Genomic DNA, 53,316 nt, shown 5'->3' with positions numbered 1-53,316 from the left:
ATTGCGGAAATTCCCGGCCTTTGGTCCATGCCGTTACAGGCGACATATCTGGCTTGGGTTGATTTTTCGGGAACCGGAATGGGCCACCCCGAATTTATTCGCCGTCTGCGTGAGGATGCCAAGATCGCAACCTCTCCCGGACCCGGATTTGGTCCGGGCGGCGAGACGTTTGAACGGTTCAATCTGGCAACCCAGCGCAGCCGCGTGGAAGAGGCTTGCAATAGGCTGAAACAGGCCTTTTCGGACTTGCAGTAAATCCAAGCCCAACGAATGATCCGTTGGGCTAATGCTTAGTCCTTGTGTCCCAGCAAGGCTATCGGAGCATCGGGATCGCGGTAGAAATCCAGCGGTGCCTTGTCCGAGGCCGCGGTGCTGCGCTTGAACTCGTACCGCATCTCGCCAGCTTCGTCCTGATCCGCGATGATCAGGCACTGGTAAAGGTGATTTGCGCCATCATAGATATCGACCAGACCGCGTAGCTGAGGTGTCGTTTCGGCTTCGACGGTAAAGCCATCCTTCCACAATCTTAAAATTTTGAATGTATTGTCGCCAAATTCGACACGAAGTCGGCTTGTCTTTTTCAACCCGGCGATTCGTGCCGCATCCAATTCGGCGCTAATTTCCTTTGAAACATAAGTCGTCATTACAAATTTCCCCCGCAGCAGAGTCCTATTGTGAGGGCCGGAAAGTAAAAATCCAGTAAAGCTGATCGCCAAGAGCGTTCGGATTTCAACCTGTTGCACGGAAATCCCAGCCGGACGTGTGCACAGACGCAGGCAATCTGCGCGCCGTCTCGGATAGGAACCCCGCTGGCGACCACCTATGTTCTTTGAAATCTCAATTCGGAGGATCAGAGCATGGGCCTGTTGGTCGACGGCAAGTGGCACGACACATGGTATGACACCAAGTCCACCGGCGGGGCATTCAAACGCAGTGCTGCGCAGTTTCGCAACTGGATTACGGCAGATGGCAGCGCAGGTCCGTCCGGCAAGGGGGGATTCAAGGCTGAACCGGATCGCTATCACCTCTATGTCAGTCTGGCCTGTCCATGGGCGCACCGCACGTTGATCTTTCGCGAATTGAAGGGACTGACCGACCTTATCTCGGTTTCCGTGGTTCACCCGGACATGATGGACAAAGGCTGGACGTTTGAGACGGACGACCACGGCGCCACAGGGGACGCGCTCTATGGGTTGGATTTCGCCCACCAGATCTATACCAAGGCCGATCCCGGCTATTCGGGCCGCGTAACGGTGCCAATTCTTTGGGACAAAACCCAGGAAACCATTGTCTCGAACGAAAGTTCCGAGATCATCCGTATGTTCAACTCGGCCTTCGACGGGATCACTGGAAACACCGACGATTACTGGCCAGAGGCCATGCGCGACGAGATCGAAGAGGTGAACCCGCGCATCTATTCTGACGTCAACAACGGCGTGTACAAATCGGGGTTCGCAACCAGTCAGCAAGCCTATGACGCGGCCGTTGGCCCCTTGTTCGACACGCTGGACTGGCTGGAAGACCGCCTGAGCACCCATCGCTACCTGATGGGAGATCGTATGACAGAAGCGGATTGGAGACTGTTCACGACGCTGATCAGATTCGATCCGGTCTATCATCTGCACTTCAAGTGCAACCGACGCCGTCTGGTCGACTACCCGAATTTATGGGCCCATACCCGCGAGCTATATCAGTGGCCCGGCGTCGCTCAGACAGTGAACATGCCCCATATCGTGCGCCACTATCACTACAGCCACGACAGCATAAATCCCCACCGGATTATCCCGGTGAACCCCGTGCTGGATTACATGGAACCGCACGGTCGCGGTCAGCGCCCCGCCGCGTAATGTTCGACCATCGCCGCCAGATCCTCTGGCGGCGTAGCACTTTGGACATAGGCGCAGGCATTGGGGCTATGCGCAAAGATCGACCCGTCTGAGAAAAACGTGGTGTTGGTGACAAAAATCACCCGCGCTTCGGGGCGGCGATAGCTGGCGAAATCGGCGACGGCCAGTGCGCTACCGGTTTCCAGCACTAGGTCCAGCACGATGATGTCAAACTCTGCGCCATAGAGCGCGAGGATCGCGGCCTCTTGTCCAGTCACAAGCGTAACCTCAGCGCCCTGGCGCTCGAGATGCCTTTTCCAGACCCGACCCAGATCGGGGTTACTCTCAACAATCAAAACATTCATCAGCAACAACCTCGGCACAAGGTAGAACAAACGGTGCCGGCCCCTGTAATTTGTGATCACGCTATTTCCTTAACAAAGTGTTAACGGTATCTGCGGGGTTTCCGGATCATGCGGATTTGCTTGTGCCGACGGCGAAAATCCGCTTGAAACAGACCAAATTCAGGGATTCCAACGAGCGCAACGATGACGACCCATAACGATATCTTGAACCCGCGATCCAAGCGAGATCATGGCGGGGGGCTCGACGGGGCAATTGAATCCTATGGTGGGACACGCGACGACTGGATGGACCTTTCGACCGGAATCAATCCGCATCCCTATGATGTCGCGGGTCTGACGGCCTCGGATTGGAGCGCACTTCCCGATCACGGTGCGTTTGAGCGCCTCACAAATGCCGCGCGGCGGTTTTGGTCCGTGCCAGACGGGGCCGATATTTTGCCTGCACCGGGCGCGTCCGCCCTGATTGCGCGCATTCCTGATCTTGCACCGCGCGGGCGAGTTCACATCACGCCGCCCACCTATAACGAACACGCCGCTGCGTTTTCGGCGCATGGATGGGCAGTTCAGTCTGACGGCCCGACCGAGGCCCGCGTCATCGTGCACCCGAACAACCCTGATGGGCGCATATGGACCGAAGCCGACGCAAATGCCCCACTAACCGTAATCGACGAGAGCTTTTGCGATGTCAGCCCCAAGGCGTCCTTGATCCATCTGGCGACCAAACCGGGCGTGATCGTGCTGAAAAGCTTTGGCAAGTTCTGGGGCTTGGCGGGACTACGCCTTGGCTTCGCAATCGGCGACCCGAACCTGATTGCCCGCCTGAACGACCTGACCGGACCTTGGGCCGTTTCCGGCCCCGCCCTGCGGATCGGAGAGCGGGCCCTGACCGATACCGCTTGGGCTGATGCCACACGTCAGCGACTGACTAAGGATGCCGCCCGACTGGATGCCCTTTTGACACGCAAGACCGCGCGCCTAGTCGGGGGAACCACGCTGTTCCGTCTTTATGAGGTCGACAAGGCCGCCGATTGGCAAGACCGTCTGGCCCGCGCGCATATCTGGAGCCGCATCTTCCCCTATTCGCAAACCTACCTGCGACTGGGACTTCCGCCTGCAAATGGCTGGGCTCGGTTGGAGGCTGCGCTGTGAGCACAGCGTTCCTGCTGGTCTGCGCCATGTGTCTGGACGCGGCGCTGGGGGAACCGGATTGGCTGTGGTCCCGGATCAGGCACCCGGCGGTGATGATCGGCACCCTCATCGGCTGGTTGGACACGCGGTTGAACACTGGTGGGCAGCGGCGGCTGAAAGGAGTCGCCGTGGTCATCCTGCTGGTCATTGGCGCAATGATACTCGGAGGCGCGCTGGCCATGCTTGGCCCCGTGGTTGAGCTTGTGATCTGCGCCATTCTCTTGGCCCAGAAGTCCCTTGTGACGCATGTGCGCGATGTGGCCGAGGGGCTGAACGCCTCACTTGTCCAAGGGCGCGCGAAAGTGGCCATGATCGTCTCACGGGACACACGCGACATGACCGAGGCACAGGTCGCGCGGTCGGCCATTGAAAGCGCTGCCGAAAACCTGAGCGACGGCGTCATTGCGCCCGCCTTCTGGTTTCTGGTCGCCGGACTGCCGGGTCTGCTGATCTACAAGGCGGTCAACACCGCCGACAGCATGATCGGTTACCGCTCGGAAAAATATCGTGAGTTCGGTTGGGCCGCCGCCCGTCTGGATGATGTTCTGAACCTGATCCCTGCCCGCCTGACCAGCGTCATGATCGTCGCGCTGTCGGGTCAGTGGGCGCAGTGGCCGGCCATCACCTCAGACGCGCGCCGCCATATCTCTCCCAATGCAGGCTGGCCCGAGGCGGCCATGGCCCGCGCGCTGAACGTCGCCCTTGCCGGACCGCGCAGCTATGATGGAGAGCTTCGGGATCTGGCATGGGTCAACGGCGACGCCCCGCGTGAGATCGGTGCACCGGAGGTTTTCCGCGCATGCAACATGCTGTGGACCGTTTGGGGGCTTGCACTGGGCCTCGTGTCGGTGTGGGCTGGGCTCAGCTTTATTCTCTGACGGTGCCTACTCATGCGTTTTCTTTCCGGTCTTTTCGCAGCAACCCTGCTCTGCACACCCGCCTTTGCCCAATGCGGGGGCGGGTTCAATACCTTTGTGAACGGGCTAAAGGCCGAGGCGGTCGACAAAGGTTTTGATACATCTACCGTCAATGCTTTCTTTCAAGGTGTTCAGCAGGATGGCGCCGTACTCAGAGCGGACCGCGCACAGGGCGTCTTTCAGAAACCGTTCATTGAATTCTCACGCCGCCTGATCTCGCAAAACCGGATTGATCGCGGGCAGGCAATGTCGCGCAAATACGACGCTGTTTTTGACCGAATTGAGCGGGAATATGGGGTATCTCGCGGCGTGTTGCTGGCGTTCTGGGCGTTTGAAACCGACTACGGCGCGGTTCAGGGGGATTTCAATACCCGCAACGCTTTGGTGACCTTGGCCCATGATTGCCGCCGGCCCGAACTGTTCCGACCCCAGATCTTTGCCGCGTTGGAACTATATGATCAGGGCAATTTCGATCCCGCCCGAACGACTGGCGCATGGGCGGGTGAGATCGGCATGGTTCAGATGCTGCCGCAGGATATTCTGGACAATGGCGTAGACGGCGACGGAGACGGGAAGGTTTCGCTGAAAACCTCGGCCCCGGATGCGCTGATGTCCGGCGCAAAAATGCTGTCGCATCTTGGGTGGCAACCGGGTCAGCCGTGGTTGCAGGAAGTCACGGTTCCGGCCCAAATGGATTGGTCCCTGTCCGGTCCGGGCAAACCACGCCCGGTATCGGACTGGCAGGCGATGGGCGTACAGGCCCGTAGCGGTTCGCTGGCCAACTTGCCTGCGTCACTGATCCTGCCGCAAGGACATAAGGGTCCGGCGTTTCTGGCCTACCCCAATTTCGACGTCTATTTCGAATGGAACCAGAGCTTTGTCTACGTCCTGACCGCCGCCTATTTCGGCACGCGTCTGGAGGGCGCGCAGATCTATGACGCCGGGAAACCAGCCCAGGGTTTGACAGGCGCGCAGATGAAGCAACTACAAACCAAACTTCAGGCGCGCGGGTATGATGTAGGCAAGATCGACGGCATCTTGGGCGCCGGAACGCGGGCGGCGGTGCAGGCCGAGCAACAACGGCTGGGGTTGCCTGCGGATGCGTGGCCGACGGTGGAGTTGCTGGGGCGGTTGTGAGGCCCTGCATGGTTAGAGCTCGGAGCGGCCGCCCAGATTTGATGTCAAACTCTTCGTTAGGCAATAGTAAGCTTTTAATCTTAGGTGCTTAATTCACTATTTCACTTTGACTTTTTTGACGCTCAAATCCTCCGAAACCAAAACATAGTCCCAACGTTTGGGTGAATAAACGCCGTGCTTGAAGTAAAAGAACTTTGACTGAAATGCGCCGGGTGTACTTGGTGGTTGATATGCTCCCTGCAATTGAACTTTATCGTCCAGCCAAACCGTCGCACTAAACCCAGCCTCACCCGTGAATTCAATTAGCACATCCAGCTTTTGCGTTGTTCCGTTGAGTTTTAGTTTTTGGGGTGAGTGAGATTTGGAAAGCTTACCTCGTATGCAATTTTCTTCGCCGGTTCCGGTGTTTACATCGCTAGTAAGTTCCAGATGGCCATTTCCAAGCACAGAAACTTTGAGCGGAGGGGCACAACTTCTTCGCCCGTCATGGATTTGAAATATATCCCACTTTTGCTGAGCGTTTGTCGTCATGGAAATCGTACTTGAGAACAGATAGGATCCCCTCTGGTCTGGCTTGATACGATCTGAATAGATCTCAGCACGTTGCTTCCATTGAGGGCCGTCGCCCGGACATTGATTAGAGCTTGTCTTAAAAGTATAGGTCTTGCCCTTTTTCACAATCGACCCAGCGTCAACGCCGCACGAAGTTTGCCACCTATTTAGTGGGTTAGAGTGGGCAGAAAAGGTAAACAGACAGAGTAAAGCAATTGTACAGGCTACAAGTGGGACTAAGCGCATGGGACCCTCACAAATTGTCTCGCAATCGAAGCCAGAATAACCTGGCCTATTAATTTAGCTGGAAAAGAATGTGGTTCCGTTTTTTTTGTTTAGGCGCGTAAGAACAAAATCCTGTCTCACCCCGCATAGCATCCATTGAAAAAAGCGCACGAGGGTTCATCTCCACCGTCACTCCGGCCTGACCGGATACCGATCCCCTTTCTCATCAATCAGGATCAAGCGTTCTCCACTGCGCACGTACAGATCACAGCGACTGAATCCGTTGCGATAGGCGATACAGACGCTGCCGTCTTCGGCGATGGAATAGGTGCCAAAGGCCGCGTCGCCGCTGGCGTAGGTATAGGAGTAGGCACCCCCGGCCGAGAATGCAGCCTGACCGTCATCGTAGAAGGTGAAGGTTTGACCCGCTAACGCGTTCAGCTCTTCGGGCGACAGCGGGATGTCTCCGGGCTTGGTGGGCCAGTCGGCGGCGCTGGCCGGGCCAGCAGTCAGCAGGGCGAGGATCAGATATCGGGTCATACCGCGACCCTATCGTGAAAGACCCGCAACAGGCGTCACGATGCAGTGAGCGGTCAGGCGACCATCTGTTCGGCCTTCTTCAGATCGACCGAAACCAGTTGGCTGACGCCCTGTTCCTGCATGGTCACGCCGAACAGACGGTCCATCCGCGCCATCGTCACCGCGTGGTGAGTGATGATCAGGAACCGCGTATCGGTCTGGCGGCACATCTCATCCAGCAGGTCGCAGAACCGCGTCACGTTGGCGTCATCCAAAGGCGCGTCGACCTCGTCCAGCACACAGATCGGCGCGGGATTGGCGAGGAAAACACCAAAAATCAACGCGGTCGCGGTAAGGGTCTGCTCCCCACCCGACAGCAAGCTGAGCGTCGAGAGCTTCTTACCCGGCGGCTGGCACATGATTTCCAGACCTGCATCCAGTGGGTCATCGCTCTCGACCATGACCAGATTGGCCTCACCGCCGCCGAACAGATGCTTGAACAGCATGGCGAAGTTCGAGTTCACCTGTTCAAACGCGGTCAGCAAACGCTCGCGCCCTTCGCGGTTGAGGCTGGCAATACCACTGCGTAATGCCTTGATCGCCTCTTCCAAATCGGCCTTTTCAGAGTTCAGCGTGTCGAATTCTTCCTGAACTTCTTTGGCGTCCTCTTCTGCGCGCAGGTTCACAGCACCCATCGCGTCGCGCTGGCGTTTGTGGCGGTTGACCTCAGCCTCCAGCGCATCGGCGGCAGGCATCTGGTCGGGGTTCACATCCAACTGGTTCAACAACTGGTTCGGGGTCAGTTGCTGATCCTCGGCAATACGTTCAGCCGCCGCGGTTACCCCTTCTTTTGCAGCATCACACCGTGCCTCGGCAGCCGCTCGGGTTTCACGGGCTTCGGACGCGACGCGTTCTGCATCCCGCTCGGCCATGACAACTTCGCGCTGCTGGGTTTCAGCCTCAGCCAGCTTATCCGCAGCCTCGGCCCGACGCGCTTCGGCCGTTTCGATCAACGCGTTGAGTTCTTCGCGTGCCTCGGCAATTTCACCGGGGGCGGCCATGGCTTCGGACAGCTCGTCTTCCGAGCTTTCCTTGCGCTCGGCCAGTTCCGAAATCCGCTTTTCAGCACTGTCCAGACGATGACGCCACCCGCTCAGGTCTTTCGTCACCTCTTGCGTGCGCCGGGTTCGGGCCTCTCCTTCGCGGCGCAGCTCATCATGGGTCGAGCGGTGGGTCAGCATAGTGATCCGCGCGGCCTCGACCGTCTGCTTGATGTCTTCAACCTGCGCGCGGGCATTGTCCAGATCACCCAGACCGGTCAGCGCACCCTCGGCCTCGCGCAGTTGGGCACGGGCGGACATGGCGTCTTCCTTGTGGCGATCAACAGCAAGGGTCAAAGTCTCAAGCTTGCCTTGTGCCAGATTGCGGTCGGCCTCAGCCCGGCTGAGTTGCCGCGCGGTTTCCGCCATACGCTGATCGGCGGCACGGCGGGCTTCTCGCGCCCGGCGATCCGCTTCGGTGACATCGGCCAGTTGCTGCGACAGGGCCTCATGCGCCGCGCGTGCACCATCGGCCTGCGCCTCGGTCCGGGCCAGTTCCTGTTTCAGCGCTTCCAGCTTGTTCAATTGCTCCAGCCGTAGCGCAGCCGCGCTTGGCGCGTCCTCGGCCCAAGCCCGGAACCCGTCCCAGCGCCACAGATCACCCGAGCGCGACACCAGACGTTGCCCCGGTTGCAGCGAGGCTTGCAGCCGCGCGCCCTGTTCTGCGTCGACCAACCCGATCTGAGCAATCCGGCGGCTCAAACGGTCCGGCCCCGAGACATGCAGCGCCAGCGGCTCTGCGCCGTCTGGCAGGGGCTGATCGGCATCGTATCCGGCAACCTGAACCCAGCCGGACGGCCCGTCGCCCTCGACCAGCGGCGCGCGCAGGTCATCGGCCAACGCTGCACCCAGCGCCTTTTCATAGCCCGGCGCCACGCGCAGCAGGTCAAGCACCTGCCCGCCTTCGGCCGTATCACGCTCCACCAGTTTCGCAAGAGCCGCGGTTTCGGCCCGGATCGCGCCAAGCTCACCTTCGGCTTCGGACCGCTGGGCACGGGCCTCGGCCTCTCGCGCCTGCGTTTCGGTGCGCAACTCATCCGCAGCGGCCAGCGCTTCTTCGGCGGCCTCGGCAGCTTCGCGGGCTTCTTCCTCACCCACCTGAGCGGCCTCGAACGCCTCGGCTGTGCGGCTCAGTGCATCACGGGCCTCATCCACGGCGACACGGGCTTTTTCTTCTTCGCCCTCAGACCGGGCCAGCGTCTTGCGGCTGTCCTCAACCAAACGCTGCGCCGATTGGTGCCGGGCGACAAGACGAGCCATATCCTCGGTTTCCTGCGAGAGGTGATCCTCGCGGTCCTGAAGGACAGACGCGGCCTCGCACGCAATCTCGGCGGCTTCAGCGACTTTCTCGTCATGTCCTTCGGCGGCCTTGGCAAGCTCTCTCGCCTCCCACTCCAGCCGTTCGATCATCTGACCCGCGTCGCGGTTCAGACCGGCCTCGCGCTCAATATCGTTGCCCAATTGCTGAATACGGTTGGTCAGGGTTTCGATCGTCTGCCGTGCACGGGTTTCCTGATCGGCCAATTGATCGCGCTGCACCTGCTGACGTTGCAACACGGCGGCGGCAATCGCCTCTTCCTCGCGCAGAGGGGGCAGAGTTTCCTCAATCTCGGCACGCTTGGCCGCCGCTTCACGCGCTTCGGCCTCGGCGCGGGATGCCTCGGTAATACGCTCGCGCAGCTTTTCCTCTGCCTGCTGGCGGGCCAAGTCAGCCTCTTTCCAGCGGCGATACAGCAGCATCCCTTCGGCCTGCCGCAACTGTTCTCCAATCTCGCGATAGCGCGCGGCCTGCCGTGCTTGTCGGGCCAACTGCGCAAGCTGCGTTCCAAGCTGTTCCAGCACGTCATCGACGCGCGTCAGGTTGGATTCAGTGCCTTTCAGCTTCAACTCGGCCTCATGCCGACGCTGATACAGACCGGAGATTCCAGCCGCCTCTTCCAGAATACGCCGACGCGCACGGGGTTTGGCGTTGATCAATTCGGCAATGCGGTTCTGACCCACAAGCGCGGGAGAATGCGCACCGGTCGATGCATCCGCGAACAGCATCTGCACATCACGCGCCCGTACGTCCTTGCCATTGGTCTTATAGGCGCTGCCCACATCACGGGTGATACGGCGCACGATCTCAAGCTGATCAGTTTCGTTGAACCCTGACGGGGCCAGCCGCTCCGAGTTGTCCATGGTCAGAACAACTTCGGCAAAATTGCGGGCGGGACGTGTGGCCGCCCCCGCAAAAATCACATCCTCCATCGCACCACCGCGCATGGATTTGGGGCGGTTTTCCCCCATCACCCAACGCAACGCTTCCAGAAGATTGGACTTGCCGCAGCCATTAGGACCCACAACTCCGGTCAACCCGTCCGCAATGATCAGGTCGGTCGGATCGACAAAGCTTTTGAAGCCGGTGAGTTTGAGTTTGCTAAAGCGCAAAGGCGACGGGTCCCATGATTCCTATATCTGGAAGTCTGCGCAACAGATTGGGGCCGAGTCAACGAGGTTGCGCAGGATATGGGATATCGGCGAGAGTTATCCACAATATCTTGCTGATTTCCGCCGGTCACGGCCCGTGTCAGTAGGGCGTACACTCAAAGACCTGATAACCGCCGTCACCTAAAGTTTCATAAGTGCCAAAGTCGATACATTCGTAATTTGGCACAGAAATCGAGGTCAGCAACAGGCGTTCACCGGCCTGACGGTCACAGCCCAACACGCCGACCGTGACGGCCGCGTCGCCCAGAACATCAAGGATTGGGCAACCCGAAACCTGTGCCATCGCAAGGGCTGCGCGATCGCGGATTGGGCCCAGACGCGGGGCGTATTGCGTGTTAATCCGCACGGCCTCGGCCAACTCTCCTCGCACGCGCACGTCAAACACACTGCCGTTGACAGCGATACGGGTGGCTGGAACATCGCGGAAATGCGGCGTGCCAGCCGAACACGCGGCCAACACCAGCGACAAAGTCAGAAACCGTTTCATACCCGATCAATGGCCGGAATTGGTTAACAGACCCTTATGATAGTCTCAGGCCCGCAGGACATCCCCCAAGCGGCGTATACCTTCGCGAATTGTCGCCTCGTCCGAATTTGAAAAGCTCAACCGGATCGTATTTGCGCCTGAGCCATCGGGGAAAAATGCCTGACCCGGAACAAAGGCCACTTTGACCGTTGCCAAAGCACGGGCCAGCAATGCGGCACCATCGGTGCCGTCGGGCAGGGTCAGCCAGATAAACATCCCCCCTTCAGGCTTCGTCCATTCCACCCCATCCGGCATGTATTGGTCCAACGCATCCAGCATCGCACCACGACGCGCGCCATAAGTCTGGCGCAGCATTGGGATATGAGTATCGAAACACGCCCGTGCCACTTGGTCGATCGCCATCTGGTTAATCGTTGCCGAATGAAGATCAGCAGCCTGTTTCATCAACACTAACTGAGAGATCACGGGCTTGGCGGCAACGACCCACCCGACCCTCAGGCCCGGCGACAGCGTCTTGGAGAAGCTGCCGCAATAGATCGTACGACAGTCTTCGATCGACCCCTTCCGCGCCAGTTCCAATGCCAAAACCGGAGGGATCACATCCCCTTCGTACCGCAATGCCTGATACGCTCCGTCCTCGATCACGGCGCAGTTCAGCTCGTCGGCGAGATCCAGCAAAGCCTCGCGGCCCCGCAATTCCACGGTCTCGCCTGTCGGGTTGGCGAAGTCTGGTGACAGGTAGGCAAACTTGACCCTGCCCGCCCCGGCAGCGGCTGCGTATTCGCCAGCACCCCGGTTGCCATTGACGCTTAGCCGGTCGAACCGCGGCTCATAGGCGTTGAACGCAGCCAGCGCCCCCAGATAAGTCGGCCAACCAACCAGCGCCGTATCACCGGGCGACAGATAGAGCTTGCCCAGATAATCCAGCGCTTGCTGCGACCCGGATGTAATCAGGATATTTTCGATGTCGCAGACAACGCCGATCTCGCGCATATGGTCGACGAGCCATTCGCGCAACGGGGCATAGCCTTCACTAACCGAATACTGCAGGGCCTGCGCCTGCTTCTTTGGGCCAAGCGCAACCTGAAATGCCTGCGAGAATGCGTCTGCGGGAAACAAGGCCGGGTCCGGTATTCCACCTGCAAAGGAAATAATCCCGGGCTGATCCAGCAGCTTCAGCAATTCGCGAATTTCCGACGCCTTCATGCGCGACGCCCGCGTTGCAAACAACTCGTGGTTGGTCATGAGCCTCCTCCGCTCTTGAATGGGTGAACACTAGTGACTCGCGCATTAATGTCAATATTGCTGACCTAATGTTTCAAACCATATGATCCGGCCTTCTTGAACCGCACTTCAAACCGTGGTCATATGATTTGACCAATTCTCAGAACGACATCCCCATGCCCTTTCAAAAAGTTCAGACCGAAAAGCTCTCAATAGCGGTGGTACGGCAAATCGAGTTGCTGATCCTGCGTGGCATCCTGCGCCCCGGAGAACGCCTTCCGGCCGAGCGCGAATTGGCCGAGCGGCTGGGCGTATCCCGCCCCTCCCTGCGCGAGGCGATTTCCGAGTTGCAGGACCAAGGTCTGCTGACCGCAAAAGCCGGATCCGGCATCTACGTGGCCGAGGTTTTGGGGTCGGCCTTTTCCCCCGCCCTGATCCGTCTGTTCGGCAGCCATGATGAGGCGGTCTCGGACTATCTGTCGTTCCGCAGGGATATGGAAGGGTTGGCAGCCGAGCGTGCGGCGCGGCTGGGGTCGGAAAGCGATTTGAAGGTCGTTCAGACGATCTTTGACAAGATGGAAGCTGCCCACGCCCGCAACGCATCCGAAGACGAAGCGCATCTGGACGCCCAGTTCCATATGGCCATCATCGACGCAAGCCATAACGTCGTGATGCTGCACATGATGCGATCCATGTTCGACTTGCTGCGGCAAGGGGTCTTCTACAATCGTCAAATGATGTTCAACCAGCGAACGACGCGCGAGGCTATTCTGGACCAGCATCGCGACATCAACGCCGCGCTTCAGGCACGCGACCCGGAAGGCGCCCGAGATGCCGTGCATCGTCACCTGAGCTTTGTGCGGCAATGCATGGAAGACCACCAGAAGGCTCTTCGCAATGAGGCCATCGCGCAACAAAGGCTGGATCACGAAACCGGACAGGCGTAATGTCCCTACGCCGCGTTTCCAGACAGTTCGAAGTCACCAGCGGACGGCCCCACCCTGCACGAGCCTCCCGCTAATCGCTGGACCTTTTGCCGAAAGTTAGACATCTAGTACCGGTAAATCCCGAAGCCATGTGGGAACCCTGGAAGTCAACATGTCCAAACTTACCTTCGGCCTGAACAGCAAAGAAGACCCCTGCATGATTGTCGCCAGCAATGGCAGATCGGGCAGCACGCTGATGTTTGATGCCCTATGGGTCGCCTGCAAGCGTCGCCGCTGGTTCCGAAAACCAACCGCAGGGTTTGAACCGGAATTGGCTTCGGCTGAATTGCCTGCGGGATCTCTGATCAAGACCCATGATTTTCCGGCTGGCCTGAAGGGTCGCGAGAACGTCAAGGTTCTGTTCTGTTTCGGTTCCACGAAAGACTCCGCTCTTTCGGTTTATTCCGCGTTGGAAAGGTTTGGGCGAGATTGGGTGGACCAGCACTTTGAACACCTTCACGCCAAAGGATCATTCGGTGATCTGTTTGAGTTCGATGTTCTCAATCAGGTCGAACAAATGAAGCAATGGGGAACATTCCAGGATGTCCCTGTTCTGTGCCTCAATTACGATGCCATCTGGCGCAGACAAACAGATGTCGAAGAATTTCTGGGATTGAAGTTCACTTTGCCAGAGCGGGTCGAACGGGCGCGCAAGTCTATCCCGGATGATATTCTGGCGAAGGCTTCTCAGGTCTATGACCCCATCGACAGGGCTCTGGCGGATTTGCCGGAACTATTTGTGGCCTCGCCGGATTACGAAAGCGCCCTCAGCAGGTTGCCGGGGTGATGAACGCAATTTCGCAACCGACCTTTGAAAAGCAAAAAACCCGGCTCAATGGCCGGGTTTCTTATTTGAGTTGCGCAACAGCTTAGTGCAGCTTTTCGCCCACATCGGCGATTGCCGCGTCGATAAGCTTGTTGGCTTGCGTGGCGGTCATCTGTTTGGCCAGAACCGCGTTTGCTGCGGAAACCGCAACGGTGATGGCCTGATCACGGACTTCTTTCACAGCCGACGCTTCAGCCGATGCAATCTGATCCTGCGCAGCCGCCAGACGGCGTGCGATGGATTTTTCCAGATCGACCTTGGCTTGTTCCGCAGCCAGAGCCGCGTCGTCCTTGGCCGCCGCCACGATAGCGTCTGCCTGCGTCTGCACTTCACGCTGCTTACGCTCATACGAGGCCAGCAAGCTGCGTGCTTCCTCATGCAGGGCACGGGCTTCGTCCAGTTCGGACTTGATGCCCTCGGCCCGGTTGTCCAATGCGCCGCCGATCATGCCGGGGACCTTGAAATAGAACAGGACCGCAATAAAGACGATAAAGCCCAGAAGGACCACAAAGTCGGTGTTGCCAAGCGAGAAGAACGGGCCTTTGGCCGCAAACGCCGGGCTCGCCGCGCCGACAGTCAGGATAAGGGCAAGAGTATTCCGCATGTCACTTATCCTTTCATCTGCGCGTCAACAGCACCGTCGATGGCTTTGGCATCCGCCTCGCCGCCCAGCGCGGTGACCAGTTCAGCCGCCGTGTCCTTGGCAACCACTTGAATGCTTTCCAGCGCACCGGCACGGATTTCAGCAATAGCTTTTTCCGATTCAGCCGCCTTTGCAGCGATTTCCGCGTCCGCCTTGGCAATCGCGTCATCCAGACCAGACTGGATTTCAGCACGGGCTTCGGCAGCGATACGCTGCGCCTCGGCACGGGCATCGGCCAGCGCCTTGTTATAGGCCTCTTCAGCCTCGACCGCTTTGGCCTTCAGATCTTCGGCCGCAGCCAGGTCATTTGTAATGGTCCCCTGACGTTCAGCCAGGATTGCCGCGATGCGCGGCAGCGCCACGCGGGACAGGACCAGAAAGATGACGACCAGCGTAATGACCAGCCAGAAAATCTGGTTGGGGAACCAATCGAAGCAGAGCTGCGGCATCCCGATGGCAGAGCCATGCGAGTCTACGCACGAGCCAACTACTTCTTCGCTAATGGGTTCAGTCGCCATGATGTCCTCCGTCGGAACGTAGTCTTTACAACAGGTGGACCGCTATGGCTTGGGTCCACCTGCGCGTAAGGATCAGGTTCCGCAGATTAGACGGCGAACATCAGCAGCAGCGATACCAGGAATGCGAAGATGCCCAGCGCTTCTGCGAACGCGATACCGATGAACAGGGTTGCGGTCTGCGAAGCAGCCGCCGAAGGGTTGCGCAGGGCGCCGGCCAGGAAGTTGCCTGCTACGTTGCCCACCCCGATTGCGGCTGCGCCGGAACCGATTGCTGCCAGGCCTGCGCCGATGTGTGCGAGATCGCCTTCCATGATGTATCTCCTTACGAATTGGAAGTTTCGATGTTGGGTTTTCGGACCTTAGTGCGACGGATGCAGCGCATCTTTCAGATAAACACAGGTCAGAATGGTGAATACGTAGGCCTGAATGAAGGACACGAGGACCTCAAGGCCATACATTGCGGTGATCGCCAACACGGACACGGGCGAGATCAGGGAAATCGCGGCAAAACCTGCGAACACCTTGATCACGGCGTGGCCTGCCATGACGTTACCGGCAAGACGAATGGAGTGGCTGACCGGGCGCACGAAATACGAGATCAGCTCGATGATCGCCAGAACCGGGCGCAGGGCCAATGGCGCGCTGGACACCCAGAACAGACCCAGAAACGCGGCACCGTTCTTGACGAAACCCAGAACGGTCACAGTCAGGAACACGGCCAGCGCCAGCGGAATTGTCACGGCGAAATGCGATGTGGTGGTGAAAGATGTGGGGATCATGCCCAGGAAGTTCGCGGTCACGATGAACATGAACAGGGTCATGACATAGGGGAAGAACTTGACGCCTTCCTTGCCGCAGATGTCTTCCAGCATCTTGTAGATAAAGCCGTAAGCCAGTTCTGCGACCGACTGCATCCGCGTCGGCACGATGGCACGCTTGGACGTGCTGAGAACCAGCAGGGCAAAGATCGCCGCAATCGCCAGAAACAGCCACAGGGTCACGTTCGTCGGCGTGTACCACGCAATCGCACCGTCGCCGAACAACGGCTTAACGATGAACTGGTCCATCGGGTGGAAAACCAGGCTGTTGCCTTCTGCTGCGGTGGTCTCAGTTGCCACGTTCAGTCCCTCTCGTCCTTCTCGGCAGCCGTCGCCGCCGCTTGTTTCTCTTGAACCTCTTTCGCGCTGCGGAGCATAACCTTCACGCCCGCGACAAGGCCCAGCAATGTGAACAGCACCAGAAAGATCGGGATCGTCCCGAGCAGGCTGTCCAGCCCGTATCCGATGCCAAATCCGATCCCCAGACCGGATACCATTTCGATGACCATCCTCCAGGCAAGCTCGCCTCCGGACACGTCAGCATCTGCGCGGGGCTTGGGCTGTTTCGCCTTTTTCGCCGCGTCGATCTTGGCCTCAAGCTGCGCCATACGCTGCTTTTGGTCATCATCGGTCACGGGCGCTTCCTTCGCACAGTCTTGGTTAGGGTGCTAAGGCTGACGGCGCACAGAGTCAACGGCGTTGAGCACCCGAATTGTCGCACGCTAAGCTTCTGTTTTCAATAAATTTTTCATCAACTTAGCGACCGGGCGTATCTGCTACGCCCAGCGATTTGCACGCAAACACGCTGAATCCCCATATTCAACCAAGTGGTTGACCAAACCCGGGCGCTGTGGTTCAGCGGAAACATGTCCAACGATCTCGACACTGTATTCGCAGCCCTTGCCGACCCCACGCGCCGCGCCATCCTCGCCATGCTGCTCGAGGACGACATGGCCGTGACCGACGTGGCAGAGCCGTTCGAGATGTCCTTGGCGGCGATCTCGAAACATCTGGTGATCCTGACCAGGGCGGGGCTGATCAGTCAGGAAAAACGCGGACGGGTGAAGTGGTGCAAGCTGGAGCCCGACGCCCTGCGCGCGGCGTCGGTCTGGATGCAGGGGTTCGGACAGTTCGAGCCGGTGAACCTGGACGCGTTTGAACGGTTCCTCGAAGTCGAGCTACCCGCAACTGAGGAATAACCCGGTCACCGCACGACAAAGACGGAAACGCTGGCGTGATTGGCCAGATACCCGGCATGGCTTGAAAAGATATAATCCATGATACGGGGCGCATGTGTACCGACCACGATCAGGTCCGCTCCGATGTCTTCCGCTGCCTTGGCCAGATCTCCGTCCACTTCGGCCGCGACGTCAACCGAATGGATGTTTTGAAAGGCAACTTCCGTCCCGCTGTTCCTGGCCAGATGATCCGCGAATTCCCGTAGGTCGTCGCTGATCGTAGCGTCTGTTTGTACCGGGTCGCCGGGCTGAGTTCCGGTCACGCTGACAACCGTGATCTTGGCCCCTTGCCACTTGGCAACTTCGGCCGCGACATCGGCGGCTTTGCGAACCTCAGGCGGCAAATGCAGGTCAACTGGGAACATGATGTGATTGTACATGGTGTAGTCCTCCTCAGCCGAAGCATAAGAAAATTCGCATGTATCAACTTTGATCTGTCTCAAGGGCGGGTTTCGCATCAGGCGCTTCGTCTGGGCGCAACAACATGAGCAGCGCGACACAGGTCAGAACCACACCGACAAGGATCAAAGCGACCGGCGCACCATTGCCAAGCCCGATTTCCCACAGGATCACCCAACTGGGCACAAGATACGTATAGGCCATCACCTTGGCAGAAGGCAGGCGAAGGGCCGAGAACTGGACCAGAACAAAGCTGACGGCCGTGGCAAATATCGACAGATACAGCAATCCGGCCCACACAATCATTGGCAGGTTTGCCCAATCCGTCGCGCGAATGTCGGACCAGCCGTACACCGTCAGCATCAGGCACCCAGCCAATATCGTGCCAAATGCAAACACAACCGCTGGCTCGCCGCGATTGAGTTTCCGTACCATTGGCGTGTAGATCGCATGCGCGACGCAACCCCAGAAATAGATGATTTCCCCGGTCCCGATCTGGAAGGCGGTAAAAGCCTGCCAATCCGCCCGGAAAATGACCCACAGCGCTCCGATTGCGCCGATGGTAAGCGCCAATGCCATTCGGGGTGTGGTCACTTGCCGAAGCAGAACCCAGCCCGCCACAGCGGACAGAACCGGCGTCAGGGTAAAGACGGCGGCTGCGCTGACAGGCGGGGCTGTCTTCAGGCCGTGGAACATAAGAACGAAGTAAGTGGCAAATAGCCCACCCAGCACCAGATAGCGCCAGGGCGCCCGCGCAGCGCTGCGCGGCATGTTGGTTGTCAAAAACGCCGCAACCCCGATCACAACCGCAGCAATAGCGAACCGAGCCGCCGTAACCGCCTCGGGTGCAATCTGGTTCGCGATCATGGAACCGAGTGAAAAACTGCCCGCCACCAACGCCGAAAAAGCGAGCATGGCCAAATGGCCGCGGGCTTGCGGGCTCATGGCAGCCAACTTTTGGATTGTTCTTTCAAATAGCTCAGGAACGCCTGCACTTTGGTGGTGCGATGCAGGTCGACATGCGTGACCAGCCACAAGTTGCCAAACCATTCAGGCATCGGTTCGATGACCTCTACCAGACTCGGATCGCGGGCGGCCTCCCAACGGGCCATGAAACCGATACCTGCACCGGACAGCACCGCCTCGCGAATGCAAAAATTGTTGGTGCAGCGGAATGTAATCCGTTCGACCGGAACAGTCTGCCGCAGCCAGCGCGAAAACGGAGCCCGGCTGTTTTCGTCATCCGTGCTGACGAAGTAATGGCTTGCAAATTCCTCGATGCTCGACGGCTTGCCGTGCCGGTCAATATAATCCGTGCTGGCATAAAGACCGACTTCCTGTCTGATGAAGGGTTGCACGACGTTGTCTGGCTGATCAGGGGCCGAACCTGCGCGGATCGCAACATGCGCCTCGCCATATTCCAACCGGAACAATCGGTCCCCGGTCAGGTAACGTACGATCAGGTCGGGGTGCTCGCGTTGGAATTCGCTGAGAACGGGAACGACCAGAGGCGCTAAAGAAGATAGCGACGTAACAACCAGCTCGCCTGACACATCATCCCCGCGACCTTTCATCCGCCCGACAAGTTGGTTGAACTGATCTTCGGTTGCCTGCGCGACGCGCAGCAGGTCTTCTCCGGCCTCGGTAGGGGTGTAGCCGCGCGCATGACGTTGGAACAGCTTGACCCCCAACCGCGCCTCGATTGCGTCGATATGCCGAATGACCGTTGCGTGATGCACGCCCAGAACCTCGGCCGCGCCACTGACAGTGCCCATCCGCGCGACCTGATAGGCGGTTCTCACTTCATCCCAATTGTCCATTGCATCTGTTCCATTGTGCAAATTTTAACATTAAGTGTTGGAGTATCAGAGTTTTGTTCATCAGCGCAACATTCATATTGGGACCAGAGACAAAAACCTTACTCCAAAAGGACTGAAACCAATGACCAAGACCATCCTGCATATCGACGCTTCGGCCCGCCGCGAAGGATCTGCCACCCGCGAACTGTCGGACCGGATCGTCAAGCACCTGAACGCCGGGCGTATCATTCGCCGTGATCTGGCAACTCCGCTGCCGCTTTTGACCGAGGACTGGATTGCCGCGAACTTTACACCAGCCGATCAGCGCGACGAGATTCAGCGCGACCAGCTTTCCCTGTCCGACGATCTGGTAGCAGAGTTGCAGCAGGCGGATACGATCGTCATCGGCCTGCCGATCTACAACTTCTCGGTGCCTGCGGCCTTCAAAGCTTGGATTGACCTTGTTGCCCGGGTCGGGCTGACCTTTTCCTATACTGAAAATGGCCCCAAAGGGCTGTTGGACGGCAAGCGCGCGGTACTTGCCATTGCGTCGGGCGGAACAGCCGTGGGGTCGGATATCGACTTTGCCACTGATTACGCCAAACACGTGCTGGGCTTTATCGGCATACACAAGGTTGATGTTGTCGCCGCTGATCGGATGGCACTGGACGCTGAAGCCGCGCTCAACAACGCGCGTCAGGCGGTTTCCGAACTGGCCGCCTGATTGACCTCTGGCTTTTGCGTATCCGAACGTCCAGTCTGCATTTGAACAGGATTGTGCAGGCTGGGCGTTTGTCATGAAGAAAATCGGGATTTTGGGCGGTGTGGGCTGGGCCTCGACCGTTGATTACTACAGGGCCATTGCTCAGGGTGCCGGGCAATATTTTGCGGAACGTCGTCATGGCTCCTCTCTGCCGATCCCGCCCATGACAATCGAATCCGTCACGCAGGCCAAAACCCGGTCGCTGAGAGGCGTTGCGGGGGATGAGGAAAGCTGGTCCGCCTTTGACGCGGTCTTTCGCCAAGCCTTGCTGACGCTGGAACAAGCGGGCTGCGATTTCGCCATCATCGCTTCCAACACGCCACATATGCGCCTGCACGCGATCCGACAGGGCGTTTCCATGCCCATCCTCAGTATTTTCGACGCCGCAGCCGAAGCGACCGCCGCAACCGGTGCCACACAAGCCCTGGTTCTGGGTACAACCGTTACGATGCAGGCGCCGAACTATGCCGACAGGCTGGCAGACGCCCAGATCAACGCCAATGCGCCCCTTCCGGACGCTGAGATTGCCGAGATGCAGAATATGATCGACACGGATTTCTACGGTGGCGCATCAGAAAGGGCGCGGGCCCGGCTGGTGGCCTATTGCAACAAACACGCCAAGCCGGGAACCGCGATCCTGCTGGCCTGCACCGAACTGCCGCTGGCCTTCCCCGACAATCTGGACGACGCCGTGTTCGAGGCGGACGGACATCTCTTCGTCAATCCCTCGGCAGCGCATGTCGCAGCAGCGTTGAAAGAGGCGCTTGAAGCCTGATCAGGGCAGCCAAGTCACATCGCAGCCGATCCGGTCGAAAAACGCCATCAGGTCCCCGCGCGCCATTGCGACGGTGCGGTCATTGACGAGCGGGTGCATATAGATCACGTCGGCCTGCTGCCCCGCTGCATCCATAAAGAACCGGACGTTGTTTTCCACACCGTTTATCATCGCCAGCGGGCTGACCGCGCCGGGCCGTATACCAAGGTTCTGAATCAACCGATCCGCCGAGCCGAACGAGAGGTTCCCGACGCCAAGCTCTGCGCCCAGCGCCTTGAGGTCAATGTCGCGGCTCTGTTCCAGCGTCACCAGATAGTTCCGCTTTTTCTTATCGCGCAGATAGAGGTTCTTGAGCCGCAGCGCATTCTCGCCGGGGACCATGAACTGATCTTCAACCGCCTTTGACTCCTCTACCGTGCGCAGAGGGACATGCGTGTGCAGCGTATAGGCCAGCCCCCACTCATCCAATTTGGCCAGCAACGCGTCAGAGCTGAGCGGCAATGTATCCTGAAAGGCAGATGAGGCGTCCATGATACTCTCCTGAATTTTTTGCGCTCATCGCGTACCGTGGCGGTAATTTCAAGCCACGACAGCATGGGATTTCAATGTTAGCGTCCAGCCATGAAAGTAACGCGCAACACACCTAACCAATTGATCCTGTCCAACAGGCCGTGGCTGATTGGCATTATGCTGGTCTTCTTCATTCTCTGCTTTGTCGGGGCTGGCCTGTCGATGATTGCCGAAGGCGACTGGTCCGGCATTTTCGTCGCGCTCTTTGGTGGCGGTATGGGATTTATTGTGTTCTGCATATTTGTTCGCCGGGTGCAGGTCATTCTGGACCGCAACACAGACAGCATTCTGATCCGACGGCAATCCATCTTTGGCTATGAAACGGTCCGGCACGTGTTGTCCAACCTCTCACATGCCGAGGTCGAGACCACCACGTCGAACGGCAACAACGGCTCCAGCACGATGCACCGGCCTGTTTTGATCCTCGACAAAGGCATGAGCGTTGGGCGACACCCCATTGTCAGCGCCTATGTCAGTGGGCACGGGTCGCACCGGTTGGTTGATGCCATCAATGGCTGGCTTCCGGCACGCATGGTTGACTCCGACAGTCAATCGGCCTAAAGCCCCTTCCAAACATCCGGAAGCGTCTGACCTTCCGGTCCCTTGAGTCGTTCAGGGATCGCCCCCCACCAGCGAGTTTCGCCCGTGGGGGCAATGCCATTTGGCATGACCTCTACGACAAAGACTTAAGGGGTAATTGTGAATTTAACCGGCGCTGCCTAACTAAGGGGTGCCACAGGACAACCGGCAAAGGAGGCCGAAGGCATGTTTGAAAATCTATCCGAACGCCTCTCTGGGGTCTTTGACCGGCTGACCAAACAGGGTGCGCTGTCCGAGGAAGACGTCAAGACCGCCCTACGTGAGGTTCGGGTTGCGCTGCTTGAGGCCGACGTCTCGCTGCCCGTCGCGCGTGCCTTCGTCAAGAAAGTACAGGAACAGGCGACTGGTCAGGCTGTCACCAAGTCGATCACCCCCGGCCAGCAGGTCGTCAAGATCGTGCATGACGCGCTGGTCGATACGTTGCGCGGCGAGGAAGACCCCGGCAAGCTGAAGATCGACAACCCGCCTGCCCCTATCCTGATGGTCGGTCTGCAAGGCTCGGGTAAGACAACCACCACCGGTAAGCTGGCCAAACGCCTGAAAGAGAAAGAGGGCAAGAAGGTCCTGATGGCCTCGCTGGACGTCTATCGCCCGGCGGCGATGGATCAGTTGGCTGTTCTGGGTACTCAGGTTGGCGTGGACACCCTGCCAATTGTGCCCGGTCAGAAACCCGTCGACATCGCCAAACGCGCCAAGCAACAGGCGACGCTGGGTGGCTATGACGTCTATATGCTGGATACCGCCGGTCGTCTGCACATCGACGAAGTCCTGATGGACGAGGTTGAGCAGGTCCGTAACGCGGTTGACCCGCGCGAAACCCTGCTGGTCGTCGATGGCCTGACCGGTCAGGTTGCCGTTGAAGTGGCCGAAGAGTTTGACGCCAAGGTCGGCATCTCGGGCGTGGTACTGACCCGGATGGACGGTGACGGGCGCGGTGGTGCCGCGCTGTCGATGCGCGCAGTCACCGGCAAGCCGATCCGCTTTGTCGGCCTGGGCGAGAAGATGGACGCGCTTGAAACCTTCGAGCCGGACCGGATCGCCGGTCGTATTCTGGGCATGGGCGATATCGTTGCTCTGGTCGAAAAGGCCCAGGAAACGATGGAGATGGAACAGACCGAGCGCATGATGAAGCGCATGGTCAAAGGTCAGTTCAACATGAACGACCTGAAAATGCAGCTGGAACAGATGATCCAGATGGGCGGTATGCAGGGCATGATGGGTATGATGCCCGGCATGGGCAAGATGGCCAAGCAGGTCGAAGAGGCAGGCATGGACGACAAGGTGCTCAAGCGCCAGATCGCCATGATCCAGTCGATGACCAAACGCGAACGCGCCAATCCCCAGTTGCTGCAAGCCAGCCGCAAGAAACGGATTGCCGCCGGTTCGGGGATGGAAGTCAGCGACCTCAACAAGCTGCTCAAGATGCACCGGCAGATGTCGGACATGATGAAAAAGATGGGCAAGATGGGCAAAGGCAAGATGCTGAAACAGGCCATGAAAGGCATGTTCGGCAAAGGCGGCCCGTCGCCCGAAGAAATGGCCGCAGGCATGGACCCCAAAGCGCTGGAACAGGCGGCCAAGGCGATGGGAAAGATGCCCGGCGGCATGCCTGGAATAGGTGGCGGTATGGCGCTGCCTCCGGGTCTCAGCGGGTTCGGGAAGAAGAAGTAAACCGTGACCGTCGCCCCCACCATAACCACTGCGCGCCTGACACTGCGCCATCACCGGCTTGAGGACTTCAAGCCGATGGCTGCGCTGTTCGCGTCCGAGTGGGCAAAATATATGGGCGGACCCATTTCGGACGACGAATTGTGGCGTTGGCTGGGTGCGGAAATCACCAGCTGGCAATGGCTGGGCTACGGCAGTTGGGCTGTGGATCTGACCGAAACCGGCGAACTCATTGGGCAGGTTGGCGTCAACAAACCGCCGCGTTTCCCCGAAGTGGAATTGGGTTGGTGCATCTTCCCAGGCTTTGAGGGTCAGGGACTGGCGTTTGAAGCGGCCTGCGCCGCACGCGATTGGACGTTTGAAAATACAGAGCTTTGCACGTTGGTCAGCTATATCGACAGCGATAACGCGCGCTCGATTGCTTTGGCAAAACGTCTGGGTGCGATCGAAGACACATCCTCAGCGCGCCCGGACCCGGCCGATGTCGTGTATCGCCATCCTCACCCGGATGAGCTGCAAGGCGGGATGGAGGCTTACGCATGACCTCTTACACCATCCCAACCGTTGAAACCGAACGCCTGATCCTGCGCGCGCCCCATCTGGACGATCTGCCTGCGATGACCGCGTTTTTTGGGTCAGACCGCAGCCGTATGGTTGGCGGCCCCAAGTCAGCGCTGGAAACATGGCGTTCGTTCGTGGGGCGTTTCGGTCACTGGGCCGTAATGGGCTATGGCGGTTGGCATATCGTCGAAAAGGCCAGCAACAGCTTTGCAGGCTGGACCGGGATGATCAACGCACCGGGCTGGGACGAACCTGAACTGGGATGGGTCGTCATGGACGGGTTCGAAGGCAAAGGCATCGCGTTTGAGGCTGCGAAAGCCGCCCGCGCCTATGCCGCTCGCCATCAGGGTTTGAACGCCCCGATCTCGTATATCGCACACGACAATGACCGCTCGCGCGCGTTGGCGGAACGTCTTGGCGCCACGTACGAGCGCGAAGGCGAAGTTGTCGGCACGCCCTGCCAAGTCTGGCGGCACCCGAAACTCGACTTTTCCGACCCTGCTTTGACGCCTGAGAGGACCGCCTAATGACCAACCCCGTGACACAGGCTGCCACGCTGTTGAAAGAGCATCGCGAAAGCATCGACCGGCTGGACGCGATCCTTGTCTATACGCTGGGCGAGCGGTTCAAGCACACGCAGGCCGTTGGCAAGCTCAAGGCCGAACACGACCTTCCCCCGTCCGATCCCACGCGCGAAGCCGCGCAGATCGCACGGTTAGAAGACCTGGCGAAAGAGGCCGATCTGGACCCCGACTTCGCCAAGGCTTTCCTGAATTTCATCATTCAGGAAGTCATCCGACACCACCGGAAACATCAGGAATAACCCCGTTTCCACGAATACCATGAATAGCCGGACAAGACCCCGGTCTTTAAAAAATACACGCCTCTGGCGTGATGCCATTCAAAGGAGATACCACCATGGCAATGAAAATTCGTCTCGCCCGCGGCGGCTCGAAAAAGCGTCCCTTCTATCGCATCGTAGCGGCCGACAGCCGTATGCCCCGCGACGGCCGTTTCATCGAGAAACTGGGCACCTACAACCCGCTGCTGCCCAAAGACAGCGAAGAGCGCGTGAAAATGAACATGGAGCGCATCCAATACTGGCTGGATCAGGGCGCACAGCCCACCGACCGGATCGCACGTATGCTGGAAGCTGCCGGCGCCCGTGACAAGGCCGAGCGCAACAACCCCAACAAGGGTACTCCGGGCAAGAAAGCTCAGGAACGCGCCGAAGAGAAGGCGGCCAAGGCTGCTGAGGCGGCAGAAGCTGCTGCTGCACCGGCTGAAGAAGCGGCTGCGGAAGAATAAGCAGGCAGGCGCGTGCGGGATCAGACTTTCACCGACGATTTTCGCGCGCAGTTTGACCTGTTGCTGCGGCTCCGGCGCGATGTGCGTCGGTTCCGCACCGACGCGATTGACGAGGCAGTGCTGACGCGCTGCCTCGACGCGTTTCGGCTGGCCCCTTCGGTGGGGCTCAGCGAACCCTGGCGCGTGATCCGCGTCGAAAGTCAGGCCGCGCGCGATGCGGCGTTGCGAAATTTTCAAACCGCCAATGCGCAGGCATTGGAAGGGTATTCCGGCGAGAAGGCGCAGCTTTACAGCCGTCTGAAACTGTCAGGGATGCAAGAGGCCCCGGTGCAACTGGCCGTGTTCTGCGACGATGCCACCGACAAGGGGCAAGGTCTGGGCGCAGGCACGATGCCCGAGATGCGGCGCTATTCCGTGGTCTCGGCCATCACGCTGTTCTGGCTGACCCTGCGGACCGAGGGGCTGGGTCTGGGCTGGGTGTCCATTCTGGACCCCGACCGGATGGCGCGCGATCTGAATGTGCCCGAAGACTGGCGGCTGATCGGTTATTTCTGTGTCGGCTGGCCCGAGGCACCATCGGACAAGCCGGAGTTGGAGCAGGTAGGCTGGGAATGCCGCGACGACATTTTGCCGGTCGAGGTTCGGTGAAGCGATGTTCGGTCTGTTACGCCTTCCCATTCTGATGATGATCGCCTTTATTGTGGGCGTGTTTTTCGAACGCTCCAACCAGCGCGAGATATGCGCCGAAATTGGACAATGGCAGGACGGGCTATGTGTGACGGATGGGCCAAATGAGTGATCTGATCTGCGTTGGCAGCATTGCCGGGTCTTACGGGGTGCGCGGTGAAGTGCGGCTCAAGAGCTATTGCGCGGTCCCCGAAGACATCGAAGCCTATTCACCCCTGACAGACGAAGACGGGAGTGAGCGATACCCTCTGGTCCTGACCCGTTCGATCAAGAACGGTTTCGCTGCAAGGTTGGGCGGTATTGAGACCAAGGAGCAAGCCGATGCGCTAAAGGGTCTGCGCCTGTTTGCGCGGCGCGATCAACTGCCGTCGTTGCCCGATGACGAATTCTATCACACTGACCTCATCGGGCTTGAGGTCTATGACACGGGCGGCACCTTGCTGGGCCGGGTAAAATCGGTGCAAAACCACGGCGCCGCTGATTTGTTGGAATTGCACGGGCCGGGATTGAAATCCACCGTCCTGCTGCCCTTCACGCTTGAGGCCGTTCCGACCGTTGATCTTGAAAAAGGTCGCATTGTCGCCGATCCCCCGGAAGGGTTGATCTGATGCGGCGAGTCCTGCTGCATCTGGGTTTACACAAAACAGGCACCACGGCTGCACAGTCTTTTCTTTTTGAAAACCGCGAACTGATCTGGCCTCATTTTGCGCTGGTGCTTCCTTACCGCACGCGCAATTCAGGGCTGTCACGGGCCGCCACCAATCACTCCGTCTATGGGATGGATGGAACACTTTCAGAGTTTGGACGCCAGGTCAGGGCCTTTCTGGGAACGATCGACTTTGGTGAAAAGCGCGGGCTGATCGTCAGCGAAGAGAATTTCGCGGGCCTTCGCCCCAGCCGCAACCTTGAACAAGGATACGCCGCCGCGCCCGAGCTTGCGGCCAGCCTTGTGGACTCTGTCCAGCGCAGATTTGCCGGGCAAGAGGTTGAGATCACGGTTTACCTGTCCCTTCGGCAGCGCGAAAGCTGGCTGCGCAGCCTTTGGGCGCACGATCTGCAACGCATGCGACAAGTGCAGGATTTCGAAACATATTGCGAAGGCATGGATGTCCTCGCCCCGCTGCAAGCCACAGTGGACCGGATCAGAGAGGCGCTGCCGACCGTTACGGTTCTGTCTGAATGGCTGGAAGACTTGCAGAAACAGCGGTTTGGCCCCGGCGCGCCTTTCGCGGAGTTTCTGGACCTGCACCGAGAGAAAGCCAACCTGCTGGTCCCCCCTGCCCATTCAAACCCCGGCCTGCCAGAGGATGTGCTGGCAGAATTGCTGGACCTGAATCGTTCTCGTCTGGACGACGCCGCACTGGTCAAGCAAAAGAAGGCCATTGTCGACCGCGCGCAAAAGGCTCTGATTGGCACGATATGACTGACAAACCCTCAAAATCCCACGGTCGCAAGGCGATCCGACCGACCCTGAAACCGCGTGAGCTGCTGACCCCAACCCCGGACCTGCACGGCGTGTGGAAGGCAAAGATCATCACGTTGTTCCCGTCGGCCTTTCCCGGTGTGCTGGGCGAAAGTCTGACAGGCAAAGCGTTGCAGGAAGGATTGTGGCAGCTTGAGACGATCGACCTGCGGCAGTTCGGCGTCGGCAAGCACCGCAATGTGGACGACACCCCAGCCGGAGGCGGTGCGGGAATGGTTCTGCGCGCCGATGTTTTGGGCGAGGCGATTGAACATACGATGGCGGGGGTGCGTGGGAATTGGCCCTTGATCTATCTCAGCCCACGCGGACGCCGGATGGACCAGCGCATGATGCAGAATCTTGCGCGCTGTGACGGTATGACCTTGCTTTGCGGTCGGTTTGAGGGCGTGGACGAGCGTGTGCTGGAGCATTACGGCGTCCAGGAGGTCTCGTTGGGCGATTTTGTCATGACAGGCGGTGAAATAGCTGCGCAGGCTCTGATCGACGCAACTGTACGCCTGATCCCGGGCGTATTGGGCAACCAAGCCTCAGCCGAGGAGGAAAGCTTTTCTTCCGGGCTGTTGGAACACCCGCAATACACCCGCCCCGCCGAATGGAAGGGGCGTCCGATCCCCGATATCCTGATGTCCGGTCATCACGGTCGCATCGCTGAATGGCGGCACGACATGTCCGAGCAGATCACACGCGACCGTCGGCCCGACCTGTGGGACGCCTATCGCAAGTCGCGCGACTAACCTGCTTTCCACCGCGTCCAGATGTCGGGCGGGCCGTTGAACGTGTTGATATCCACCGGCCCATCTACGCCGGGAACCAGCCCGGTTCCGGTATATTGCCAGAACCGCCAGACGGCTTTGGGATAAACAGTGCGCGGATGACCGGCGACAGACCGCAGCCAGAACTCGGTCTTGGGCAGGCGGCCGATCTCTGTATCGCCATAGAAATCCACGGTCGTATAGACGATCGGACGGCGCCCATAGTGACGTTCGAGAATATCAAGGAAGCGCTGCGCCTCGGCCCGAACGGTTGCGCCGTCGGGACGCAAGGTGCAGGTCTTGGAATGTGGCGTCCACTCCATGTCCAGCACATGCGGCAGGTCTGATCCTCGGGGCACGTTCTGAATAAACCAGCGCGCCTGTTCATGGGCGGGACGGCAGAAATAGTAGTAGTGATAAGCGCCCCACGGCACCCCCGCCGCGCGTGCGCCCACGCGATGCGCATTGAACATCGGGTCTGCGACATCCCCGCCTTCGGTGGCCTTGATGAATACGAAACTGACGCCCGACGCTTTGGCACGTCGCCAGTCGATGGGTCCCTGCCACCGCGACACGTCCAGCCCGTGCACCGGGTATTGACCGGGATGCCGCCCCTCCCAGTCATGGGGGTCCGCATCGCCGAAGGAAGGGAAAACCACGGATGGCGAAGTTGTGTCCAGAAAAGCTTTGGCCTCGACCTGTTGCGGCGGAGGATTGTTGCGACCGCAGGACAGGGTCGCAAAGGCAATGAGTGCCAGCATCACAGCTGTGCGCATGATCTGTTCCTGTATAAATTTCTGCTCTTATAATTGCCTTCCAGAATGCCTGATCGCCCTTATAAGGCAACGATGTTGTTTTCCGGTGGCGAAAACTCACCAACCGGCCCTGTAAAATATGAAGATTTGGGCTTGATCCCAGTGATCAAAGCCCTTAAACGACCGCAATCCGGTGCCGCGCTTGCGCGACTCCGGTGTTTTGGTTTGGTCCTCGTCGTGACGCCCGGCTTTCTTCAGCCACGGCGCGGCGGAACAAACCGCACCAAGGAACATTCGATCTGACCTCTGGCGGGCTGTACGCAGGACCCGGTGAAGACCAAGAGCTCTCAGCCCGTGCCCAAACTTCGTGGACCAACCACGAGCAGATAGGAGTGAATGCGATGGACCTGATCGCACAGCTTGAGGCGGAACAGATTGCCGCCCTGGGGAAAGACATCCCCGATTTCAAAGCCGGTGACACCATTCGTGTCGGCTTTAAAGTGACCGAAGGGTCGCGTACCCGCGTGCAGAACTACGAAGGTGTCTGCATCGCGCGCAAAGGTGGCAGCGGCATCGCCGGTTCGTTCACCGTCCGCAAAATTTCGTTTGGCGAAGGCGTAGAGCGTGTTTTCCCGCTGCACTCGACCAACATCGACAGCATCACCGTTGTCCGCCGTGGCCGCGTCCGTCGCGCCAAACTGTACTATCTGCGCACCCGTCGCGGTAAATCCGCACGTATCGCAGAGGTCACCAACTACAAGCCCAAGGCTGGCGCCGAGGCGTAAGGAGCGGAAAGATGAAAAAAGACATCCATCCCGATTATCACGTCATCAACGTCAAAATGACCGATGGCACCGTAGTTCAGATGAAATCCACCTGGGGCGCCGAAGGCGATCAGTTGGCTCTGGAAATCGACCCCTCCTCGCACCCTGCGTGGACCGGTGGTTCGTCGCGCCTGATGGACGCCGGCGGCCGTGTGTCGAAGTTCAAGAAGAAATACGAAGGTCTGGGCTTCTAAGCCTGCCTTATTTGAATGCGAAAGGCCGTCCCTTGGGGCGGCCTTTTTCTTTTTTGACCGTGGCAAGGGGCAGGTTTAGCCATAGTACGATTTAGCTATGGGTCCCGAGATGCTACACTCTGCCCAACACGCCCTCAGACTTCACGGAGACCCCACCCATGCCCCAGTACAACGACATGATCGAGCTTTCAGTCGAAGATATGGACCTGATCGAAACGGCGTTGCGGGACTCGGTCGCCTCGTTGTCACAGGCCGCGCTGGACGAGGACGAAGGCACCAACGCGGACCGCGGAGAAACCCTCAGGCGCATTCACGACCTGCTTGGAAAGCTGCACGATCAGAAAGTCTTCTATCGCCCGAAGGAGGGGGTGTATCTGGGCGGCTGAAGCCGGTTATTGCGGCTTACGCGTCAACTCGGCCGCGCTGTGTAACGGAGGCACCGGTCCACGCAGCAGCAACAGCGCCAGCACCATTCCAAGCAGCGCAGCAATGGCTGTGATCATCATCGCGCTGTCAAAGGCGTTGTCCTGCACGTCTCGTAAGGCTTTGGCCAAGGTCGTGCTGCTTTGCGGATCCATTCCAGCGATCAACTGTTGTATCTGGCTGGGCGTTCCATGTGTCAGCGCATGGGCCAGATCTTCACGCTGCGTCGAACCGCTGGGCAGGGCATCAATCACCTCAGACAGACCCCGGCGGGTGGTGATCGCCTCGGCTAGTCCGCACACGACCGCCCCCAGGGTTGCGCCAAAATAGAGGCACGCGTTTATCACGCCAGACCCCTGCCCAACATGCTCTTCCGGCAGCAGTCGCAGGCCGAGGCGCGGCAGCAGCGAGAAACAAATGCCCATCCCAATCCCAACCACCATCAGCTTCCACCAGATTTCGCCGTATTGCGTGGAATTCGTTGTCGCCACCAGCGACAGGAACCCGCACGCCATGGCGCCCAGTCCAATGACAACCGGCCACCGGAAACTGTAGGGGGCCAGAAACCGCGGCGCCGTGACCGAAATCACGAACATGCTAAGGCTTAGCGGCATGATCGCCAGCCCCGCGCCAACGGATGAATACCCAAACGCGTCTGGCGACTGCACGAAAGTGTTGAAATAGACAAAGAATCCAAACAGCGTGAAGCCGGTGACAAACATCCCCGCAGCAGCCATGAAGTAACGTGGATGGCGAAAATACCTCAGCTCGATCAAGGGATCATCGCTGCGGCGTGCAGCCAGAACGATACCAACCGTTGCCAGCGCTGCCACTGCCAGCGGCACCAGAGTCATGGGCGTGGCCCATCCATTGCTTTCCCCGTTGCTGAGCGCAAAAGACAGCGGCCCGAGAAACAGCAGGATTGCCATGGCCCCCAGATAATCGAACCGTGCCCCGGCCAGACGCGTATCCGGGACGTATTTCCGTTTGCTGACGTTCAAGCCGATGACAAATGCGACCACCAGAAGGATCAGATCGGTCGCAAACACCGCGCGCCAACTGACGTAATGGGCAAAAGCACCGCCCACAATGGGACCAATGCCAATTGCCAGCCCGACGATCGCGCCCCAGGCGCCGGTCACGCTGGCGCGTTGTTCCTCTGGCGTCGCCGCAGTCAGCAGCGACAGCGAGGTGCCAAACAGCGCCGCAGCCCCCGCCCCTTGTGCACCGCGCCCGATCAAGAGCATCGCGCCATCTTGCGCGAAAAGGACAAGCGAAGACCCAATGGCAAAGACGATCATTCCAAAGAAGAACACCCCCATCTTACCCGTGATATCGCCCAACCGACTGACGATAGTCACCAAGGTGGCGCTGGCGACGGTATAAGTTGCCATGACCCATTGCAGGCCAGACGGCGTCAGATCGAACTCGGCCTTGAGGTTGGGCAGGATGGTCGCAACTGCGGTTGTGTTGAACCCGACAACCATCATGCAAATCGCGGTCATAGCCAGAACGACCCGCGCCCCTTGGGGATGTGAATTCGCCTGTGACATCGCTCCGCCCTCAATCCCATCGGCGTCTTTGAGACGCCACATCAACACCTTAGCAGGTTTTTAGCCCAGCGCATAACCTCAGACCCAGTAGGACAGGGCCAGCGGCAAAACAGCGATCGTTGTAAGCGTTGACACCAGAATGAACCCAGCCACGTCCGGGCCGTATTCCGGCATGTGCTGATCAATGAACAAGTATGTTGCCACGGATGACGGCATCAGACAGCACAGGATAACCGCTCCGCGCTCGACCCCGGTAAAGCCAAATGCCCAGACCAAAGCGGTTGCAATTACGACCGCCATGATCAGGTGCAGCAGGGTCAGGATCACCGCGCGGCCAAGGCGTTGCACCTGAAGGCTTGCAAGTGTGTGACCCAGAGTCAAAAGCATCAGCGGGATGGAAAGACCGCCGAGAATATCAAACGATTTGGCCACAGGTTGCGGCAGGTTGTACCCCGTCGCCATCAACACCAGTGAAACGATAACAGCGTAGATGATCGGGGACGTGGCCAGTTTCTTCGGCGAAAACTCACCAGCCGGAATCCACATGCCCACGGTGAAGATGCTGATCAGGACCACCACCACAAACCCCATCGTGTACGCCATCCCCGCGTCACCCAGCGCCAAAAGCGTGATCGGCAGGCCGATATTGCCGACATTGCCGTGCATCAACGGCGTCAGGAACGCGCGAACCGGCAAGCGCATGGCCCTGAGCGCCACAAACCCCAGCACGCCAAAGCCTGCAATCGCCAGCGCCGCCGCAGCCATCACGTCTAGGAACGTCCCTACCGCGATCTTTGTCGTTGAAAGGTGCGAGATGATCAGCGTCGGATACCCAACCCGAGACACAATCCCACCGATGACCTTGTTGTCGAACGGGGCTTTGAACAATGCCAGGCTGTACCCGATCCCGGCGCAGATCAGCACGGGCAGGACCACGTTCAGCACGTTTAGAAACAGATGGTCCACCGCAAGCCCCTGATCCAATGTCGTAATTCAGAGAGTGAAACAGGTGGCCGGGTTTGGCAAGCGCGCGACCAAACCCGGCCCTGAGATTTCAGCAACAGCGAATTTTATTGCGCGCTGACTGTGTTTCGGGTTCTTCCCTTCCCCGGTTCCACAACATATAGTGGTTTTCAACAACGTGTGGGCAAACACGGCGGGACGTGGGAATACAGGCATGGCACATATCATCGTAGTGGGGAACGAGAAGGGCGGCGCAGGCAAGTCGACCGTTTCAATGCACGTCGCCACAGCGCTAGCACGGCTGGGGCATAAAGTCAGCACGCTGGACCTTGATCTTCGGCAACGCAGCCTTGGGCGCTATTTCGAAAATCGCGCCAATTTCCTGAAAAACTCGGACCTGACCCTGCCGACACCGCGTCACCACGACCTGCCCGAGATCGACGCGACCAAGTTGAAGCCGGGCGAGAACATCTATGACCACCGCCTGTCCGCCGCCGTTGCCGAGCTGGAAAGCGACAGCGATTTCATCCTGATTGACTGCCCCGGCTCGCATACCCGCCTCAGCCAGGTGGCGCATTCGCTGGCCGATACGCTGATCACCCCGCTGAACGACAGTTTCATCGACTTTGACCTGCTGGCGCGGATTGATTCAAAGGGCGAGAAAATCCTCGGCCCGTCGGTTTATTCCGAGATGGTCTGGAACGCACGACAGCTACGCGCGCAGGCGGGTCTGAAACCGATCGACTGGGTTGTTGTGCGCAACCGCGTGGGTACGCAGCGCATGGTCAACAAGGAAAAGATGCAGCGCGCGATCGAGATGCTGTCGCAGCGCATCGGGTTCCGCGTCGCCTCGGGCTTTTCCGAGCGCGTGATCTTCCGCGAGTTGTTCCCGCGCGGACTGACCCTGCTGGACCTCAAGGATATCGGGGTCAAACAGCTCAACATCTCGAACATCGCCGCGCGTCAGGAATTGCGCGACATGATGAAAGAACTGAACCTGCCGGGCGTCGAGATCGATTTTTAACCGTTATACACGGTAAACAGCTCTTTCGGCTCCGGCACGCCACGCAGCATGTAACGCCCGACCGAGATCAGATCCTGACTGCAAGGCATGGCCGCCTGCGCCACGTCGTCTGAAATCAGAATACGCTGCCCCAGCGACCGGTGCATTCCCGCAATCCTTGCCGTCTGGTTCACGGCCGGTCCGATCACGGTGAAATCAAGCCGGCTTTCCGACCCGATATTGCCGTACAAAATCTCACCCGCATGCAGGGCCAGCGTGAAATTGGCAACCGGAAGACCTGCGGCGCTGCGCTCTTGGTTCAGCACCTTGATCCGCTCTTGCAGCACCGGCACCGCTTTCAAAGCCGCGCGTGCGTCTTCATCAATTTCGCCTACGTCGAACATGGCCATCAGCCCGTCGCCCATAAACTTCAGGATGTTTCCGTCATTGTCGTGCACCACACCGACGGCCACAGCCAGATAGTCATTCAGCATGTCGATGATCTCACTGCCCGGCAACTCTTCGGACAGGCTGGTGAACCCCTCCAGATCAAAGTTCCAGATCACGGCATCAATCTGCTGCAGGGACCCGCGCCGTATTTCGCCCGAAAGAACACGACGACCGGCTTCGCGACCCAGATAGACACGCATCAAATCCTCAGAAACCCGCGCGTTCGACGCCGATTTCAGCGCCAAGCCCAAATGCGGCAACGCAGTGTTGATTAGTTCCAGATCGCCATCACGAAACCCGTCCGGAGCATTCGACGTCCAAGACAGCAACACACCGTCAACGGGTCTCTTGGCGTCCCGCGGCGCGTTGTGGGTCGGGACATCGAACGTCACACCCCGCGCATAATACTCGGTCGCCCCAATCTCTCTGAGCTCATTGATCAGAGGAAACCGGCTGGGTTCGTTCTGATCCACCATGCGTTCGTGCACGACCTCGACGTCATCGTTGAGAATAGCGAAAAGCGGGCTTTTCTGCCAATCCTCGCTGGCATCTTCCGAATACTCGAACTTTTGGTAATCCCCGCCACGCCCCTGGTACCAGCTATACCCCGTACCGCCATAAACCGGGTGCAGCGCGGATTGCGCCGCGTGAAACCGCATCAAGGGCACACCCATATCAATAAGCCGCGTGCAGTACCCGTCCAGAAGTTCTTCCTTTTCGGCACCGGCAAGGCCACGCGCTACCAGCCAATTGATAAGGTCGTTCGTCTTCGCCGCGTTGGGGTCCGGGGCTGTCATATCTAAATCCTGCGTCCACTCAGGGTGTCATCTGGGGTCATCACGAACAAATTACCAGCCCTCACACCATATCCGCCAGACGTCGCAGCATTTGCCGCAACAGGGTAACCTCGTCCTCGCTGAACAGCCCCGCCAGCTTTGCGTCGTATCGTTGGGCAATATCGCATAGCTCGCGGTAAACCGTCTGCCCTGCGGCTGTCAGCGTCAGTATTTCAACCCGGCGGTCCGTGTCGCTGCGTTTGCGTGCCAGATATCTGCGCTGTTCAAGCCTGCTGACCGCGCGGCTGATCTTTGTTTTGTGAATCCGCGCGCGCTCACCGATTTCCTTCGCGGTCATCTCTCCATAATTTCCCAGATGAAACAGAACGCGCCATTCGGTGCGCAGCATTCCGTACCGATCCTTATAGGCCCTCTGAAATTCTAACGAGCTTTCCTCGGCCGCCCGGTTCAGCAGGTAGGGCAGGAAAACCCGCAGATCAAATTCATCTTTTTTGTCGGAAACCGTGTTTGTCATGCTTGTTAGTTACAAAATCAACTATTATCGGACAAGTAGCAAATGGAGGAACACAGGATGAATCGTCCGACGAATCCGCACAGCCTGACACAAGCCAGCAGCCCGGTGGGGACGCATGAAGGCTATATGCCCGGCTTTGGCAACGACTTCGAAACCGAGGCCCTGCCCGGCGCTTTGCCGCAAGGGATGAACAGTCCGCAGCGCTGCAATTACGGGCTGTATGGCGAGCAACTCAGCGGCACCGCCTTTACAGCCAACCCGCCCGAGCGGACGTGGTGCTATCGCATTCGCCCGTCGGTGAAACACTCGCATCGATACGAAAAGATCGACCTGCCCTATTGGAAATCTGCGCCTTACGTCGATCCCGATGTGATCAGCCTGGGCCAGTACCGCTGGGACGCGGTGGCCCATTCAGATGAAGGGCTGACATGGTTGACCGGGATGCGCACCATGACCACGGCTGGCGACGTGAACACGCAGGTGGGTATGGCCAGCCATATCTATCTGGTCACCGAATCCATGGTGGATGACTACTTTTTCTCAGCCGATTCCGAGTTGCTGGTGGTGCCTCAGGAAGGCCGCCTGCGCTTTGCTACCGAATTGGGGATCATCGACCTTGAGCCGAAAGAGATCGCCATCATCCCGCGTGGCTTGTTGTACCGGGTTGAGGTTCTGGAAGGGCCCGCGCGCGGGTTTGTCTGCGAAAACTACGGGCAGAAGTTCGAATTGCCCGGTCGCGGTCCCATCGGCGCCAACTGCATGGCCAACCCCCGCGACTTCAAGGCCCCTGTCGCGGCGTTTGAGGACCGTGAGGTTCCCTCGACCGTCACCGTCAAATGGTGCGGCCAGTTCCATACAACGAAGATCGGTCAAAGCCCGCTGGACGTGGTCGCATGGCATGGCAATTACGCGCCTTACAAATACGACCTGCGCACATATTGCCCGGTCGGAGCGATCCTGTTCGACCACCCCGATCCGTCGATCTTTACCGTGCTGACGGCGCCTTCCGGTCAGCCAGGTACGGCCAATATCGACTTTGTTCTGTTCCGCGAGCGCTGGATGGTGGCCGAGGACACATTCCGCCCGCCGTGGTATCACAAGAACATCATGTCCGAGCTGATGGGCAACATCTATGGCCAGTACGACGCCAAACCGCAGGGCTTTGTTCCCGGCGGCATGAGCCTGCACAACATGATGCTGCCGCACGGCCCCGACCGCGAGGCGTTCGACAAGGCGTCGAATTCCAACCTTGGGCCGGACAAGCTGGACAACACCATGTCCTTCATGTTCGAAACCCGGTTCCCCCAACATCTGACCCCATTTGCAGCAAATGAAGCCCCGTTGCAGGATGACTACATTGACTGCTGGACCTCTCTTGAGAAAAAGTTCGACGGTACGCCAGGGAAAAAATGATGGATGGTGGGTACATAGTCATAGCCGTGTTCTTAGGGATTTTCGGGTTGTCGATTTGGGCATTTCGCGGACGCTGGAACGGAAAGCGCGACCACTACAAGCACAACCCAATGCCCGGCCATCGCCAAGAGGGTTCATCCGGCGGGGCTGATCCCAGCGGCGATTGAAAGATGGAAAACAGGAACATGTCGTACACCCTTTCCCGGCACCACACTCTCAAAGACGACAAAGACAATAAGGATCAAAGATGCCTTTAATGACATCCTGGGTGGCCTCGGCCAATGACGCCCACCACCCTTTTCCGCTGAACAACCTGCCATATGGCGTATTCTCGGTCGAAGGCGATGAACCGCGCTGCGGCGTGGCGATCGGTGACATGATCTTTGATGTCACCACCGCAGAAGCCGAAGGTTTGATCCAGTTGGCGGACGAACCGCTGTTCGACCTGCCCTTCTGGAACCCGCTGATGGAACAGGGCCCGGCTGTCTGGGCCGCGCTGCGCGACCGGCTGACAGACCTTCTGGCCGAGGGCAGCGAGGCACGGTCCGACATTGAACACCTGCTGGTCGCCCAAAGCGACGCTGAGATGCATATGCCTGTCGCCGTCAGCGAATACACCGATTTCTACGCCGGTCGGCATCACGCGCAGAATGTCGGCACCATGTTCCGCGGCCCGGAAAACGCGCTGCCGCCGAACTGGTTGCACATTCCGATTGGCTATAACGGTCGCGCGTCCTCGGTCGTGGTGTCCGGCACCGACATCCGCCGCCCTTGGGGTCAGTTGAAATCGCCCGACCACGACCGCCCGGCCTTTCTGCCCAGCCGCCGCTTCGACATCGAGCTGGAAATGGGTGCGCTTGTAGGCACGCCGTCTGACGGGCCGATCACGGTGCAGGAAGCCGACAATAATATCTTTGGCTATGTCCTGCTGAACGACTGGTCCGCGCGCGATATTCAAGCGTGGGAATACCAGCCGCTTGGTCCGTTTCAGGCCAAGGCCACAGCCACATCCATCAGCCCCTGGATCGTCACCAAAGCGGCGTTGGAGCCGTTCCGGTGCGATACCCCCGCACGGGAATTCGAGCTGCTGGATCACCTGAAAGACTGCGGCCCGATGCTGTATGACATTGATCTGTCGGTAACGATGGCACCCGAAGGGAAGCCCGCCACAACAATCGCCAGAACGAATTACAAAGAGATGTACTATTCCTCGGCGCAGCAACTGGCCCATCATTCGACCTCGGGTTGCCCGATGAACACAGGCGACTTGCTTGGGTCCGGCACGATTTCGGGGCCCACAAAGCCCGAGCGCGGCTCGCTTCTGGAACTGAGCTGGGGCGGGAGAGAGCCGCTAGAGCTGGACACGGGCGAAGTCCGCACCTTCATCGAGGACGGCGACACCCTGACCTTAACCGGTGAGGCCAAGGGAGACGGCTACACGATCGGTTTCGGCGATTGCACCGGCACCGTTCTACCGGCCCATGAAGACCCTTATCAAAGATGACATCCACCTCGTCATCTTTTCACAAATACTCCCGCCAGAGGCGTCCCCGACCCTCCGCCGGCACAACAGAATAAGGACAGGACAACCATGGCCAAGGCATTCGCGTCCCAAGGGGACATGTCGGAAAAGAATATCTCGTTTACTGAGGTCGGCGAGTGTTTGTACGCTTTCACCGCCGAAGGCGATCCGAATTCCGGTGTCATCATCGGCGACGACAGCGTGATGATTGTCGAGGCACAGGCCACGCCGCGTCTGGCGAACAAGGTTATCGAATGCGTGCGCTCGGTGACGGACAAACCCATAACCCATGTCGCGCTGACCCACTATCACGCTGTCAGGGTGCTGGGTGCCAGCGCCTTTGGTGCCCAACAGATCATCATGTCCGACATGGCCCGCGCTATGGTCGTGGAACGCGGGCAAGAGGATTGGGACAGCGAATTCCAGCGCTTCCCCCGCCTGTTCGAAGGACATGAAAGCATCCCCGGTCTGACATGGCCCACCACCACTTTCAGCGACACGATGACCGTCTATCTGGGCAACCGTCGGGTTGACCTGATGCATCTGGGCCGCGCGCACACGGCAGGCGATATCGTGATCCACGTGCCCGATCAGAACGTGATGTTTACCGGTGACATCGTCGAATATCACTCGGCCTGCTATTGCGGTGATGGTCATTTCAGCGATTGGGGCGACACGCTGGACGAAATCAAGTGGTTCGATGTTGACGCAATTGCGCCTGGTCGCGGGGACGCGCTGGTGGGCAAAAGCATGGTGAACGCTGCCATCGAAAACACGCGCGATTTTGTGGAAAGCACCTACCGCCCGGCGGCCAGGGTTGCCGCGCGCGGCGGTTCGTTGAAAGAAGCCTGGGATGCCGTTCGCGCCGAATGCGACCCCAAATTCTCGGACTACGCGATCTACGAGCACTGCCTGCCGTTCAACGTCGCCCGTGCCTATGACGAGGCGCGCGGCATCGACACCCCGCGCATCTGGACCGCGCAGCGCGATCTTGAGATGTGGGAGGCATTACAGGGCTAGGGACATACCGTCGCATTTGATCCAGATCGTTTTGCGTCGGAAAGATCAGTGAAACCATCGTGTATGACCTCCGGCATGGCAATGCCCAGGGACCAGAGTTTTGCGCCAGTCGCGCTAAAGCATCGGGGGAGAACCCATGAACAAGATTTTCGAAACGCCGCTTTACGCCTATGACCGCAGCCCAGATCAGGATGCGTCTACCCCGGTGCGCCACAAGGTAATCGTCATCGGGGCTGGACCCATCGGGCTTGCTGCGGCCATCGACCTTGCACAACAAGGGGTTGAGGTCGTGGTGCTGGACGAAAACGACAAGGTCAGTTTTGGCAGCCGGGCCATCTGTTTCTCGCAGCGCACGCTGGACATCGCAGATCGGCTGGGCGGCGGCGCACCGATGGTCGAGACCGGCGTCCAGTGGGACGCGGGCAAAGTGTTCTTTGACAACCGCAAGGTCTACGAATTCAACCTTCAACCTGAAAACGGCTATGGGAACCCAGCCTTCATCAACCTTCAGCAATATCATCTGGAGCGCATACTGGTCGATCGCATTCGCGCGCTTCAGGCTGAGGGCGCGCCCGTGGAAATACGTGGCCGCAACAAGGTCGAGGCCATCGGCACCCATGACGACCACGTCAAGCTTGAGGTTGAAACCCCGGAAGGTCCCTACAATGTCGAAGCCGACTGGCTGATCGCTTGCGACGGCGCGAATTCTCCGACCCGCCGGATGTTGGGGCTGGACTTTGACGGGCGTGTGTTCGAGGACAATTTCCTGATCGCCGATGTGGTGATGGAGGCCGATTTTCCGACCGAGCGCTGGTTCTGGTTCGACCCGCCCTTCAACCGCGGCCAATCCGCGTTGCTGCACAAACAGCCAGACAATGTCTGGCGTATTGACCTGCAGTTGGGTTGGGACATCGACAAAGAGCGTGAGAAACGGCCGGAGAACGTAATCCCGCGCCTCAAGGAAATGCTGGGAGAAGATGTTGAGTTCGATCTGGAATGGGTCTCTATCTACACCTTCCAATGCCGCCGGATGGAGCGTTTCCGCTACGGTCGCGTCCTTTTTGCCGGGGACAGCGCCCATCAGGTCAGCCCATTTGGTGCGCGTGGTGCCAATTCCGGTATTCAGGACACGGACAACCTGTGCTGGAAACTGAAGCTGGTGATCGACGGGCAGGCACCCGAATTGCTGCTGGACAGCTACAGCCGCGAACGCGTGCAGGCGGCGGATGAGAATATCAGCATGTCCACGCGCTCAACCGATTTCATCACGCCTAAGTCCGAGATGTCGCGCCTGTTGCGCGACGCGGTTCTGGACCTCAGCGAGCACTATGATTTTGCCCGTCCGCTGGTAAATTCCGGACGTCTCAGCACCCCGTGCACCTACACCGGGTCCTCCCTGAACTCGGCTGATGCGCTGAACGGGCCTGACATCACCCGACCCGGCTCGGCCTGCCCGGACGCACCGCTGGGCGATGCGTTCCTGCTGCCCAAGCTTGCGGGCAAGTTTACTCTGCTGACGATTGATGCTGACGCGCCAGACAGCCTGGAAGAAGATGGTGTCGTGGCCACGCGGCTTGCCCTGTCCGTGAAGGATGATCCGACGCTGGACTTGAAGCGCCGATACCTGGGTGATGCGACCAGCGCCGTCTACTTGATCCGACCGGACCAGCATGTCGCGGCGCGGCGCGACAACTTCGAAGAAAACGCATTCCGGCAGGCAATCCGCCGGGCAACCGGTAAGGAGTAAGTGAAATGACCGATCTGATCCTCACCCCCAATCTGGACAGCGCCGACGATTTCTATGCAGGTCTGTTGACCGCCCATGAAGGCTTGGACAGGGCCGAAAGTGACGCTCTGAACGCGCGGCTGGTTTTGGTACTGGCAAATCACATCGGGGATGCCCAAGTGTTGTCCCAAGCGTTGAAAGCCGCCAGACTGCAAAGCAACTGACCCGGACAGGAGGCCCGAATGAGCGCGGTTCTGTATGATTATTGGCGGTCTTCAGCCAGCTACCGGGTGCGGATCGCGCTAAATCTGGCCGGGATCGCCTATCATCCGGTTTCCATTGATCTGGTCGCTGGCGATCACAAAGCGGGCGATCATCTGGCGCGCAATCCACAGGGTCTGGTGCCGGTCCTTGAGATTGACGGACTGCGGCTAACGCAATCATTGGCGATCATCGACTATCTGGATCAGACGCGCGGCATGGGCCTGTTGCCCGCTGAACCTGCCGCGCGCGCCCGGTCGCTTGCATTGGCGCAATCCATCGCCATCGACTTGCACCCGGTCTGTAACCTTTCGGTCGCGCGCCATGCAACAGAACTGAGCGGAAATGCCGAAGGGATGCCGGGCGACTGGATGCGCCACTTCATCCGCCCCGGCCTTTTGGCGTTCGAGGCCCTTCTGGACGGTTTCGAACAGACCCCCTATTGCACCGGACCGCAACCGGGTCTGGCTGATCTGTGCCTGATGCCACAGATGTATAACGCACGCCGCTGGGACGTTGATCTGACCGACCTACCCCGCATTCTGAGCGTCGATGCCGCCTGCGCGGAACACCCTGCCTTTGCCGAGGCTCACCCAGACCGGCATGCCCCCGCCTGACCCGCTGCACAGGGTCTGTGTGCACATGGCGCTAGGCATCCGGGCGCGTCGAGCCTACCCTCATCGCACCTAATGATGGAGCCCCCGATGCCCGAGATCACCGGCTATCACGCACACGTTTATTTTGACGAAGACACGCAAGAGACCGCCCGGCAGCTTTGTGAAGAAGCCGCGCGCCTGTTCCCGGTTGAGATGGGGCGGATGCATGCCAGGAATGTCGGCCCCCATCCGCGCTGGAGTTGCCAGTTGGCCTTTGCCGCAGACACCTTTGATCAGGTCATCCCGTGGCTGATGCTGAACCGGCGGGGATTGACCATTTTCACCCACCCCGAAACCGGTCAACATCTTGAGGATCACCGGGACCGCGCCATCTGGATGGGCGAAATGCTTGAGCTGAACCTGTCGATCTTTGACAAGATGGGGCGTTAGCCAAGCGCCTTTGCATGATCGCGCAGTTTGAACTTTTGAATCTTGCCGGTCGATGTCTTGGGCAAGGGTCCAAACACCACGGTCTTGGGTGCCTTGAAATGCGCCATGTTATCCCGGCAGAAGGCAATAATCTCAGCCTCAGTCGCCTGCGCATCGGGTTTCAATTCGACAAAGGCGCAAGGTGTCTCACCCCATTTCTCATCCGGGCGGGCGACAACTGCGGCCTCCATCACGGCCGGGTGCTTATAAAGGATATCTTCCACCTCGACGGATGAGATATTCTCGCCGCCCGAGATAATGATGTCCTTTGACCGATCCTTTAGCGCCACATAGCCGTCCGGGTGCATAACTCCCAGATCGCCAGAGGCGAACCACCCGCCCTTGAACGCCTTGTCTGTGGCGTCCGGGTTCTTGAGATACCCTTTCATCACCACATTGCCCTGCATGAAGATCTCACCCATCGTTTCGCCATCGGCAGGCACCGGTTCCAGCGTTTCGGGATCAGCCACCATCAGACCGGACAGAGCGGTATAGCGCACCCCTTGCCGCACTTTCAGCGCGGCGCGCGCATCGGCGGGTTTGTCGTTCCATTCGTCCTTCCATGCGCAGACGACCGACGGGCCGTAGGTTTCGGTCAGGCCATAGACATGAGTGACCTCGATCCCCATCCCCTCCATATTGGCGATCACGGCGGCAGGGGGCGGGGCACCTGCGGTCATCACCTTGATTTGGTGGTCGAAATCCTTGAGCGCGTCGGGTGCATTGGCCAGCATGTTCAAAACGATGGGCGCGCCACAGAAATGCGTGACCTTCTCATCCCGAAAAGCGGCATAGATCGGCTCAGCCCGCACTGCGCGCAGACAGACAGAGACACCTGCATTTGCCGCCATCGCCCAGGGGAAACACCAGCCATTGCAGTGGAACATCGGCAAGGTCCACAAATAGGTCGAATGCTTGGGCATGTCCCAATCCAGCAGGTCCGACTGCGCATTTAGTGCCGCGCCCCGGTGGTGATACACAACACCTTTTGGGTTGCCTGTGGTGCCCGACGTGTAGTTCAGCGTAATCGCATCCCATTCGTCATCGGGCAGAGACCATGCGAAATCGGGGGCACCCTCACCCAGCAAGGTGTCATAGGTCAACGCGCCCAGTTTCTCACCGCCATCAAAACTGGTGTCTTCAATGTCTACAACCAACAGATCATGATCGACCTGTTTCAGCGCCTCTTTGACCGCGCCCGAGAATTCCGGGTCGACCAACAGCACTTTGGATTCCGCATGGTTCAAGATGAAGGCGATGATCGGCGCATCCAGCCGCGTGTTGATCGCGTTCAACACCGCACCGGTCATTGGGATGCCAAAATGCGCCTCGTACATCTCGGGGATATTGGCGGCGATGATTGAGACCGTGTCGCCTTTTCCAATGCCACGCGCAGCAAGTGCCCCTGCCAGACGACGACACCGGGCATAAGTTTCGGCCCAGGTATATCGGCGCGCGCCATACACGACCGACGGATAATCGGGGTAAACCTGCGCCGTCCGCTCAAGGAAACTGAGTGGTGACAGCGGCGTATGGTTCGCGCGGCATCTATCCAGATGACGTTCATACATGTTGGCTGCGGTCATCGGCTTCCCCTCCCTCTGTCTGATCGCGTGACTTGATCACAAAGTTGACCGGCTGACAAACCCGTAGAAATACGTCGCGGCTCTGGACTGGCAATATGCGATGATGCAATCTGGCCCTATCTACCGATGGCCTTTCGCGGTGATCTGAGCCATCGAAAACACACGGGCCGGGATTTACCTCCGGCATCCTGCGCACCCAAGAAATTCTGAAAGGACATGTCATGGACGGCACGTTCAACGAAAACGATCTTTCCCGCGTGGTCGAGGCCGACCGCGCCCATATCTGGCATCACCTGATCCAGCATAAACCCTTTGAAACCAACGATCCGCGCATCATTGTCGAAGGCAAGGGAATGCGCGTCTGGGACCAGAACGGCAAAGAACATCTGGATGCCGTATCTGGCGGCGTTTGGACCGTGAACGTGGGCTATGGCCGCGAATCGATCTGCAAGGCCGTCTATGACCAGTTGATGAAACTGTGCTATTTCGCAAACTCGGCCGGGTCTATTCCGGGCTCGATCTTTGCGGAAAAGCTGATCAGCAAGATGCCGGGGATGAGCCGGGTCTACTACATGAACTCGGGGTCCGAGGCAAATGAGAAAGCCTTCAAGATGGTCCGCCAGATCGCCCACAAGAAATACGGCGGCAAGAAGACCAAGATCCTGTACCGCGACCGCGACTACCACGGCTCGACCCTGGCGGCGATGTCGGCGGGCGGTCAGGACGAGCGCAACGCGCAATACGGCCCCTTTGCGCCGGATTTCGTGCGCGTCCCGCATTGCATGGAATACCGCAAGCACGAGCTGGACGGCGCACCCGAAGAGAATTTCGGCGAATGGGCTGCCGATCAGATCGAAGAGGTCATCCTGCGCGAAGGCCCCGACACCGTGGGCGCCCTGTGCCTTGAGCCTGTGACCGCCGGTGGTGGTGTGATCGAAGCGCCTGAGGGCTATTGGCAGCGCGTGCAGGAGATTTGCGACAAATACGACATCCTGCTGCATATTGACGAGGTCGTCTGTGGCATTGGTCGTACCGGCACATGGTTTGGCTATCAGCAATATGGCGTGAAGCCCGATTTCGTGACCATGGCCAAGGGCGTCGCCTCGGGCTATGCGGCGATTGCCTGCATGGTCACGACCGAGGAAATCTTTGACATGTTCAAGGACAATGCGGACGACCCGATGAACTATTTCCGCGATATCTCGACTTTCGGCGGCTGTACCGCAGGCCCGGCGGCGGCGATCGAGAACATGCGGATCATCGAGGACGAAAACCTGCTGCAAAACTGCACCGACATGGGCGCGCGCATGATGGGCAACCTTCAGGCGCTTATGGAGAAGCACAAGGTCATCGGCGACGTGCGCGGCAAAGGGCTGTTCCTTGGGGCCGAGCTGGTCTCGGACCGCTCAAGCCGTGAGCCGGTGAATGAAAAGCTGGCACAGGCGGTTGTGGCCGACTGCATGGCGCAAGGCGTGATTATCGGCGTGACTAACCGTTCGGTGCCGGGTAAGAACAACACGCTATGTTTCTCGCCCGCGCTGATCGCTACACCGGACGATATCGACCAGATCACCGATGCGGTCGACGGCGCGCTGGGGCGCGTGTTCGGGTAGACCGAAAGATGATGCAGTTAGGAAACCGGCGCTATCATCGCGCCGGTTTCCATGTCTTTCGACTATGCGTCGTCGCCTGGGATCAAATCTGCCGATACTGCCCAAAACTTAGGAACCGCATTGGGCTGGTCGCTACGGTTTCGATGGGCTGGAATCAACAATCTAGGGCCACCCTTTCGTGAACGCCCAAGCGAAAAAGGGCGCAAAGGTCACCGCTCTGTTTTGCCCCCTTAAATTCGCCATACTCCGCATTAGAATGCCACAGCATGGATATCTTTTCTTTTCAGCAGCGAATTTCCGACTTTCTCATCAGTCAGGTCATAAGTGGACCAGACGGCGCTGAAGAAGCAAAGGCTTTGCGGGATGAACTTGACGCGGCGATTGCCAAATATGGTGACACCATTCCAGAGTTAAGGCAGTTGGCCGCTCAGTTTGATTTGCTCGCCGAGACATCGTTTCGTCAAAACCTAACGAACCAATTCACTGAAGAGACCAAAAAAGAGTACGTACCAGAGCCACTGATTTTTGATGCCATCAGCGACGGTGATGTTGGGGCCGTTGCTGCCGCGTTGGACCATTGGGAAATCAACGCGACCCACGGAGAACTAGAAGCAACGGCGCTTTATAAGGCGATGTCTTGCATGTTTGGCGTGTCGCTGGATATCGTTCGCCTTCTCCTGGATCGGGGCGCTGATCCAAAGCTCGGGTTGGGGTCGGACTACAATGTTCTGCACGGGCTTGGTTTTGGCAATTGTGACGCAATCGAACCAAATGAACTGACAGAAGTGATCAAGCGATGCATGGCCTTGGGCGCGGATATCGAACAGCGGTCAAAAAATCTGCAATGGACGCCTCTGATCACAGCCGCCTCGGAATGGAACCCGGTGGCCGTTGAAGCACTTATCTTGGCCGGCGCTGACGTTCATACCCGCTCAGGCACGGTCTCAGACGTTTGCCTAGCGGGTGAAACCGGGCGGTCCTTCGCTGAGGGACATGCTCCGACACTGGCCGTCTTTGACCGCTACATGACACAGTCCTGATGCACGACGAGCACTGCAACCTTATTTCTCTCAAACCCGCCCGAGACGCTACAGCCCAAAACAAAAAAGCCGCCCCATTGGGACGGCCTTTCATTCACTGTCTCTTTTCAGAGGATCAGGCGGTCAGAGCAGCCTGAGCTTTGGCGACGATCGCGCCGAACGCTTCCGGTTCGTGCACGGCCAGATCAGCCAGAACTTTGCGGTCCACTTCGATACCGGCCAGGTTCAGGCCGTTGATGAAGCGGGAATAGGTCAGAGCCTCGTCATGCGAACGGACAGCAGCGTTGATACGCTGGATCCACAGCGCGCGGAAGTTGCGCTTGCGGTTCTTACGGTCGCGGGTTGCATACTGGTTGGCCTTGTCGACGGCCTGACGTGCAACCTTGAAGGTGCTCTTGCGGCGGCCATAGTAACCTTTGGCGGCCTTGATGACCTTCTTGTGACGGGCGTGAGTTACGGTTCCACCTTTAACGCGGGACATGTTGGTATCTCCTCTTAGCGGTCGTAGGGCATGTAGCCCTTGACGATCTTGGCGTCGGGGGCGGACAGGGTGGTGTTGCCACGGGCATCGCGGATGAACTTTTTGGTCCGCTTGATCATGCCGTGCCGTTTACCGGCCTGGCCAGCAAGGACCTTACCGGTCGCAGTCACCTTAAAGCGCTTCTTGGCGCTCGACTTGGTCTTCATCTTAGGCATTTCCGTCTCCTTTCGGGGTTCGGTACAAAACGCGACTCGGCATGCCATCCGGCCGGTCACGCGATCAGAAGCGCCGTTTACGCAAGTTCGCTCATACTGGCAAGGGGGTTTTGACCAGAATCTGCGCTTTTCACAGGGTGGTCAGGCACCGGGGCGACACGCGCCGCCCCGGTGATGGGATTTAGTGGCCGAACTTGCGGATCTCGCCGCTTTTCAGCCGGGCCGCGTAGCTGGCCAGTTCCTCGCGCACCACTTTCATCAGGAAGTAGAGCGCAAAGACGTTCACCACCGCCATCGCAAAGATCGCCGCATCCGAGAAGTCGATGACCGGGCCAAGATTGGCCGCCGCACCGATCACCACGAAGACGCAGAAGATGATCTTGAAGATCAGCTCTTTTGTGTGACCTTCGCCAAACAGGTAGGTCCAGGCCTTGAGGCCGTAGTAAGACCAGCTGATCATGGTCGAGAAGGCGAACAGAACCACCGCGATGGCCAACACATAGGGGAACCATCCAAAGGCGCTGGCAAAGGCTGCCGAAGTCAGGCTGACGCCCGAGTTGCCATCGACAGTAGCAATGGCATTGCCCGCTTCGTTCAGCATGTAATTGCCAGTTGCCGGATCAATGATCAGCTGCTGGGTGATGATGATCACCAGCGCGGTCATCGTACAGATCACAACGGTGTCGATGAACGGCTCGAGCAGCGAAACAAAGCCCTCGGTGATCGGCTCTTTTGTCCGCACCGCCGAGTGCGCAATCGCCGCAGAACCAACGCCCGCTTCGTTCGAGAACGCCGCACGGCGGAAGCCCTGGATCAGCGCGCCGACCATGCCGCCAGCAACGCCAAGGCCGGTAAAGGCACCTGCGAAGATCTGGCCAAAGGCCCAACCGATCTGATCAGCGTGCATGATGATGATGACCAGCGCGGCCAAGACATACATGACACCCATGAACGGAACGACCTTTTCCGTAACACGCGCGATGGATTTCAGGCCGCCAACGATCACGGCAAACACGATCCCCGCAAAGACCAGACCTGTGATCCACCCCGGATAGTCGCCAACGATGCCTGCGATCTGCTGATGCGCCTGGTTTGCCTGGAACATGTTGCCACCGCCCAGCGCACCCAGGATACAGAAGATCGAGAACAGAACCGCAAGGATTTTACCGCCGGGCAGACCCAGTTCGGCAAAGCCCTTGGACATGTAATACATCGGACCACCCGAGACCGTGCCATCCTCGTATTCGTTGCGGTATTTGACGCCCAGCGTACATTCGGTGAATTTCGAGGCCATCCCAAGAAGGCCCGCGACGATCATCCAGAATGTGGCACCCGGCCCACCGATCCCGACAGCCACCGCCACACCAGCGATGTTACCAAGACCAACCGTCCCGGACAGGGCCGTGGCAAGCGCCTGAAAGTGGCTGACCTCACCCGCGTCGTTCGGGTCGGAATAGTCGCCTTTGACCAGACTGATCGAATGACCAAAGAACCGCAGTTGCACAAAGGCAAAATACAGCGTGAAAACCGTTGCCGCGACAACCAGCCATCCCACGATCCAGGGGAATCCGGTACCCGGGAAGGGCGCGAAGATAAAGCTGACAAACGGCCCGGTGAAATCGGCGAAAGCCTGGTTGATTTTGTCGTCCAGTCCCGCTGCCTCTTGCGCCAGAGCGGGACTTGCTAAGAAGCTGGCGATTGCGGCCAGACCCAAGTGTTTTGGCATGTTCATAATCGTCGCCCCTCTCAATTCACTACTGTGACAGGCACATCGGCATGCATCACAAGGTTCTGCGTCGAACTGCCAAACAGCCGTTTCTTGAACCCATCTGCCGACGCGCGGCCTACGATGATCTGCGTTCCACCGTTTTCGACCGTAATCGCGTTGAGAGTTTCGGCCACGTCGCCGTGGCGCACGATGCCATGCGCCGAGAACCCGGCAGAGGTCAGAGCATCCACGGCCGGCTTGACGACCCGCGTCGTCGCCAGTTCGACCTCTTCCTCGCGACGCTTGTGCCGCAACGCGTTTTCTTCAGGTGTTTGGAAAGTGAAAGGGGACCATTCGATAACGTAAACCACCAGCAATTCACACGTTCCGATCCGTTCCGCCAAATCCTTGGCAAAAGCGATCGCGCGCTCTCCGGTTTCTGTCCCGTCCAGTCCAATGACAATTTTGGTTGTCATGACGTTCCTCCGATTTTGTTGATTATACCGGGGCCCGTGCCCCCGGCCGGGCAGCCGGAACCTGGAACTTATTGAGTAGACCGCCCATGCGGATCAGTATCCAAGAAAAACACCGAAAAATAGAGGGGAAACTGAAAGATTCACCCCCTATTTGGATATCATATTGTTTTATATTTATTTTTTCTGCTTATTTTTTAGACTCTCAGCGTTTGCAGAGAGTCAATCCGCCTTACCTCAACCCGGATCAGTGTTGTAAATCAACCGCTCGTCACAGGGTGCGATACGCAGGATGTTGGTCGTCCCCGGCACGTTGAAGGGGACACCCGCCGTGACTACGATCTGGTCAGCTTCAGCCGCAAACCCGCCCGCGCGGGCGGCACGAGCTGCATTCACCACAGCGCCTTTGAACCGCTCAAGCTCGGGCGTCATCACGCAATGGCACCCCCAGGTCAGGCACAGGCGGCGGGCCGTGCCTTTGGCTGGTGTCAACGCAAGGATCGGAACACCCGGACGCTCACGCGCCGTCAGCAAGGCGGTTGTTCCGCTTTGCGTGAAGCAACAGATCGCCTTGATTTCGGTTTTTTCTGCGATCTCTCGCGCGGCGGCAACAATGCCGTCCGCCACTGATGTGCCTTTGGCCGACCGAGATGAAGCGATGATTTGCGAATAGGTCGGGTCCGCTTCGACCTCGATAGCGACCTTATTCATCGTCTGCACGGCCTCGATCGGGTAAGACCCCGCGGCGGATTCAGCACTGAGCATGATGGCATCCGTGCCCTCATAGATTGCGGTGGCCACATCCGAGACCTCGGCGCGCGTTGGCATGGGGCTTTCGATCATGCTCTCCAGCATTTGTGTTGCCACAATCACCGGCTTGGCCGCTCCACGGCATTTCCGAACAAGGCGCTTCTGGATTGGCGGAACAGCCGACACAGGCAGTTCCACACCCAGATCACCCCGCGCGACCATGATCCCGTCGGACGCATCAAGAATATCGTCAAATGCCTCAACCGCCGCCGGTTTTTCGATCTTGGAGAGGATCGACGCGCGGCCGTCGGCCAAGGCGCGGGCCTCGAACACATCTTTGGCACGCTGCACAAAGCTCAGCGCCAGCCAGTCGACCCCCAACTGACAGACAAATTCCAGATCGTCGCGATCTTTGGCGGACAAAGCTGCCAGCGGCAGTACAACGTCCGGCACGTTCACACCCTTGCGGTTGGAGATCGTGCCGCCCACTTCGACGGTGCAGTTGGCGTAGTCCTGGCCGCAGTCTTTAACGATCAGGCGGATTTTACCATCATTGACCAACAGGCGCGCGCCCGGTTCCAGCGCGGCGAAAATTTCCGGGTGCGGTAGGCAAACTCGGCTGATATCCCCGGCCTCTGGATCTAGATCCAGCCGGAAATCTGCGCCCTCGACTAGTTCTTCGGCATCGTTGGCAAAGACACCCACACGCAGTTTCGGACCCTGAAGATCGGCAAGGATCGCGATCGGGCTGTCCAAATCCTTTTCTACCTGCCGAATGATCTGATGGCGTTCGCGAATTTCGTCGTGGCTGCCGTGGCTCATGTTCAGGCGGAACACGTCCGCCCCGGCCTCGTGCAAGGCGCGGATCGTATCATAATCGTTGGACGCCGGTCCCAGCGTCGCCACGATCTTTACACTTCTCAGGCGTCGCATTGGTCTTGCTCTCCTCACGTCGTCTTTATGGTTTCGCGCAAATGTTACCGCAAACAGTGCGTCAGGCTGCTTATTGCGCAATTCCCTTTTCAAAGCAACTGCCCTACACCTGCGACAAACTAGATGACAGGCTTATGACGTATTCTCCGTTTTTTATCCACGGCGCTGATCGGCCGTCGCGCTGGCTGATCACATGCGACCACGCAACCAACACGGTGCCGCCCGAAATCAACGGCGGTGACCTCGGCCTGCCGCGCGAGGATATGGAGCGTCACATCGCCTATGACGTTGGCGCCTATGAAGTCTCGAAACATCTGGGTGAGATCCTGAACGCGCCCGTCATTGCCGCCAATTTCTCGCGCCTCGTGATTGACCCGAACCGGGGCGAGGATGACCCGACCCTGCTGATGAAGCTTTATGATGGGTCAATCATTCCCGGCAATCGCCATGCCGACGACGCCGAACGCGAGCACCGCCTGAACATGTGCTACGGCCCCTACCACAACGCGCTGGCTGAATTGGCCGCCCTGCCCCACGCGGTGATCGTGTCGATGCACTCGTTCACCCGGCAACTTCGCGGCCGCGATCCGCGCCCGTGGCACGTAGGCGTGTTGCACACCCCAGACGAGCGGTTTTCGCGCCCGCTGATCAACCGGCTGCAGGCCGAGGACGATCTGTGCGTCGGCATCAACGAGCCCTATACCGGAGTTCTGCCCGGCGACGCGATCGACAAACACTGCACGGCTTTTGGCCGCCCCAACGCGTTGATCGAGCTGCGCAACGACTTGATCGCCGATCATGCAGGGCAGCGCGCATGGGCCGAACGGCTGGCGGTTGTTCTGAAGGATGCTCTGGAGGACAGCGACCTTTAAGCGCACAACATTGTGAGGTTCGTCGCCAACCCATATATATCGTGGGAAAGGGGGCGACTATGACACAAGAATTCCTCACCTCCGTCTTTGGCTGGATGGCCGTAATCAACATCGCGGTATTGCTGTTCACCACAGCTATGGTTCTGCTTTTGCAGGACTGGATTGCCGGTATCCACGGCAGGATGTTTCAGATGGAACTCTCGGACGTGAAACGGGCCTATTTCAGGTATCTCGCCAATTACAAAATTCTGACATTGATCTTCTGCATCGTCCCGTGGCTGGCGTTGAGACTGGCCTGACACGTCGATTGTTGAAACATCGCCACCGGACCGCTAGGTCAGATACAACGATACTGCCACCCGGAGCCAGACCATGGACAAGCAAACCGAAATCGAACTTCAGGCCGCCGCGTTCCGTCGGCTGCAAAAGCACCTGATGGAAGATCGCACCGACGTACAGAACATCGACATGATGAATCTGGCCGGGTTCTGCCGCAACTGCCTGTCGCGCTGGTATCAGGAAGCGGCCAATGAAAAAGGCATCGAGATGGGCAAGGACGAAGCCCGTCAGATTTTCTACGGCATGACCATGGATGAGTGGAAAGCCAATTATCAGACCGAGGCCAGCCCCGAGAAACAGGCCGCGTTCGAGGTCGCGTTTGAAGAAAACGTCGGCAAGAAAGGCTGACGCATTGAAAGAAAGGCCCGCCAATTCAGCG

The 53,316-nt window shown here is 58.7% G+C and carries 64 protein-coding genes (1 of these 64 cut by a window edge); 37 read left to right on the top strand and 27 right to left on the bottom strand.

Annotated features, from left to right (window positions below; all coding sequences use genetic code 11):
- On the top strand, positions 1–255 hold the 3' portion of the coding sequence (locus ACR0MS_RS15370) for a MalY/PatB family protein (RefSeq protein WP_480574866.1). The gene continues 918 nt to the left of window position 1, outside the view; only the last 255 of its 1,173 coding nucleotides appear in the window; its start codon lies beyond the left edge, outside the window; its stop codon occupies positions 253–255.
- 35 nt (positions 256–290) lie between these two features.
- On the opposite strand, the gene ACR0MS_RS15365 is transcribed toward ACR0MS_RS15370, so the two are convergent.
- Positions 291–644: a hypothetical protein gene (locus ACR0MS_RS15365; RefSeq protein WP_480574869.1), complete on the bottom strand. Its 354-nt coding sequence runs from the start codon at positions 642–644 to the stop codon at positions 291–293.
- A gap of 213 nt (positions 645–857) precedes the next feature.
- On the opposite strand from ACR0MS_RS15365, the gene ACR0MS_RS15360 reads away from it, so the two are divergent.
- Positions 858–1,847, top strand: a complete 990-nt coding sequence (locus ACR0MS_RS15360) for a glutathione S-transferase family protein (protein WP_480574872.1) — start codon at positions 858–860, stop codon at positions 1,845–1,847.
- Here ACR0MS_RS15360 and ACR0MS_RS15355 read toward each other — a convergent pair.
- Positions 1,829–2,191 (bottom strand): response regulator transcription factor, encoded by a 363-nt coding sequence (locus tag ACR0MS_RS15355; RefSeq protein WP_480574875.1) that lies wholly within the window; start codon positions 2,189–2,191, stop codon positions 1,829–1,831. The genes ACR0MS_RS15360 and ACR0MS_RS15355 overlap by 19 nt on opposite strands.
- Before the next feature lie 183 nt (positions 2,192–2,374).
- Here ACR0MS_RS15355 and cobD point away from each other — a divergent pair, with 183 nt between their 5' ends.
- From cobD to ACR0MS_RS15340, 3 genes are read left to right on the top strand one after another with little or no spacing between them, the layout of a single operon-like run.
- A complete protein-coding gene (gene cobD, locus ACR0MS_RS15350) occupies positions 2,375–3,340 on the top strand; it encodes a threonine-phosphate decarboxylase CobD (RefSeq protein WP_480574878.1) in 966 nt (321 codons plus the stop codon).
- On the top strand, positions 3,337–4,257 hold the full coding sequence (cbiB, locus tag ACR0MS_RS15345) for an adenosylcobinamide-phosphate synthase CbiB (protein WP_480574881.1): 921 nt from the start codon (positions 3,337–3,339) through the stop codon (positions 4,255–4,257). The genes cobD and cbiB overlap by 4 nt, the downstream gene beginning before the upstream one ends.
- Positions 4,258–4,269: 12 nt before the next feature.
- Positions 4,270–5,433 carry a lytic murein transglycosylase gene (locus ACR0MS_RS15340; protein ID WP_480574884.1) on the top strand — a complete coding sequence of 388 codons (1,164 nt, stop codon included), beginning with the start codon at positions 4,270–4,272 and terminating at the stop codon, positions 5,431–5,433.
- Positions 5,434–5,529: 96 nt separating this feature from the next.
- Here ACR0MS_RS15340 and ACR0MS_RS15335 read toward each other — a convergent pair whose 3' ends face one another.
- From ACR0MS_RS15335 to ACR0MS_RS15315, 5 genes are all read right to left on the bottom strand, one after another.
- Positions 5,530–6,111 carry a polysaccharide lyase family protein gene (locus tag ACR0MS_RS15335; protein ID WP_480574887.1) on the bottom strand — a complete coding sequence of 194 codons (582 nt, stop codon included), beginning with the start codon at positions 6,109–6,111 and terminating at the stop codon, positions 5,530–5,532.
- 288 nt (positions 6,112–6,399) lie between these two features.
- Positions 6,400–6,750, bottom strand: a complete 351-nt coding sequence (locus ACR0MS_RS15330; protein ID WP_480574890.1) for a hypothetical protein — start codon at positions 6,748–6,750, stop codon at positions 6,400–6,402.
- 53 nt (positions 6,751–6,803) lie between these two features.
- Complete coding sequence (locus ACR0MS_RS15325) at positions 6,804–10,259, bottom strand: chromosome segregation SMC family protein (RefSeq protein WP_480574893.1); 3,456 nt, start codon at positions 10,257–10,259, stop codon at positions 6,804–6,806.
- Between the two features lie 139 nt (positions 10,260–10,398).
- Positions 10,399–10,806, bottom strand: coding sequence for a hypothetical protein (locus ACR0MS_RS15320; protein WP_480574896.1), 408 nt, complete (start codon positions 10,804–10,806; stop codon positions 10,399–10,401).
- A 45-nt stretch (positions 10,807–10,851) separates the two neighbouring features.
- Positions 10,852–12,051, bottom strand: coding sequence for an aminotransferase-like domain-containing protein (locus tag ACR0MS_RS15315; RefSeq protein WP_480574899.1), 1,200 nt, complete (start codon positions 12,049–12,051; stop codon positions 10,852–10,854).
- Positions 12,052–12,206: 155 nt separating this feature from the next.
- Here ACR0MS_RS15315 and ACR0MS_RS15310 point away from each other — a divergent pair, with 155 nt between their 5' ends.
- Both ACR0MS_RS15310 and ACR0MS_RS15305 read left to right on the top strand, forming a co-directional pair.
- Positions 12,207–12,977: an FCD domain-containing protein gene (locus ACR0MS_RS15310; protein WP_480574902.1), complete on the top strand. Its 771-nt coding sequence runs from the start codon at positions 12,207–12,209 to the stop codon at positions 12,975–12,977.
- A 151-nt stretch (positions 12,978–13,128) separates the two neighbouring features.
- A complete protein-coding gene (locus ACR0MS_RS15305; RefSeq protein WP_480574905.1) occupies positions 13,129–13,803 on the top strand; it encodes a hypothetical protein in 675 nt (224 codons plus the stop codon).
- 82 nt (positions 13,804–13,885) lie between these two features.
- Here the strand turns inward: ACR0MS_RS15305 and ACR0MS_RS15300 are convergent, their stop codons facing one another.
- From ACR0MS_RS15300 to ACR0MS_RS15280, 5 genes are all read right to left on the bottom strand, one after another.
- Positions 13,886–14,446, bottom strand: a complete 561-nt coding sequence (locus ACR0MS_RS15300) for a F0F1 ATP synthase subunit B (protein WP_480574908.1) — start codon at positions 14,444–14,446, stop codon at positions 13,886–13,888.
- Positions 14,447–14,451: 5 nt separating this feature from the next.
- Positions 14,452–15,003 (bottom strand): F0F1 ATP synthase subunit B', encoded by a 552-nt coding sequence (locus ACR0MS_RS15295; protein ID WP_480574911.1) that lies wholly within the window; start codon positions 15,001–15,003, stop codon positions 14,452–14,454.
- 86 nt (positions 15,004–15,089) lie between these two features.
- The gene (locus ACR0MS_RS15290; RefSeq protein WP_005981269.1) at positions 15,090–15,314 is read right to left on the bottom strand and encodes a F0F1 ATP synthase subunit C; all 225 of its coding nucleotides are present in this window, start codon (positions 15,312–15,314) and stop codon (positions 15,090–15,092) included.
- Between the two features lie 48 nt (positions 15,315–15,362).
- Positions 15,363–16,121 (bottom strand): F0F1 ATP synthase subunit A, encoded by a 759-nt coding sequence (locus ACR0MS_RS15285; RefSeq protein WP_480574914.1) that lies wholly within the window; start codon positions 16,119–16,121, stop codon positions 15,363–15,365.
- Positions 16,122–16,123: 2 nt separating this feature from the next.
- Positions 16,124–16,456: an AtpZ/AtpI family protein gene (locus ACR0MS_RS15280; protein ID WP_480574918.1), complete on the bottom strand. Its 333-nt coding sequence runs from the start codon at positions 16,454–16,456 to the stop codon at positions 16,124–16,126.
- Between the two features lie 231 nt (positions 16,457–16,687).
- On the opposite strand from ACR0MS_RS15280, the gene ACR0MS_RS15275 reads away from it, so the two are divergent.
- Entirely contained in the window at positions 16,688–17,020 is a 333-nt protein-coding gene (locus tag ACR0MS_RS15275; protein WP_480574921.1) for an ArsR/SmtB family transcription factor, read from the top strand.
- A 5-nt stretch (positions 17,021–17,025) separates the two neighbouring features.
- Here the strand turns inward: ACR0MS_RS15275 and ACR0MS_RS15270 are convergent, their stop codons facing one another.
- Genes ACR0MS_RS15270 through ACR0MS_RS15260 form a run of 3 tightly spaced genes read right to left on the bottom strand, consistent with a single transcriptional unit; the run spans position 17,026 to position 19,278 of the window.
- Positions 17,026–17,439, bottom strand: a complete 414-nt coding sequence (locus ACR0MS_RS15270; RefSeq protein ID WP_480574924.1) for a universal stress protein — start codon at positions 17,437–17,439, stop codon at positions 17,026–17,028.
- A 43-nt stretch (positions 17,440–17,482) separates the two neighbouring features.
- A complete protein-coding gene (locus ACR0MS_RS15265) occupies positions 17,483–18,403 on the bottom strand; it encodes a DMT family transporter (protein ID WP_480574927.1) in 921 nt (306 codons plus the stop codon).
- Complete coding sequence (locus ACR0MS_RS15260; protein ID WP_480574930.1) at positions 18,400–19,278, bottom strand: LysR family transcriptional regulator; 879 nt, start codon at positions 19,276–19,278, stop codon at positions 18,400–18,402. The genes ACR0MS_RS15265 and ACR0MS_RS15260 overlap by 4 nt, the downstream gene beginning before the upstream one ends.
- Before the next feature lie 121 nt (positions 19,279–19,399).
- Between ACR0MS_RS15260 and ACR0MS_RS15255 the strand changes: the two genes are divergently transcribed.
- Both ACR0MS_RS15255 and ACR0MS_RS15250 read left to right on the top strand, forming a co-directional pair.
- A complete protein-coding gene (locus ACR0MS_RS15255; RefSeq protein ID WP_480574933.1) occupies positions 19,400–19,981 on the top strand; it encodes an FMN-dependent NADH-azoreductase in 582 nt (193 codons plus the stop codon).
- Between the two features lie 73 nt (positions 19,982–20,054).
- Complete coding sequence (locus ACR0MS_RS15250) at positions 20,055–20,795, top strand: aspartate/glutamate racemase family protein (RefSeq protein WP_480574936.1); 741 nt, start codon at positions 20,055–20,057, stop codon at positions 20,793–20,795.
- Here ACR0MS_RS15250 and ACR0MS_RS15245 read toward each other — a convergent pair whose 3' ends face one another.
- Entirely contained in the window at positions 20,796–21,326 is a 531-nt protein-coding gene (locus tag ACR0MS_RS15245) for a prolyl-tRNA synthetase associated domain-containing protein (protein ID WP_480574939.1), read from the bottom strand. It lies immediately after the preceding gene.
- Positions 21,327–21,416: 90 nt separating this feature from the next.
- On the opposite strand from ACR0MS_RS15245, the gene ACR0MS_RS15240 reads away from it, so the two are divergent.
- The 11 genes from ACR0MS_RS15240 to trmD all read left to right on the top strand — a co-directional run bounded on the left by ACR0MS_RS15240 (position 21,417) and on the right by trmD (position 28,406).
- Positions 21,417–21,926 carry a hypothetical protein gene (locus ACR0MS_RS15240; protein ID WP_480574942.1) on the top strand — a complete coding sequence of 170 codons (510 nt, stop codon included), beginning with the start codon at positions 21,417–21,419 and terminating at the stop codon, positions 21,924–21,926.
- Positions 21,927–22,130: 204 nt separating this feature from the next.
- Positions 22,131–23,636: a signal recognition particle protein gene (gene ffh / locus ACR0MS_RS15235; protein ID WP_480574945.1), complete on the top strand. Its 1,506-nt coding sequence runs from the start codon at positions 22,131–22,133 to the stop codon at positions 23,634–23,636.
- A gap of 3 nt (positions 23,637–23,639) precedes the next feature.
- Entirely contained in the window at positions 23,640–24,176 is a 537-nt protein-coding gene (locus ACR0MS_RS15230) for a GNAT family N-acetyltransferase (protein ID WP_480574948.1), read from the top strand.
- Entirely contained in the window at positions 24,173–24,721 is a 549-nt protein-coding gene (locus ACR0MS_RS15225) for a GNAT family N-acetyltransferase (RefSeq protein WP_480574951.1), read from the top strand. Before ACR0MS_RS15230 ends, ACR0MS_RS15225 begins: the two co-directional genes overlap by 4 nt.
- Complete coding sequence (locus tag ACR0MS_RS15220; protein ID WP_170380494.1) at positions 24,721–25,017, top strand: chorismate mutase; 297 nt, start codon at positions 24,721–24,723, stop codon at positions 25,015–25,017. Before ACR0MS_RS15225 ends, ACR0MS_RS15220 begins: the two co-directional genes overlap by 1 nt.
- Before the next feature lie 95 nt (positions 25,018–25,112).
- Positions 25,113–25,502 (top strand): 30S ribosomal protein S16, encoded by a 390-nt coding sequence (gene rpsP / locus ACR0MS_RS15215; RefSeq protein WP_010437590.1) that lies wholly within the window; start codon positions 25,113–25,115, stop codon positions 25,500–25,502.
- Positions 25,503–25,514: 12 nt separating this feature from the next.
- Positions 25,515–26,150, top strand: a complete 636-nt coding sequence (gene bluB, locus ACR0MS_RS15210) for a 5,6-dimethylbenzimidazole synthase (protein ID WP_480574954.1) — start codon at positions 25,515–25,517, stop codon at positions 26,148–26,150.
- A 4-nt stretch (positions 26,151–26,154) separates the two neighbouring features.
- Positions 26,155–26,301: a hypothetical protein gene (locus ACR0MS_RS15205; protein WP_480574957.1), complete on the top strand. Its 147-nt coding sequence runs from the start codon at positions 26,155–26,157 to the stop codon at positions 26,299–26,301.
- Positions 26,294–26,797 (top strand): ribosome maturation factor RimM, encoded by a 504-nt coding sequence (gene rimM / locus ACR0MS_RS15200; protein ID WP_480574960.1) that lies wholly within the window; start codon positions 26,294–26,296, stop codon positions 26,795–26,797. The genes ACR0MS_RS15205 and rimM overlap by 8 nt, the downstream gene beginning before the upstream one ends.
- Complete coding sequence (locus ACR0MS_RS15195; protein ID WP_480574963.1) at positions 26,797–27,612, top strand: hypothetical protein; 816 nt, start codon at positions 26,797–26,799, stop codon at positions 27,610–27,612. Before rimM ends, ACR0MS_RS15195 begins: the two co-directional genes overlap by 1 nt.
- Complete coding sequence (gene trmD / locus ACR0MS_RS15190; protein WP_480574966.1) at positions 27,609–28,406, top strand: tRNA (guanosine(37)-N1)-methyltransferase TrmD; 798 nt, start codon at positions 27,609–27,611, stop codon at positions 28,404–28,406. Before ACR0MS_RS15195 ends, trmD begins: the two co-directional genes overlap by 4 nt.
- Here the strand turns inward: trmD and ACR0MS_RS15185 are convergent.
- On the bottom strand, positions 28,403–29,200 hold the full coding sequence (locus ACR0MS_RS15185) for a glycoside hydrolase family 25 protein (protein ID WP_480574969.1): 798 nt from the start codon (positions 29,198–29,200) through the stop codon (positions 28,403–28,405). The two genes, trmD and ACR0MS_RS15185, sit on opposite strands and share 4 nt — an antisense overlap.
- Before the next feature lie 380 nt (positions 29,201–29,580).
- Here ACR0MS_RS15185 and rplS point away from each other — a divergent pair, with 380 nt between their 5' ends.
- From rplS to ACR0MS_RS15170, 3 genes are all read left to right on the top strand, one after another.
- A complete protein-coding gene (gene rplS, locus ACR0MS_RS15180) occupies positions 29,581–29,964 on the top strand; it encodes a 50S ribosomal protein L19 (protein WP_039541573.1) in 384 nt (127 codons plus the stop codon).
- An 11-nt stretch (positions 29,965–29,975) separates the two neighbouring features.
- Positions 29,976–30,197, top strand: coding sequence for a 50S ribosomal protein L31 (rpmE, locus tag ACR0MS_RS15175; protein ID WP_170428949.1), 222 nt, complete (start codon positions 29,976–29,978; stop codon positions 30,195–30,197).
- A 158-nt stretch (positions 30,198–30,355) separates the two neighbouring features.
- On the top strand, positions 30,356–30,583 hold the full coding sequence (locus tag ACR0MS_RS15170; RefSeq protein ID WP_480574972.1) for a hypothetical protein: 228 nt from the start codon (positions 30,356–30,358) through the stop codon (positions 30,581–30,583).
- A 6-nt stretch (positions 30,584–30,589) separates the two neighbouring features.
- Here the strand turns inward: ACR0MS_RS15170 and ACR0MS_RS15165 are convergent, their stop codons facing one another.
- Together ACR0MS_RS15165 and ACR0MS_RS15160 are read right to left on the bottom strand one after the other, a co-directional pair.
- Positions 30,590–32,215: an MFS transporter gene (locus ACR0MS_RS15165; protein ID WP_480574975.1), complete on the bottom strand. Its 1,626-nt coding sequence runs from the start codon at positions 32,213–32,215 to the stop codon at positions 30,590–30,592.
- Between the two features lie 36 nt (positions 32,216–32,251).
- Positions 32,252–33,139 carry an AEC family transporter gene (locus ACR0MS_RS15160; RefSeq protein WP_480574978.1) on the bottom strand — a complete coding sequence of 296 codons (888 nt, stop codon included), beginning with the start codon at positions 33,137–33,139 and terminating at the stop codon, positions 32,252–32,254.
- Between the two features lie 211 nt (positions 33,140–33,350).
- Here ACR0MS_RS15160 and ACR0MS_RS15155 point away from each other — a divergent pair, with 211 nt between their 5' ends.
- A complete protein-coding gene (locus tag ACR0MS_RS15155; protein WP_170388145.1) occupies positions 33,351–34,160 on the top strand; it encodes a division plane positioning ATPase MipZ in 810 nt (269 codons plus the stop codon).
- Here the strand turns inward: ACR0MS_RS15155 and ACR0MS_RS15150 are convergent.
- Together ACR0MS_RS15150 and ACR0MS_RS15145 are read right to left on the bottom strand one after the other, a co-directional pair.
- The gene (locus ACR0MS_RS15150; protein WP_480574981.1) at positions 34,157–35,386 is read right to left on the bottom strand and encodes an adenylate/guanylate cyclase domain-containing protein; all 1,230 of its coding nucleotides are present in this window, start codon (positions 35,384–35,386) and stop codon (positions 34,157–34,159) included. The two genes, ACR0MS_RS15155 and ACR0MS_RS15150, sit on opposite strands and share 4 nt — an antisense overlap.
- Positions 35,387–35,447: 61 nt before the next feature.
- Positions 35,448–35,900, bottom strand: a complete 453-nt coding sequence (locus tag ACR0MS_RS15145) for a MarR family winged helix-turn-helix transcriptional regulator (protein WP_480574984.1) — start codon at positions 35,898–35,900, stop codon at positions 35,448–35,450.
- Between the two features lie 57 nt (positions 35,901–35,957).
- Between ACR0MS_RS15145 and hmgA the strand changes: the two genes are divergently transcribed.
- From hmgA to ACR0MS_RS15110, 7 genes are all read left to right on the top strand, one after another.
- Positions 35,958–37,313 carry a homogentisate 1,2-dioxygenase gene (gene hmgA, locus ACR0MS_RS15140; RefSeq protein WP_480574987.1) on the top strand — a complete coding sequence of 452 codons (1,356 nt, stop codon included), beginning with the start codon at positions 35,958–35,960 and terminating at the stop codon, positions 37,311–37,313.
- A 247-nt stretch (positions 37,314–37,560) separates the two neighbouring features.
- Complete coding sequence (gene fahA / locus ACR0MS_RS15135; protein ID WP_480574990.1) at positions 37,561–38,817, top strand: fumarylacetoacetase; 1,257 nt, start codon at positions 37,561–37,563, stop codon at positions 38,815–38,817.
- A gap of 87 nt (positions 38,818–38,904) precedes the next feature.
- Entirely contained in the window at positions 38,905–39,855 is a 951-nt protein-coding gene (locus ACR0MS_RS15130) for an MBL fold metallo-hydrolase (RefSeq protein WP_480574993.1), read from the top strand.
- A gap of 136 nt (positions 39,856–39,991) precedes the next feature.
- Positions 39,992–41,602, top strand: a complete 1,611-nt coding sequence (locus ACR0MS_RS15125; protein ID WP_480574996.1) for an FAD-dependent oxidoreductase — start codon at positions 39,992–39,994, stop codon at positions 41,600–41,602.
- A 5-nt stretch (positions 41,603–41,607) separates the two neighbouring features.
- Entirely contained in the window at positions 41,608–41,805 is a 198-nt protein-coding gene (locus ACR0MS_RS15120; RefSeq protein ID WP_480574999.1) for a DUF2783 domain-containing protein, read from the top strand.
- Between the two features lie 18 nt (positions 41,806–41,823).
- Positions 41,824–42,459: a maleylacetoacetate isomerase gene (gene maiA / locus ACR0MS_RS15115; protein WP_480575002.1), complete on the top strand. Its 636-nt coding sequence runs from the start codon at positions 41,824–41,826 to the stop codon at positions 42,457–42,459.
- Between the two features lie 87 nt (positions 42,460–42,546).
- A complete protein-coding gene (locus ACR0MS_RS15110; RefSeq protein WP_480575005.1) occupies positions 42,547–42,888 on the top strand; it encodes a DOPA 4,5-dioxygenase family protein in 342 nt (113 codons plus the stop codon).
- Here the strand turns inward: ACR0MS_RS15110 and ACR0MS_RS15105 are convergent.
- Positions 42,885–44,513, bottom strand: a complete 1,629-nt coding sequence (locus ACR0MS_RS15105; protein WP_480575008.1) for an acyl-CoA synthetase — start codon at positions 44,511–44,513, stop codon at positions 42,885–42,887. The two genes, ACR0MS_RS15110 and ACR0MS_RS15105, sit on opposite strands and share 4 nt — an antisense overlap.
- Before the next feature lie 221 nt (positions 44,514–44,734).
- Between ACR0MS_RS15105 and ACR0MS_RS15100 the strand changes: the two genes are divergently transcribed.
- Positions 44,735–46,126 carry an aminotransferase family protein gene (locus ACR0MS_RS15100; RefSeq protein WP_480575011.1) on the top strand — a complete coding sequence of 464 codons (1,392 nt, stop codon included), beginning with the start codon at positions 44,735–44,737 and terminating at the stop codon, positions 46,124–46,126.
- A 266-nt stretch (positions 46,127–46,392) separates the two neighbouring features.
- On the top strand, positions 46,393–47,166 hold the full coding sequence (locus tag ACR0MS_RS15095) for an ankyrin repeat domain-containing protein (RefSeq protein WP_480575014.1): 774 nt from the start codon (positions 46,393–46,395) through the stop codon (positions 47,164–47,166).
- A gap of 115 nt (positions 47,167–47,281) precedes the next feature.
- Here the strand turns inward: ACR0MS_RS15095 and rplT are convergent, their stop codons facing one another.
- The 5 genes from rplT to pyk all read right to left on the bottom strand — a co-directional run bounded on the left by rplT (position 47,282) and on the right by pyk (position 51,726).
- On the bottom strand, positions 47,282–47,647 hold the full coding sequence (rplT, locus tag ACR0MS_RS15090; RefSeq protein ID WP_152457001.1) for a 50S ribosomal protein L20: 366 nt from the start codon (positions 47,645–47,647) through the stop codon (positions 47,282–47,284).
- Positions 47,648–47,661: 14 nt separating this feature from the next.
- The gene (gene rpmI, locus ACR0MS_RS15085) at positions 47,662–47,862 is read right to left on the bottom strand and encodes a 50S ribosomal protein L35 (protein ID WP_010443552.1); all 201 of its coding nucleotides are present in this window, start codon (positions 47,860–47,862) and stop codon (positions 47,662–47,664) included.
- Positions 47,863–48,043: 181 nt separating this feature from the next.
- Positions 48,044–49,594 (bottom strand): alanine/glycine:cation symporter family protein, encoded by a 1,551-nt coding sequence (locus ACR0MS_RS15080; RefSeq protein ID WP_480575017.1) that lies wholly within the window; start codon positions 49,592–49,594, stop codon positions 48,044–48,046.
- Positions 49,595–49,608: 14 nt separating this feature from the next.
- A complete protein-coding gene (locus ACR0MS_RS15075; protein WP_480575020.1) occupies positions 49,609–50,046 on the bottom strand; it encodes a universal stress protein in 438 nt (145 codons plus the stop codon).
- Positions 50,047–50,280: 234 nt separating this feature from the next.
- The gene (gene pyk, locus ACR0MS_RS15070; RefSeq protein ID WP_480575023.1) at positions 50,281–51,726 is read right to left on the bottom strand and encodes a pyruvate kinase; all 1,446 of its coding nucleotides are present in this window, start codon (positions 51,724–51,726) and stop codon (positions 50,281–50,283) included.
- A gap of 134 nt (positions 51,727–51,860) precedes the next feature.
- Here pyk and ACR0MS_RS15065 point away from each other — a divergent pair, with 134 nt between their 5' ends.
- The 3 genes from ACR0MS_RS15065 (at position 51,861) to ACR0MS_RS15055 (ending at position 53,285) form a co-directional block, all read left to right on the top strand.
- Positions 51,861–52,598, top strand: coding sequence for an N-formylglutamate amidohydrolase (locus ACR0MS_RS15065; RefSeq protein ID WP_480575026.1), 738 nt, complete (start codon positions 51,861–51,863; stop codon positions 52,596–52,598).
- A 59-nt stretch (positions 52,599–52,657) separates the two neighbouring features.
- Positions 52,658–52,897: a DUF6868 family protein gene (locus tag ACR0MS_RS15060; RefSeq protein ID WP_480575029.1), complete on the top strand. Its 240-nt coding sequence runs from the start codon at positions 52,658–52,660 to the stop codon at positions 52,895–52,897.
- A 73-nt stretch (positions 52,898–52,970) separates the two neighbouring features.
- Positions 52,971–53,285: a DUF1244 domain-containing protein gene (locus ACR0MS_RS15055; RefSeq protein ID WP_171241400.1), complete on the top strand. Its 315-nt coding sequence runs from the start codon at positions 52,971–52,973 to the stop codon at positions 53,283–53,285.
- Positions 53,286–53,316: the final 31 nt, after the last annotated feature.

Source organism: Ruegeria sp. CJ2 (assembly GCF_056536745.1).
Note: the sequence above shows the minus strand (reverse complement) of the source record. Positions and strands in the feature narration are given on the sequence as shown.

What these genes read in the sequence shown, in the direction of transcription:
- ACR0MS_RS15365 (WP_480574869.1), bottom strand. Translation starts at nt 644, where the DNA reads ATGACGACTTATGTTTCAAAGGAAATTAGCGCCGAATTGGATGCGGCA.
- ACR0MS_RS15360 (WP_480574872.1), top strand. Translation starts at nt 858, where the DNA reads ATGGGCCTGTTGGTCGACGGCAAGTGGCACGACACATGGTATGACACC.
- ACR0MS_RS15355 (WP_480574875.1), bottom strand. Translation starts at nt 2,191, where the DNA reads ATGAATGTTTTGATTGTTGAGAGTAACCCCGATCTGGGTCGGGTCTGG.
- cobD (WP_480574878.1), top strand. Translation starts at nt 2,375, where the DNA reads ATGACGACCCATAACGATATCTTGAACCCGCGATCCAAGCGAGATCAT.
- ACR0MS_RS15340 (WP_480574884.1), top strand. Translation starts at nt 4,270, where the DNA reads ATGCGTTTTCTTTCCGGTCTTTTCGCAGCAACCCTGCTCTGCACACCC.
- ACR0MS_RS15330 (WP_480574890.1), bottom strand. Translation starts at nt 6,750, where the DNA reads ATGACCCGATATCTGATCCTCGCCCTGCTGACTGCTGGCCCGGCCAGC.
- ACR0MS_RS15320 (WP_480574896.1), bottom strand. Translation starts at nt 10,806, where the DNA reads ATGAAACGGTTTCTGACTTTGTCGCTGGTGTTGGCCGCGTGTTCGGCT.
- ACR0MS_RS15315 (WP_480574899.1), bottom strand. Translation starts at nt 12,051, where the DNA reads ATGACCAACCACGAGTTGTTTGCAACGCGGGCGTCGCGCATGAAGGCG.
- ACR0MS_RS15310 (WP_480574902.1), top strand. Translation starts at nt 12,207, where the DNA reads ATGCCCTTTCAAAAAGTTCAGACCGAAAAGCTCTCAATAGCGGTGGTA.
- ACR0MS_RS15305 (WP_480574905.1), top strand. Translation starts at nt 13,129, where the DNA reads ATGTCCAAACTTACCTTCGGCCTGAACAGCAAAGAAGACCCCTGCATG.
- ACR0MS_RS15300 (WP_480574908.1), bottom strand. Translation starts at nt 14,446, where the DNA reads ATGCGGAATACTCTTGCCCTTATCCTGACTGTCGGCGCGGCGAGCCCG.
- ACR0MS_RS15295 (WP_480574911.1), bottom strand. Translation starts at nt 15,003, where the DNA reads ATGGCGACTGAACCCATTAGCGAAGAAGTAGTTGGCTCGTGCGTAGAC.
- ACR0MS_RS15290 (WP_005981269.1), bottom strand. Translation starts at nt 15,314, where the DNA reads ATGGAAGGCGATCTCGCACACATCGGCGCAGGCCTGGCAGCAATCGGT.
- ACR0MS_RS15275 (WP_480574921.1), top strand. Translation starts at nt 16,688, where the DNA reads ATGTCCAACGATCTCGACACTGTATTCGCAGCCCTTGCCGACCCCACG.
- ACR0MS_RS15270 (WP_480574924.1), bottom strand. Translation starts at nt 17,439, where the DNA reads ATGTACAATCACATCATGTTCCCAGTTGACCTGCATTTGCCGCCTGAG.
- ACR0MS_RS15265 (WP_480574927.1), bottom strand. Translation starts at nt 18,403, where the DNA reads ATGAGCCCGCAAGCCCGCGGCCATTTGGCCATGCTCGCTTTTTCGGCG.
- ACR0MS_RS15260 (WP_480574930.1), bottom strand. Translation starts at nt 19,278, where the DNA reads ATGGACAATTGGGATGAAGTGAGAACCGCCTATCAGGTCGCGCGGATG.
- ACR0MS_RS15255 (WP_480574933.1), top strand. Translation starts at nt 19,400, where the DNA reads ATGACCAAGACCATCCTGCATATCGACGCTTCGGCCCGCCGCGAAGGA.
- ACR0MS_RS15250 (WP_480574936.1), top strand. Translation starts at nt 20,055, where the DNA reads ATGAAGAAAATCGGGATTTTGGGCGGTGTGGGCTGGGCCTCGACCGTT.
- ACR0MS_RS15245 (WP_480574939.1), bottom strand. Translation starts at nt 21,326, where the DNA reads ATGGACGCCTCATCTGCCTTTCAGGATACATTGCCGCTCAGCTCTGAC.
- ACR0MS_RS15240 (WP_480574942.1), top strand. Translation starts at nt 21,417, where the DNA reads ATGAAAGTAACGCGCAACACACCTAACCAATTGATCCTGTCCAACAGG.
- ffh (WP_480574945.1), top strand. Translation starts at nt 22,131, where the DNA reads ATGTTTGAAAATCTATCCGAACGCCTCTCTGGGGTCTTTGACCGGCTG.
- ACR0MS_RS15225 (WP_480574951.1), top strand. Translation starts at nt 24,173, where the DNA reads ATGACCTCTTACACCATCCCAACCGTTGAAACCGAACGCCTGATCCTG.
- ACR0MS_RS15220 (WP_170380494.1), top strand. Translation starts at nt 24,721, where the DNA reads ATGACCAACCCCGTGACACAGGCTGCCACGCTGTTGAAAGAGCATCGC.
- rpsP (WP_010437590.1), top strand. Translation starts at nt 25,113, where the DNA reads ATGGCAATGAAAATTCGTCTCGCCCGCGGCGGCTCGAAAAAGCGTCCC.
- ACR0MS_RS15205 (WP_480574957.1), top strand. Translation starts at nt 26,155, where the DNA reads ATGTTCGGTCTGTTACGCCTTCCCATTCTGATGATGATCGCCTTTATT.
- rimM (WP_480574960.1), top strand. Translation starts at nt 26,294, where the DNA reads ATGAGTGATCTGATCTGCGTTGGCAGCATTGCCGGGTCTTACGGGGTG.
- ACR0MS_RS15195 (WP_480574963.1), top strand. Translation starts at nt 26,797, where the DNA reads ATGCGGCGAGTCCTGCTGCATCTGGGTTTACACAAAACAGGCACCACG.
- trmD (WP_480574966.1), top strand. Translation starts at nt 27,609, where the DNA reads ATGACTGACAAACCCTCAAAATCCCACGGTCGCAAGGCGATCCGACCG.
- ACR0MS_RS15185 (WP_480574969.1), bottom strand. Translation starts at nt 29,200, where the DNA reads ATGCGCACAGCTGTGATGCTGGCACTCATTGCCTTTGCGACCCTGTCC.
- rplS (WP_039541573.1), top strand. Translation starts at nt 29,581, where the DNA reads ATGGACCTGATCGCACAGCTTGAGGCGGAACAGATTGCCGCCCTGGGG.
- rpmE (WP_170428949.1), top strand. Translation starts at nt 29,976, where the DNA reads ATGAAAAAAGACATCCATCCCGATTATCACGTCATCAACGTCAAAATG.
- ACR0MS_RS15170 (WP_480574972.1), top strand. Translation starts at nt 30,356, where the DNA reads ATGCCCCAGTACAACGACATGATCGAGCTTTCAGTCGAAGATATGGAC.
- ACR0MS_RS15165 (WP_480574975.1), bottom strand. Translation starts at nt 32,215, where the DNA reads ATGTGGCGTCTCAAAGACGCCGATGGGATTGAGGGCGGAGCGATGTCA.
- ACR0MS_RS15155 (WP_170388145.1), top strand. Translation starts at nt 33,351, where the DNA reads ATGGCACATATCATCGTAGTGGGGAACGAGAAGGGCGGCGCAGGCAAG.
- ACR0MS_RS15150 (WP_480574981.1), bottom strand. Translation starts at nt 35,386, where the DNA reads ATGACAGCCCCGGACCCCAACGCGGCGAAGACGAACGACCTTATCAAT.
- ACR0MS_RS15145 (WP_480574984.1), bottom strand. Translation starts at nt 35,900, where the DNA reads ATGACAAACACGGTTTCCGACAAAAAAGATGAATTTGATCTGCGGGTT.
- hmgA (WP_480574987.1), top strand. Translation starts at nt 35,958, where the DNA reads ATGAATCGTCCGACGAATCCGCACAGCCTGACACAAGCCAGCAGCCCG.
- fahA (WP_480574990.1), top strand. Translation starts at nt 37,561, where the DNA reads ATGCCTTTAATGACATCCTGGGTGGCCTCGGCCAATGACGCCCACCAC.
- ACR0MS_RS15130 (WP_480574993.1), top strand. Translation starts at nt 38,905, where the DNA reads ATGGCCAAGGCATTCGCGTCCCAAGGGGACATGTCGGAAAAGAATATC.
- ACR0MS_RS15125 (WP_480574996.1), top strand. Translation starts at nt 39,992, where the DNA reads ATGAACAAGATTTTCGAAACGCCGCTTTACGCCTATGACCGCAGCCCA.
- ACR0MS_RS15120 (WP_480574999.1), top strand. Translation starts at nt 41,608, where the DNA reads ATGACCGATCTGATCCTCACCCCCAATCTGGACAGCGCCGACGATTTC.
- maiA (WP_480575002.1), top strand. Translation starts at nt 41,824, where the DNA reads ATGAGCGCGGTTCTGTATGATTATTGGCGGTCTTCAGCCAGCTACCGG.
- ACR0MS_RS15110 (WP_480575005.1), top strand. Translation starts at nt 42,547, where the DNA reads ATGCCCGAGATCACCGGCTATCACGCACACGTTTATTTTGACGAAGAC.
- ACR0MS_RS15105 (WP_480575008.1), bottom strand. Translation starts at nt 44,513, where the DNA reads ATGACCGCAGCCAACATGTATGAACGTCATCTGGATAGATGCCGCGCG.
- ACR0MS_RS15100 (WP_480575011.1), top strand. Translation starts at nt 44,735, where the DNA reads ATGGACGGCACGTTCAACGAAAACGATCTTTCCCGCGTGGTCGAGGCC.
- ACR0MS_RS15095 (WP_480575014.1), top strand. Translation starts at nt 46,393, where the DNA reads ATGGATATCTTTTCTTTTCAGCAGCGAATTTCCGACTTTCTCATCAGT.
- rplT (WP_152457001.1), bottom strand. Translation starts at nt 47,647, where the DNA reads ATGTCCCGCGTTAAAGGTGGAACCGTAACTCACGCCCGTCACAAGAAG.
- rpmI (WP_010443552.1), bottom strand. Translation starts at nt 47,862, where the DNA reads ATGCCTAAGATGAAGACCAAGTCGAGCGCCAAGAAGCGCTTTAAGGTG.
- ACR0MS_RS15080 (WP_480575017.1), bottom strand. Translation starts at nt 49,594, where the DNA reads ATGAACATGCCAAAACACTTGGGTCTGGCCGCAATCGCCAGCTTCTTA.
- ACR0MS_RS15075 (WP_480575020.1), bottom strand. Translation starts at nt 50,046, where the DNA reads ATGACAACCAAAATTGTCATTGGACTGGACGGGACAGAAACCGGAGAG.
- pyk (WP_480575023.1), bottom strand. Translation starts at nt 51,726, where the DNA reads ATGCGACGCCTGAGAAGTGTAAAGATCGTGGCGACGCTGGGACCGGCG.
- ACR0MS_RS15065 (WP_480575026.1), top strand. Translation starts at nt 51,861, where the DNA reads ATGACGTATTCTCCGTTTTTTATCCACGGCGCTGATCGGCCGTCGCGC.
- ACR0MS_RS15060 (WP_480575029.1), top strand. Translation starts at nt 52,658, where the DNA reads ATGACACAAGAATTCCTCACCTCCGTCTTTGGCTGGATGGCCGTAATC.
- ACR0MS_RS15055 (WP_171241400.1), top strand. Translation starts at nt 52,971, where the DNA reads ATGGACAAGCAAACCGAAATCGAACTTCAGGCCGCCGCGTTCCGTCGG.